The sequence below is a fragment of the [Scytonema hofmanni] UTEX 2349 genome (assembly GCF_000582685.1).
Lineage (GTDB): Bacteria > Cyanobacteriota > Cyanobacteriia > Cyanobacteriales > Nostocaceae > Hassallia > Hassallia hofmanni.
In genome coordinates this window covers 1,001,486-1,056,995 of sequence record NZ_KK073768.1, presented here as the reverse complement: position 1 = coordinate 1,056,995, position 55,510 = coordinate 1,001,486, and the positions used below count along the sequence as shown (strand labels likewise).

General features: G+C 41.5%; 47 protein-coding genes and 2 pseudogenes. 28 read left to right on the top strand and 21 right to left on the bottom strand.

The genetic code is table 11. The annotated features are described in order from the left end of the window. The first annotated feature begins 83 nt into the window (after positions 1 to 83). Positions 84 to 1,145 (top strand): WD40 repeat domain-containing protein, encoded by a 1,062-nt coding sequence (locus TOL9009_RS0109705; RefSeq protein ID WP_029632628.1) that lies wholly within the window; start codon positions 84 to 86, stop codon positions 1,143 to 1,145. 172 nt (positions 1,146 to 1,317) lie between these two features. On the opposite strand, the gene TOL9009_RS47100 is transcribed toward TOL9009_RS0109705, so the two are convergent. The 3 genes from TOL9009_RS47100 to TOL9009_RS0109690 form a co-directional block, all read right to left on the bottom strand. After that, the gene (locus tag TOL9009_RS47100; protein ID WP_186227524.1) at positions 1,318 to 1,470 is read right to left on the bottom strand and encodes a hypothetical protein; all 153 of its coding nucleotides are present in this window, start codon (positions 1,468 to 1,470) and stop codon (positions 1,318 to 1,320) included. Between the two features lie 349 nt (positions 1,471 to 1,819). Then, the gene (locus TOL9009_RS0109695; protein WP_038296264.1) at positions 1,820 to 2,131 is read right to left on the bottom strand and encodes a type II toxin-antitoxin system RelE/ParE family toxin; all 312 of its coding nucleotides are present in this window, start codon (positions 2,129 to 2,131) and stop codon (positions 1,820 to 1,822) included. A gap of 9 nt (positions 2,132 to 2,140) precedes the next feature. Continuing rightward, the gene (locus TOL9009_RS0109690) at positions 2,141 to 2,416 is read right to left on the bottom strand and encodes a ribbon-helix-helix domain-containing protein (protein ID WP_029632625.1); all 276 of its coding nucleotides are present in this window, start codon (positions 2,414 to 2,416) and stop codon (positions 2,141 to 2,143) included. A 223-nt stretch (positions 2,417 to 2,639) separates the two neighbouring features. On the opposite strand from TOL9009_RS0109690, the gene TOL9009_RS0109685 reads away from it, so the two are divergent. The 4 genes from TOL9009_RS0109685 to TOL9009_RS0109670 all read left to right on the top strand — a co-directional run bounded on the left by TOL9009_RS0109685 (position 2,640) and on the right by TOL9009_RS0109670 (position 6,454). After that, positions 2,640 to 3,962, top strand: coding sequence for a salicylate synthase (locus tag TOL9009_RS0109685; protein WP_029632624.1), 1,323 nt, complete (start codon positions 2,640 to 2,642; stop codon positions 3,960 to 3,962). Between the two features lie 151 nt (positions 3,963 to 4,113). Next, positions 4,114 to 4,878: a methyltransferase domain-containing protein gene (locus TOL9009_RS0109680; RefSeq protein ID WP_186227523.1), complete on the top strand. Its 765-nt coding sequence runs from the start codon at positions 4,114 to 4,116 to the stop codon at positions 4,876 to 4,878. A gap of 234 nt (positions 4,879 to 5,112) precedes the next feature. Beyond that, a complete protein-coding gene (locus TOL9009_RS0109675) occupies positions 5,113 to 5,379 on the top strand; it encodes a hypothetical protein (RefSeq protein ID WP_029632622.1) in 267 nt (88 codons plus the stop codon). Between the two features lie 106 nt (positions 5,380 to 5,485). After that, entirely contained in the window at positions 5,486 to 6,454 is a 969-nt protein-coding gene (locus tag TOL9009_RS0109670; RefSeq protein ID WP_084763162.1) for a metal ABC transporter solute-binding protein, Zn/Mn family, read from the top strand. Positions 6,455 to 6,569: 115 nt separating this feature from the next. Here TOL9009_RS0109670 and TOL9009_RS38730 read toward each other — a convergent pair whose 3' ends face one another. After that, positions 6,570 to 7,154, bottom strand: coding sequence for a hypothetical protein (locus TOL9009_RS38730; protein WP_051502860.1), 585 nt, complete (start codon positions 7,152 to 7,154; stop codon positions 6,570 to 6,572). Between the two features lie 195 nt (positions 7,155 to 7,349). On the opposite strand from TOL9009_RS38730, the gene TOL9009_RS0109660 reads away from it, so the two are divergent. Continuing rightward, positions 7,350 to 9,233, top strand: a complete 1,884-nt coding sequence (locus TOL9009_RS0109660; protein ID WP_029632620.1) for a caspase family protein — start codon at positions 7,350 to 7,352, stop codon at positions 9,231 to 9,233. 61 nt (positions 9,234 to 9,294) lie between these two features. On the opposite strand, the gene TOL9009_RS0109655 is transcribed toward TOL9009_RS0109660, so the two are convergent. Further along, positions 9,295 to 9,672 (bottom strand): Mo-dependent nitrogenase C-terminal domain-containing protein, encoded by a 378-nt coding sequence (locus tag TOL9009_RS0109655; RefSeq protein ID WP_029632619.1) that lies wholly within the window; start codon positions 9,670 to 9,672, stop codon positions 9,295 to 9,297. Positions 9,673 to 10,163: 491 nt separating this feature from the next. On the opposite strand from TOL9009_RS0109655, the gene TOL9009_RS0109645 reads away from it, so the two are divergent. After that, a complete protein-coding gene (locus TOL9009_RS0109645; protein ID WP_398344922.1) occupies positions 10,164 to 11,372 on the top strand; it encodes an anion transporter in 1,209 nt (402 codons plus the stop codon). 25 nt (positions 11,373 to 11,397) lie between these two features. Here TOL9009_RS0109645 and TOL9009_RS0109640 read toward each other — a convergent pair whose 3' ends face one another. The 7 genes from TOL9009_RS0109640 to TOL9009_RS47095 all read right to left on the bottom strand — a co-directional run bounded on the left by TOL9009_RS0109640 (position 11,398) and on the right by TOL9009_RS47095 (position 18,081). Next, positions 11,398 to 11,640, bottom strand: coding sequence for a hypothetical protein (locus tag TOL9009_RS0109640; protein ID WP_398344311.1), 243 nt, complete (start codon positions 11,638 to 11,640; stop codon positions 11,398 to 11,400). A 45-nt stretch (positions 11,641 to 11,685) separates the two neighbouring features. Next, a complete protein-coding gene (locus tag TOL9009_RS49190) occupies positions 11,686 to 11,880 on the bottom strand; it encodes a hypothetical protein (RefSeq protein WP_242055643.1) in 195 nt (64 codons plus the stop codon). A 3-nt stretch (positions 11,881 to 11,883) separates the two neighbouring features. Next, on the bottom strand, positions 11,884 to 12,909 hold the full coding sequence (locus TOL9009_RS38725; protein ID WP_242055645.1) for a DNA cytosine methyltransferase: 1,026 nt from the start codon (positions 12,907 to 12,909) through the stop codon (positions 11,884 to 11,886). A 108-nt stretch (positions 12,910 to 13,017) separates the two neighbouring features. Beyond that, positions 13,018 to 14,796 (bottom strand): ribonuclease J, encoded by a 1,779-nt coding sequence (locus TOL9009_RS0109630; RefSeq protein ID WP_029632615.1) that lies wholly within the window; start codon positions 14,794 to 14,796, stop codon positions 13,018 to 13,020. Positions 14,797 to 15,058: 262 nt separating this feature from the next. Then, positions 15,059 to 15,955: a 4-hydroxy-tetrahydrodipicolinate synthase gene (gene dapA, locus TOL9009_RS0109625; protein ID WP_029632614.1), complete on the bottom strand. Its 897-nt coding sequence runs from the start codon at positions 15,953 to 15,955 to the stop codon at positions 15,059 to 15,061. Positions 15,956 to 16,117: 162 nt separating this feature from the next. Then, entirely contained in the window at positions 16,118 to 17,161 is a 1,044-nt protein-coding gene (locus tag TOL9009_RS0109620; RefSeq protein ID WP_029632613.1) for an aspartate-semialdehyde dehydrogenase, read from the bottom strand. A gap of 722 nt (positions 17,162 to 17,883) precedes the next feature. Continuing rightward, the gene (locus tag TOL9009_RS47095; protein ID WP_186227522.1) at positions 17,884 to 18,081 is read right to left on the bottom strand and encodes a hypothetical protein; all 198 of its coding nucleotides are present in this window, start codon (positions 18,079 to 18,081) and stop codon (positions 17,884 to 17,886) included. 270 nt (positions 18,082 to 18,351) lie between these two features. On the opposite strand from TOL9009_RS47095, the gene tig reads away from it, so the two are divergent. The 4 genes from tig (at position 18,352) to TOL9009_RS0109595 (ending at position 23,229) form a co-directional block, all read left to right on the top strand. Beyond that, positions 18,352 to 19,863, top strand: a complete 1,512-nt coding sequence (gene tig, locus TOL9009_RS38720) for a trigger factor (protein ID WP_084763160.1) — start codon at positions 18,352 to 18,354, stop codon at positions 19,861 to 19,863. A 329-nt stretch (positions 19,864 to 20,192) separates the two neighbouring features. Continuing rightward, a complete protein-coding gene (gene clpP, locus TOL9009_RS0109605) occupies positions 20,193 to 20,888 on the top strand; it encodes an ATP-dependent Clp endopeptidase proteolytic subunit ClpP (RefSeq protein ID WP_029632612.1) in 696 nt (231 codons plus the stop codon). A 9-nt stretch (positions 20,889 to 20,897) separates the two neighbouring features. Next, positions 20,898 to 22,241, top strand: a complete 1,344-nt coding sequence (gene clpX, locus TOL9009_RS0109600) for an ATP-dependent protease ATP-binding subunit ClpX (RefSeq protein ID WP_029632611.1) — start codon at positions 20,898 to 20,900, stop codon at positions 22,239 to 22,241. 85 nt (positions 22,242 to 22,326) lie between these two features. Then, the gene (locus TOL9009_RS0109595; protein ID WP_029632610.1) at positions 22,327 to 23,229 is read left to right on the top strand and encodes an alpha/beta fold hydrolase; all 903 of its coding nucleotides are present in this window, start codon (positions 22,327 to 22,329) and stop codon (positions 23,227 to 23,229) included. A 116-nt stretch (positions 23,230 to 23,345) separates the two neighbouring features. Here the strand turns inward: TOL9009_RS0109595 and TOL9009_RS0109590 are convergent, their stop codons facing one another. After that, positions 23,346 to 24,332 (bottom strand): GntR family transcriptional regulator, encoded by a 987-nt coding sequence (locus tag TOL9009_RS0109590; RefSeq protein ID WP_029632609.1) that lies wholly within the window; start codon positions 24,330 to 24,332, stop codon positions 23,346 to 23,348. Positions 24,333 to 24,573: 241 nt separating this feature from the next. Between TOL9009_RS0109590 and TOL9009_RS0109580 the strand changes: the two genes are divergently transcribed. The 5 genes from TOL9009_RS0109580 (at position 24,574) to TOL9009_RS0109560 (ending at position 31,179) form a co-directional block, all read left to right on the top strand. Continuing rightward, positions 24,574 to 25,317 carry a dienelactone hydrolase family protein gene (locus tag TOL9009_RS0109580; protein ID WP_029632608.1) on the top strand — a complete coding sequence of 248 codons (744 nt, stop codon included), beginning with the start codon at positions 24,574 to 24,576 and terminating at the stop codon, positions 25,315 to 25,317. Between the two features lie 85 nt (positions 25,318 to 25,402). Continuing rightward, the gene (locus TOL9009_RS0109575) at positions 25,403 to 26,311 is read left to right on the top strand and encodes a S1 RNA-binding domain-containing protein (RefSeq protein ID WP_029632607.1); all 909 of its coding nucleotides are present in this window, start codon (positions 25,403 to 25,405) and stop codon (positions 26,309 to 26,311) included. Positions 26,312 to 26,879: 568 nt separating this feature from the next. After that, complete coding sequence (locus TOL9009_RS38715; RefSeq protein ID WP_051502859.1) at positions 26,880 to 27,275, top strand: 2TM domain-containing protein; 396 nt, start codon at positions 26,880 to 26,882, stop codon at positions 27,273 to 27,275. 113 nt (positions 27,276 to 27,388) lie between these two features. Then, positions 27,389 to 29,596, top strand: a complete 2,208-nt coding sequence (locus TOL9009_RS0109565) for a tetratricopeptide repeat protein (protein ID WP_242055786.1) — start codon at positions 27,389 to 27,391, stop codon at positions 29,594 to 29,596. A 347-nt stretch (positions 29,597 to 29,943) separates the two neighbouring features. Beyond that, positions 29,944 to 31,179, top strand: a complete 1,236-nt coding sequence (locus tag TOL9009_RS0109560; RefSeq protein ID WP_029632605.1) for a hypothetical protein — start codon at positions 29,944 to 29,946, stop codon at positions 31,177 to 31,179. 77 nt (positions 31,180 to 31,256) lie between these two features. On the opposite strand, the gene TOL9009_RS0109555 is transcribed toward TOL9009_RS0109560, so the two are convergent. Both TOL9009_RS0109555 and TOL9009_RS45410 read right to left on the bottom strand, forming a co-directional pair. After that, entirely contained in the window at positions 31,257 to 31,694 is a 438-nt protein-coding gene (locus tag TOL9009_RS0109555; protein ID WP_029632604.1) for a KTSC domain-containing protein, read from the bottom strand. Between the two features lie 43 nt (positions 31,695 to 31,737). After that, positions 31,738 to 31,944 carry a hypothetical protein gene (locus tag TOL9009_RS45410; RefSeq protein WP_144238195.1) on the bottom strand — a complete coding sequence of 69 codons (207 nt, stop codon included), beginning with the start codon at positions 31,942 to 31,944 and terminating at the stop codon, positions 31,738 to 31,740. 8 nt (positions 31,945 to 31,952) lie between these two features. Here TOL9009_RS45410 and TOL9009_RS0109550 point away from each other — a divergent pair, with 8 nt between their 5' ends. The 4 genes and pseudogenes from TOL9009_RS0109550 to miaB all read left to right on the top strand — a co-directional run bounded on the left by TOL9009_RS0109550 (position 31,953) and on the right by miaB (position 36,750). Beyond that, positions 31,953 to 33,380, top strand: a complete 1,428-nt coding sequence (locus tag TOL9009_RS0109550) for a carotenoid oxygenase family protein (protein WP_029632603.1) — start codon at positions 31,953 to 31,955, stop codon at positions 33,378 to 33,380. Between the two features lie 97 nt (positions 33,381 to 33,477). Further along, positions 33,478 to 33,714 (top strand): annotated as a pseudogene (locus TOL9009_RS38710) (Uma2 family endonuclease); the annotation flags it as partial. 381 nt (positions 33,715 to 34,095) lie between these two features. Further along, positions 34,096 to 35,330, top strand: a pseudogene (locus TOL9009_RS38705) (RNA-guided endonuclease InsQ/TnpB family protein). A 52-nt stretch (positions 35,331 to 35,382) separates the two neighbouring features. Next, positions 35,383 to 36,750 (top strand): tRNA (N6-isopentenyl adenosine(37)-C2)-methylthiotransferase MiaB, encoded by a 1,368-nt coding sequence (gene miaB / locus TOL9009_RS0109535; protein WP_029632601.1) that lies wholly within the window; start codon positions 35,383 to 35,385, stop codon positions 36,748 to 36,750. A gap of 133 nt (positions 36,751 to 36,883) precedes the next feature. Here miaB and TOL9009_RS0109530 read toward each other — a convergent pair whose 3' ends face one another. Further along, on the bottom strand, positions 36,884 to 37,720 hold the full coding sequence (locus TOL9009_RS0109530) for a lysophospholipid acyltransferase family protein (protein WP_029632600.1): 837 nt from the start codon (positions 37,718 to 37,720) through the stop codon (positions 36,884 to 36,886). Between the two features lie 226 nt (positions 37,721 to 37,946). Here TOL9009_RS0109530 and TOL9009_RS0109525 point away from each other — a divergent pair, with 226 nt between their 5' ends. The 4 genes from TOL9009_RS0109525 to TOL9009_RS0109510 all read left to right on the top strand — a co-directional run bounded on the left by TOL9009_RS0109525 (position 37,947) and on the right by TOL9009_RS0109510 (position 44,150). Next, positions 37,947 to 39,002 carry a D-alanine--D-alanine ligase family protein gene (locus tag TOL9009_RS0109525; RefSeq protein ID WP_029632599.1) on the top strand — a complete coding sequence of 352 codons (1,056 nt, stop codon included), beginning with the start codon at positions 37,947 to 37,949 and terminating at the stop codon, positions 39,000 to 39,002. A 252-nt stretch (positions 39,003 to 39,254) separates the two neighbouring features. Next, a complete protein-coding gene (locus TOL9009_RS0109520; protein WP_029632598.1) occupies positions 39,255 to 39,899 on the top strand; it encodes a hypothetical protein in 645 nt (214 codons plus the stop codon). A gap of 212 nt (positions 39,900 to 40,111) precedes the next feature. Beyond that, complete coding sequence (locus tag TOL9009_RS0109515) at positions 40,112 to 43,159, top strand: response regulator (RefSeq protein WP_029632597.1); 3,048 nt, start codon at positions 40,112 to 40,114, stop codon at positions 43,157 to 43,159. Between the two features lie 7 nt (positions 43,160 to 43,166). After that, positions 43,167 to 44,150 (top strand): GGDEF domain-containing response regulator, encoded by a 984-nt coding sequence (locus TOL9009_RS0109510; protein ID WP_029632596.1) that lies wholly within the window; start codon positions 43,167 to 43,169, stop codon positions 44,148 to 44,150. 1,039 nt (positions 44,151 to 45,189) lie between these two features. Here the strand turns inward: TOL9009_RS0109510 and TOL9009_RS0109505 are convergent. From TOL9009_RS0109505 to TOL9009_RS38700, 3 genes are all read right to left on the bottom strand, one after another. Beyond that, the gene (locus TOL9009_RS0109505) at positions 45,190 to 46,125 is read right to left on the bottom strand and encodes an alpha/beta fold hydrolase (protein WP_029632595.1); all 936 of its coding nucleotides are present in this window, start codon (positions 46,123 to 46,125) and stop codon (positions 45,190 to 45,192) included. A gap of 20 nt (positions 46,126 to 46,145) precedes the next feature. Then, positions 46,146 to 46,649 carry a DUF4112 domain-containing protein gene (locus tag TOL9009_RS0109500; RefSeq protein WP_029632594.1) on the bottom strand — a complete coding sequence of 168 codons (504 nt, stop codon included), beginning with the start codon at positions 46,647 to 46,649 and terminating at the stop codon, positions 46,146 to 46,148. 68 nt (positions 46,650 to 46,717) lie between these two features. Then, positions 46,718 to 47,653, bottom strand: coding sequence for a YihY/virulence factor BrkB family protein (locus TOL9009_RS38700; RefSeq protein WP_051502857.1), 936 nt, complete (start codon positions 47,651 to 47,653; stop codon positions 46,718 to 46,720). A gap of 196 nt (positions 47,654 to 47,849) precedes the next feature. Between TOL9009_RS38700 and TOL9009_RS0109490 the strand changes: the two genes are divergently transcribed. Continuing rightward, positions 47,850 to 48,317 carry a hypothetical protein gene (locus TOL9009_RS0109490; protein ID WP_029632593.1) on the top strand — a complete coding sequence of 156 codons (468 nt, stop codon included), beginning with the start codon at positions 47,850 to 47,852 and terminating at the stop codon, positions 48,315 to 48,317. Between the two features lie 104 nt (positions 48,318 to 48,421). Here TOL9009_RS0109490 and thrC read toward each other — a convergent pair whose 3' ends face one another. Further along, positions 48,422 to 49,513, bottom strand: coding sequence for a threonine synthase (thrC, locus tag TOL9009_RS0109485; protein WP_029632592.1), 1,092 nt, complete (start codon positions 49,511 to 49,513; stop codon positions 48,422 to 48,424). Between the two features lie 530 nt (positions 49,514 to 50,043). On the opposite strand from thrC, the gene TOL9009_RS0109480 reads away from it, so the two are divergent. Further along, a complete protein-coding gene (locus TOL9009_RS0109480; RefSeq protein ID WP_029632591.1) occupies positions 50,044 to 50,232 on the top strand; it encodes a hypothetical protein in 189 nt (62 codons plus the stop codon). A gap of 137 nt (positions 50,233 to 50,369) precedes the next feature. On the opposite strand, the gene TOL9009_RS0109475 is transcribed toward TOL9009_RS0109480, so the two are convergent. Continuing rightward, positions 50,370 to 52,757, bottom strand: coding sequence for a tetratricopeptide repeat protein (locus TOL9009_RS0109475; protein ID WP_029632590.1), 2,388 nt, complete (start codon positions 52,755 to 52,757; stop codon positions 50,370 to 50,372). Positions 52,758 to 52,877: 120 nt separating this feature from the next. Between TOL9009_RS0109475 and TOL9009_RS0109470 the strand changes: the two genes are divergently transcribed. Together TOL9009_RS0109470 and TOL9009_RS0109465 are read left to right on the top strand one after the other, a co-directional pair. Next, entirely contained in the window at positions 52,878 to 54,671 is a 1,794-nt protein-coding gene (locus tag TOL9009_RS0109470; protein WP_051502856.1) for an iron uptake porin, read from the top strand. Between the two features lie 409 nt (positions 54,672 to 55,080). Next, entirely contained in the window at positions 55,081 to 55,380 is a 300-nt protein-coding gene (locus tag TOL9009_RS0109465) for a hypothetical protein (RefSeq protein WP_029632588.1), read from the top strand. Positions 55,381 to 55,510: the final 130 nt, after the last annotated feature.

Here is a 55,510-nt window from a genome sequence, read left to right as displayed (position 1 = left end):
AGACGGCGATTCATCGCGTCTTTGCGATCTATAATTTTCATCAAAAAATCTTATCCGAACCGTATTGCCCCCACTCCTCCAAAATGAACCCCCTAACCGCTAATTCCAAAGAATTTGACCAGCATTTTTCCGGGATGCTTTCAGATTATGTGACAGCGATCGCCTGGTCGCCAAATAATACAACTTTAGCTGCAACCTCCGCTGCTGGGGAAGTCGCACTGTGGCAAGATGGCGATTTAGCAACTTTGCAAGCAGGCAACGGTGAATCGCTAAACTGTGTAGCCTTTTCCCCAGATGGGCAATTCTTAGCAGTTGGGGGACAAGATGGAAGGGTAAAAATTTGGCGGCAAAGTGAATTAATTACTACTTTGGAAAATGCCCCCGCTTGGGTTGACAAACTAGCTTGGAATCATACTAGCAATCAGTTGGCTTTTAGTTTGGGGCGTTACGTACAAGTGTGGGATGCAGACTTAGGGGAAACAGTTGTCACGCTAAATTTTGAGAATTCATCAGTATTAGGTATCGATTGGCGAAGTGATGGACAATATTTAGCCGTTAGCGGTTATCACGGTGTCAAAGTCTGGAATTCTCAAGATTGGGATGAGGAACCATACGTTTTAGAGATGCCTACAGTCAGTGTAGCTATGGCTTGGTCGCCCGATGGGAAATTTCTGGCTTCTGGGAACATGGATCGCAGCGTCACCGTGTTAGAATGGGGTAATCCCGACCCTTGGGTAATGCGCGGCTTTCCTGGTAAAATTCGCCATTTAGCATGGTCAGAAGTTACCACCCAAGTAGGTGCGCCGATTTTAGCTTCTTCCAGCGTTGAAGGTATTGTAGCCTGGGAAAAGCTGGAGGATGAAGCTTTGGGATGGGAAGCGACAATATTAACAAATCATGTGGATATAATTCAGGCGATCGCTTTTGCACCTAACAGCTTTATTCTCGCTTCTGCTGCGAGTGATGGCTGGCTATGTTTGTGGAATCAAGCCAAGCAAGTATCGCAAGTTCTTACAGGTGCATCAGCAGGCTTTTCCTGTCTAGCTTGGCATCCCCAAGGCAAATTACTTGCTGCTGGTGGTGACAATGGCGAATTATTCGTTTGGTCAAAAGTTAACCTGGGTCAAGATTTTGGGCAAAGTTAAGCAAAAATTGGTACTAGCACTATTATTTATTAGCCGAAAGATTTGGAGTCATCTCACAAAATTGCATTGCTCTCTTTTTATGTTAATTATCTATAAATTTAACGAAATAACCTTAATTTGCCAGACATAATATAACAATATAGCCGAATATTATCTTCTCTAACACTCGTATCTAGCGGACTCCCAATGCAACCGAGCGTTCTCTAAAAGAATTATTATGATAACCACCTGCAAAAAGCAATTGCTGGTTGTTTAACAGTAACTGCTCTAGATTATTATTTTTATAGAAAGATTTGTAGAGTGTAATATTATCATTGCTTTTCATTATTGCGTTGTGAGTTATTTCTGTATTTAATTGACACCCACCAAGAAAGCCTGTACAAATGATTGAAAAAATGGTTAGTTGTAATTTCATATGATAACTCTTGTGGCTGAAGTAGTTGGGACTAGATGCTTTATCTAAGTGTTATCTTATGTCCATTGCATCTGGGTTAAATTAGAATAAGATTAGAACCTGATTAACTCCTTTACTTGTATTTCCTTAATCAAGCGCGAATTATCCGCGTCACAAGTGCGCTACCTCTGCGTTTAAATTTCAACCTTTAGTGCAGGTCGCTACACCTACAAGGATCATCAGAAACCAGCTTGTGAGCACGATCTAAGGTCTGTCGGATTTATGACTCCTCCTCCTGCATTATGGAATCGTAATCCTGCACTCCGTAAAAAACGCCGTGGACGATCCGCTCAGTTTCTACGGAAAAGGCAATTGTTACCCGTTTGGCATACCCGATAATCCGCAAATTCGGTCGCAGATCATCCCGTTTGGTTCCACGCTCCGGGAAGGTGGAAAGACTCTGGCAAAAGGCAATGACGCCGCTGATGTAATGCTCTGCCCGTTCTTCCCCGCCATGTTCTGCGATATATGCGTAGAGACTGCCGAGTTGTTGCTCTGCCCGTGGCGAGAAGATGACGTTGTATTTTTTCATCTAGCGTTGCTATGTTGTTGTCCGTTTGTGGTATCCAGAGCGGATACGCGCCATCATCTGCTCTGCGGGGATACCCAGCGTTGCATCGGCTTCACATTCGTCATAGCTTTTGACGACTTCTTCGCGTAGCCACTTTTCAAGAGCAGCGTCACGCGCCTGGAGGGTACGCAGACCGTCACGGATAACTTCGCTCTCCGTGGCGTATTCGCCAGAAGTGACTTTAGCCTTGACCATCTCCAGCATGTCATGAGGCAAGGTGATAGTGAGTGCCTGTGTCTTTCTCATAAGGGATTCTCCTGCTTAAAGCTAACTTATCAAAGTGTATGATTTAATCATACACTGCTATAAGGACGCGCTAGAAAGGGAAGAAGAACTATCAGCTATGTATTTTACACTACAATTGCCTATGTGCGTTTACCCTGATGCCATTAGCTCACTGATGAACAAAATTTGTGGGAACAGCAATGAGCCAGCTAAAACATACATCAATCAAAAGGAAATATAATTAATGACAGAAACACAAACGTATGAGTACGAAGAAGTGTTTGTAACAGGAGAGATTCATCCTATTACTTTGTTGCAAAAGTTGCTTCAGTCAGGTGTTATTTCTGACTATATTCTTTATCAAGATCGCGACGAAGTGCGTATCGCTGGTAATATATTATTTAAGGTATCAGTAAGCCTTGATGCTATCTCATTAGAAGATATAGAAAAAAAGCTGTCAGTCCCTATTAGCGATCCATTTAAACAAGTAGAATCCTTATTAGCGTCTTTGCCAATTGTAGATTGGACGGCTTACGGCTATATCGCTTTTGATATAGTTCGCTTCTATTCGAGCTACTCCAAAGCAATTCAGCAACCACTTTTATGTTTTATTGTACCAGAAACAGAACTTCACATTACGACAGAAGGAATAAAAATTAAAAGCATAAAATCGCTAGATAAAATCAAACAATTGTTATCAGTGAAGAGCCAATTGACAGAGTTCATTCCAACACCTATATCAATTAATTTTACTGATAACGAGCGGGAATCTTATCAAAGTAAAGTAAATGTTCTCATTCAAGCTATTCAAGCAGGTAAGTTACAAAAAGCTATACTTTCTCGTTCTGTAAAGATCAAAGGAGATTTGGACGTTCTTAAAACCTATATAGCCGGAACGAAAGTTAATAACTCTGCCCGTTCATATTGTCTAAATATAGAAAATGTACGTGTTGTAGGCTTTAGTCCCGAAATTCTTATGCAAATAGACAATCAAGGATTTGTTATTACCAATCCGTTGGCTGGTACACGGCGACGTGGTGAAAACTCGGAAGAAGATGCTCACCTGTATAATGAATTATTTACTGATGCTAAAGAGGTTAAGGAACACGCGGTCTCCGTCAAACTTGCTCAACAAGAGATTGCCAAACTTTCTGTACCTGGGACAGTTAAAATATTTGACTTTATGCAGGTCAAGAAATACCGCTACGTACAGCATTTATCATCGCGAGTGAGCGGTCAGCTAAAATCTGAGAAAACTTTATGGGATGCTCTGAAGGTTTTATTTCCAGGCATTACTGTGTCTGGTATTGATAAAAGTCAAGCGTTGGAATGGATAGATCGCCTAGAAGACGAGCCAAGAGGTATTTATGCAGGTGCTATTGGTTGGATAAACAGCACTGGGCTTGTAGATTTAGCGATCGCCATCCGCTCGGTCTATCAATACGATGACTGGGTTTACCTAAATGCTGGAGCAGGTATAGTAGCAGAATCACTTCCACAATTCGAGTACATGGAGTCTGTTAACAAAATGAAAACCATGTTGTGTTGTCTGGTATTGAAGCATTAATCAACCCAAGCCATGAATGACTTAGATGTAACTTTTTGATTTAACACTCCAGACACAATTGCTTTATAAGTCAACTTTTTCTCAATTCATCCAGTATTTTCGCGCAAACGTTATGCAAAATATAGCCTTTGGATTTCAATTTCCTGAAAAAATGAACGAACCAAAATTTTTATTCGACTTTCTAGATAAATGTGACGAAATAGATTCGGTGCGTGTATGCAAACAGAAAATCATCGATTATTTAGGCATTAAAGAAGGTGATTGCGTTTTAGATGTAGGGTGCGGAATCGGTCAGGAAGTACAACGTATAAAACAAATTGTTGGTAACAATGGTTTAGTTGTGGGAGTAGATAAAAGCGAGTTAATGATTGGGGAGGCAAAAAAAAGAGCAGAACAATTAAATCTGTCAATCAAGTATTATGTAGCCGATGCCCAATCTCTCAATATGAATGATAATAGCTTTGATGCCTGTCGGGCAGAACGTGTTTTATTGTTCCTAGAAAACCCAAAGAACGCAGTTTGGGAAATGATTCGTGTATTGCGCCCTGGTGGCAAGCTTGCTATCTTTGATTTTTACTTAGACGGCACTTTTGTTAACTCGGCTTTTCCGGCTTTAACTCGCAAAATTGTTGGTTTCATATCGGACAGTTTTCCCAATGGATTAATAGGCTGTAAACTCCCGGAAATATTTGAAGACTTAGGTTTAAGCAACATCACTTTTGTTCCGCACACTAATCTAGCACCATATGATTTTTTTGTGCGAGTTTGTTATGGAATTTTAGAGCAAGCGCTTCACCAAAAAGTCATATCAGAATCAGATTTAAATCAATGGGTAAATCAGTTAAATAAATTGCAAGAAGAAGGGCGTTTTTTAGCAGGTTTCCCAGGTTTTATTGTGACCGGACAAAAAAAATAGTCTCAAGAAGTTTAAATTGGCAAAATAGTTGATAGCAATACAGTTCAGCGAGGGCAAACTGCTTGTTTTCCTCAAGCGGCTCGATACGGAAATCGCTTTGCATCTTCGCTCCCGTCATGGGGGAAATCAAGCTGGGGAAACGGTGGTGTCGCTTTAAGCCTTTACCTTTGAGTTGATGGTGAACAATCTGTTGGGATATGCTGTATCTGCAACACCCTCTGTAATTTATTACTTATGAAGCTCGCCAAACTTATTTTGCTCGCCTTTCCTGTAGTTCTAGCGTCAGCATTGATGCTTGCCTTACCAGCCGCAGCGTCGATTGTCAATGCACCTACAGCCCAGGTTACTTTGGTATCTACACAAGCAATTTCCCAATCGCTTACACCAAAGTTCACTCAAGAATCTAATCCGATCAAAGATCAACTTGGTTGTAATTGCCCTAGTTGCGTTCAAGCTAATTTTCAGCTACTGCAAGGTAAGCTACCATTTGCAGGCATTTAAAAAGTTATAAGTTATGCAGTAGGGGTACAGCGCAACGTTGTGCCCCTATTGATTATGGTTGGATGTGAATCCCACTGCTACAATTTCCAACAGATGCCTGACAGTGATGTCAAAAAAAATACCATCAAATAATTCTCTGCGACTTGCCCTTCTTGCTCTAGCGATTGGATTCGCTGGCTGTAATCAAAATACAAACACCGCTTTCACGCAAACCAGTAGTAGAAATAATAATTTGCCTCAAGTAGTAGCGACTACAAGTGTACTGTGTGATTTAACTAGACAAGTAGCGGGTAACTCAGTTAATCTAACCTGCTTGATTCCCCCAGGAGCAGATCCCCACCTTTATCAACCAAAGCCGGAAGACCGGGAAGCGATGCAGACGGCAGCGCTTATTTTATACAACGGCTACAATCTGGAACCAAGTTTGATTAGATTGATTAAAGGCACTAAAAACCGTACACCGAAAATTGCAGTCGGTCAAGTTGCGGTTCCCAAACCACAGCAGGTTCAGCAAAATAGCAAGATAAACGATCCTCATGTTTGGCATAATGTCAAGAATGCGATCGCAATGGTGGATGTCATCAGCCGCAACCTAGAAAAAGTCTCACCAAAAAACGCACCGCTTTATAGCAGTAATGCCCGACAAATCAAAAGTGAGCTAACTCAGTTCGATAGTTGGATTAAGTCAACAGTTACAACTATTCCCCCCAATCAACGCGAATTAGTTACAACTCATAATGGAATGGGTTATTATGCTTCTTCTTACGGTCTTTCATTAAAAGGCATCAGCACCGAAGGAAAACCTACAGATGCCCGTGTCAAAAACTTAGTAAATAATATCAAACAGGCGAGAGTGCCGACAATTTTTGCCGAGACAACAATCAACCCGAATTTAATTCAGTCTGTAGCAAGACAAGCGAGAGTCAAAGTTTCCCAAAGGGAACTTTTTACCGATGGTTTAGGTGAACCCGGAAGCGAGGGAGAAACCTACCAGAAAATGATGACGGCAAATACCCGCACAATTGTCGAAGGATTGGGAGGAACTTACTTGATATTTGTACCGAAAAGTAGGTAATGGGGCAATGGGCATAGGGCATGGGGCATGGAAAGAATTGTATTTATTCCCGCACTTGCTTTATTGAACTTCTTTAATTCTCACTGCCCATTGCCCATTGCCCAATTCCCAATTTTCAACGCTTCGGTTCCGGGTTCCCTAGAGGTGGTGGAACTGGGGGAATATTCATCGGTTGTGGGATTTTGTTCAAATCGGGAGTTGGGGCTGCGGTGGGTGTAGCAGGAACTGGTGGAGGAGAATTTGTGGTTGTGGAATCTCGTCCAAAAAATAGGAGCGATCGCGCAGTTTTAAAGTAAGTTGCCCAAACATGGGGATCGGGACGATTTCGCCATTGCGGACGACTAACTTCTAATGACAAAACTGGAGCGATCGCCCCATAATTTTGGGCGGTTACAATTACGGAAACGTCTGTAACTAAAATATCTTGGTCAAAGCTACGTTGAGCCGCTGCCCTAGCCGCCGCTTCCGCTCTCCTGAGGATGGTTTCGTAGTTTTCCTCTGGTAAAGTGTCAATCGCCAAATCAACTCTCGCGGTATAAGCTTGCACACTCTGGGGGGCGATCGCTTCACACACAAGCCACAAAGGAATTGCAGTACCAAGCAAAACAATTAAAGGAACTATCCGGATTTCTTTGGCAATTTGGCTAATAACTGAAAAGGGAATGATGGATGATAGTTGGTGAGCAACACTTCTGCTCATAGCTTTATGCTCCTTACTGATGATCTGTAATTTGAAATAAGCGAAGGTATTTTCGGATAAAAAATGTCAGAAAAATTACACATAATCAGAAGACCCATTCAGAATCACCTGAACTATATGACATAGGTTAGCCTTGTTTTTTCAGCAAAGCCAACCGCAATTTTATGCAAATAAACAATAACTAAAAAAAGCGCGATGGCAAATTATTGGGCGATCGCTATAGGCATCAATCAATATCAATTCTTTCAACCCTTAGGTTGCGCTCAAGCAGATGCTGAGGCAGTCTTAGATTTTTTCATTACACAAGCGGGTTTTTCGTCGCAACAGTGTCTGTTAATGACAGATACTTCGCCACCTATTGGCAATAGATCGACCTATCCCAGCAAAGAAAATATTCTCGTTTTGCTTGAGGATTTAGTAGCCAATTTTTGGCAACCGCAAGACTATGTATGGTTGTTCTTCAGCGGTTACGGAGTCAACTACAATGGCAACGATTATTTGATGCCACAAGAAGGTAATCCTGCTCAGGTGCTTCATACTGGCATTCAAGTGCGATCGCTGATGCAAAGTCTGCAATTTTCTAACTTGAATCTTGTCCTAGTGTTGGATATCAACCGCACTTTTGGTGCTCAAGGAAATACTCTCCTTGGGCAAGAAATTTTAGACCTAGCGCAAGAACTCCAAATTGCCACAATTATTTCTTGTCAAAGCGAACAATTTTCTTACGAAAGTAACGAACTCGGTCACGGAATCTTTACCGAAGCGTTGTTAGCAGCTTTGCATTCCGGTCATGGTAGCAGCTTAACAGAGTTAAAAAATTATTTGAATCTCCGCACGCCAGAATTTTCTCGACACTACTGGCGTCCAACACAAAATCCTGTTGTTATTATTCCATCAAAACCGCAACAAATCCTACCTTACCAAACTCAGACCAACAACAGTGAGGAAGCCTCAATTTTTCCTACAGAAGAAATCTTTGCTGTTGCTGTTGGATCTCCATCTCTCCAAGAAAATTCTTTCAGAGAAACTTCGCTTCAGTTACAACAAGTTCCACTTGAGCCACTAACCTGGGGAGAAGCCCCAACAATAACTTCTATATCACACAGTTTCGGAGGAGGTCAAGCAACCTCAAAGGATATTTCTACCCTGGATTCAAAACAGACGACTACAGGTAGAAGATTTATCCCTGAATCACCTCAACCCTACGTCTCTTTTCCCCAAAAAAGAAGGAGATATGCTCGATTGTGGAAACAGCTTGTATTGTGGGGTGTTGGCACCACAATGGTACTAACTTCAATCGTGCTAGTTTGTGTCCGCAATAAGCCAGGATTTAGATTTGCGGAAATATTGCCAAAAGCACCTAGCGGTACCACTACTGACATAAACGTGGTCAAAACACCAACTGTCCGCTCTATTTCTGAGACAATTGCCCCAGTTCCACCAAAAAATCAACCAAACTCGCAAACAGCTTTGATTTCTAAGTCGCAACAGCGAAACCAAGCTGTATTAGATTTGGCGAAACAGTCGCTCAGACAAACTCAAGCTAGCGACTTAAGAATGGCAATTGTCACTGCTCGGAAAATCAAAGCTGGTGAACCGCTCTACGATCAAGCTCAGGAGAATATTAAGATTTGGAACCGGATGATTTTAGATTTAGCGGAAGGTCGTGCCAAACAAAGACAATATGCAAGTGCGATCGCCGCAGCTCAATTAATCACCAAAAGCGAGCCGATTTATCCCAAAGCTCAAGCTGCAATTACTCAGTGGCGGTTAGAAGCAAAGCAGTATCTTAGTAATACAACTGTTTTATACGCCGCTAATGGCTTAATTCAGCCCGGACAAGCATCTACCTATAATCGAGCGATCGAAGTCGCGAAGAAAGTATCACCCGGTCAACCAGGATTCGATGAAGCACAAAAATCGATGAATAAATGGAGTCAAATAATTTTATCTCTCGCCAAAAAGCGTGCCGCTAAAGGCGAATTTAAAGCCGCAATTGAAACCGCTCTTTTAGTTCCAGAGGTAACAGCTCCTTACGAAGAAGCTCAAACAGCGATTCAAAAATGGCAAAAAAAATAGTAGAGACGTTCCACCGGAACGTCTCTAGCGCCCACCGGAACGTCTCTAGCGCCTTTCAATATTAGCAGTACTGTGATATGTCCTCGCCGCAATCATCGGCTAGATAGCACAGCGCTCGAAAGCGTAATCCAACCACTTCTTCGTATAAGGGGTTAAGCTTACACATCGGTGGAATGTGAAACAGCGTTTTGCCGAATAATTTTACATCGCGCTCAAAGGGACATTGAGCCGGAATCAATCTGCACAAGCGGTGAGCAGAGACGCGATCGCTTACTTTAATATTGTCCATCCAAAGCCGCAGCGGTTGAAGAATGTCACGGTCAGACTCTGAGGAACGACTGTACGGCGCGGTTACATTAGTGTCAGATGCATTTGCTGGATTTAACGATACCCAGCTTGCTAAAAAAATCTTTGGCGTGGTACTATCAAATACCTTCATGGTTCGCTCCTCTGTGTTTGTGAGGCTTCGGAACTGTCCGATGACTCTCTACAATGTGTAAATAATTTTTCCGGGAAGAATCGTGTTTTGACTTAGAAACACTCTGATCTTTAGGTAGCTACTAGAATCAGAATCTACTTATTACTACGTCAAGTTAACCGCACTTTTCCCAAAACTGGAAGTCTACTAGCACTATCTTGTTGATAACTTGACACACTTTAAATGTTAATAAAGACATCTGCCTTTAGACAGGTTTTATTGTAACATTTACAAAACTTAATGCAAGTTGCTTGTGCCAGTATTTTTACTGGTAATTGGGCATCGGGCAATGGGCAATGGGCAGCAGGAAGGGGAAAGGGGAAGGGGAAAAGGGAAAAACTTTTCTTCCTTTACCCTTTAACCTTTTCCCCTCATGAAATTCTCCCTTGTCTCCCATTCCGTAGTCCCCAATTCCTAATCTATTGTTCCCAGTCTTCGGTAAAAAAGTGATTATCCTTAAATATGGAATTTATAGCGTATTAGGGTTGACTTACTTAGGGTTAGCGTTGGGCAGCCTACCTGGGTTGCGGATGAACCGCGCTACGATCGCTTTAGTTGGATCTGCCTTTCTAATTGCTTTGGGTGTAGTAACTTTACAGGAAGCATGGGAAGCAATTGATGCCAAAACTATCGTGTTTTTGTTGAGCATGATGATAGTCAACGCTAATTTATCCTATGCAGGATTTTTCCCACAGGCACTGTCGGTGTTGTTGAGTTTTACCCGGAGTCCTCTAGGTATATTAATAGCCTTAACCTTTGGCAGTGGTATCCTCTCCGCCATTTTTCTCAATGACACTATAGCGCTGGTTTTGACACCATTGACATTGAGCTTGACTCAAGCTTTGGGTTTAAATCCGATTCCTTATTTACTAGCAGTTGCGGGAGCAACTAATATTGGTTCGGTAGCAACTTTGAGCGGGAATCCGCAAAATATATTGATTGGCTCGTTTTCCGGTATCAGCTATTTAGAGTTTTTATGGGCATTAGCTCCAGTTGCATTGATTGGCTTGATAATTCAAATAGGATTGCTGTGGTTGCTTTATCCAGATGTGCGTTCACGGAGTGTGCCGCAGGTATCGCTTCAAGCGAGCGATCGCTTATTCACCACAAAAACACGTATATTCAAACCGCTATATCAAAAAACTTTAATCATCACCACCGGATTACTCATTGCTTTTGTTGCCGGCTTACCCTTAACAGAATCTGCCTTAGTCGCTGCTAGCTTATTACTAATTACTCGCCGAGTCAAGCCACAGCGCATCCTCAAAAAAGTGGATTGGAATCTGTTAGTAATGTTTTCTGGACTTTTTATCTTGACAAGAGTGACGCAAAAGTTAAATTTATTGCAACCATTTACTCATGCAATTAACTCTGCTGCTAGTTTATTAGGGGTGACAGCTATCTTGTCTAATTTAATTTCTAATGTTCCAGCGGTACTTTTGCTGCAACCGTTGATTCCTAAAACCGATACTCATTCCTGGTTATTATTAGCAGCCGGATCAACTTTAGCTGGTAATCTAACTTTGTTTGGTTCCGTTGCAAATCTAATAGTCGCAGAAGCTGCAAACGAGTTAGGTTACAGGCTGACTTTTTGGGAGCATTTGCGCTTTGGGGCGCCGTTGACTGTATGTACTTTAATTCTGGTTTATCTGTTGGTTTAGAAATTTATTGCAAATAACGAGGCTATTAAATTAGCCAACCACGTTGAAGTCCTTGCTCTATACCACCTGCCCAATCTGTGGTTAAATGTGTCCGCACAGTAGAAAACAGATGCCACACTACATTAGGATCAATTGGGTTTTTAATATACTTATCAAGGTATCTATATTCTCTGTCAGTATTTTTTTGTTTTCGTAAGACATAAATTTGATCGACCTTATACTTTCGTAAATTAACTGCATCGGAAAGCTTGAGCCACTCCATCACCACAATATATAATCCGTTTGGATTTCGAGCTTTGTTTTATGACTTTCTTTAGCTCTGAGATTCGCTCCATGTACTAGCATAAGTGTGTTTATAATTTCTACTAATATTCTCAGCGATCGCTTTTCCTAATAGTGGTGGTACAGCATTACCAATTTGATTATATTGACAGAGATGTTTTTCTGCTGTTCTACCTTCTCTCATAAGTAGCTTGTGACTGACAACAGTTGGTTTGCCTTTAAACACAAATCAATCTGGAAATGATTGAATTCTTGCACCTTCTCTGGCAGTAAAGTTTCTATTTTTATATGGATGTACAAAATTTGCATAAAATGAAGCCGGAATAGTATGACATGGTTTGTGCGGATATAATCTTCTACTATTTTGATCGTAGACTTTTTCAGATATAATCCCATTGCTATTTCTTTTATATGGTTTTAAATGTTCTGGAACGTCGGCAAGTGAGTCTCCCCAAGAGATTAATTTAAAACGTTCTATAGTTCGTTTGGAATGTTTCATAGCTACGTGATTGTACACTTTTCGAGAACTGATTCGCATTTGATACTGATACTCATTGCTAGGTTCTTTATCATATTCAACTTCCTCCTTACCTTCTCTAGCATTGATATCAGGTAGGTCTGAAATAGCCTCCCATAATGTAGGACATAACTTTAGTGTCGAGTCAAAAATTTGTAACTGTTTATTATTTGAAAAATAGTGCGTAGCTTCTGGAAAAGGCATTTCCAACTTGATACGAGAGGCAATAACAAATAGCCGGCGCCTTATTTGTGGTATTCCGTATCTAACAGCTTCCAGTATGTCGGTGTAGACATAATATCCAATTTTTTCTAGCTCTGTTTTTATAATTTCAATAACAGGCTCTCCTGAGATTGTCTTGGCACTTATCAGTCCAGGCACATTCTCCATGATTAATAACTTTGGTTTGAATAATTTTCCCACTCTTAGAAAATCTTGAAACAGAGAGTTTCTAGGATCTTTTGGATCGCCCGCATTTTTTCTACAACTTGAGTATCCTTGGCAAGGTGGTCCACCTAAAATAACATCAGGCAAATTATCCTTAAATGCATTTATCAAATATTCATCTGAGAACTTTTGTATATCTCCAACAAGTACTTTTGCATCTTTATGATTATATGCAAATGTTTCCGCAGCCCACTCGTCTTCTTCTATTGCTCCAATAATGCTATTTCCTGCCAGCTTAAACCCCAGACTGAAACCTCCAGCGCCTGCAAATACATCAAGTACTTTTAGCAATTAAACGCCTCCTTTCAAGGGTTAACTCCCTGACTTTATCTCACGCCAAAACGCAAAGACTCAAAGTTTTCCTTTGCGCCTCTGCGTGATACTTTTCTCTTAACTTCCCTACGACGCCACTTGAGCAGCAGTGCGAGTCCGGCGTCTTCTGCCATCAGTAGCAACTTTCACCGGAGGTTCATCAGGAGTTTGCATCAACAAAGTCACAGATGGTTGACATTGCAATTCCTTTCTGATGGATCGTTGCAATTCGCGCTCTAACATGCCTTGCAATCCACCCCAGTCCATCTCTGATTGCTCGCTTTCAAAGCCAGGATTGCTAAATTCAGACCAACGCACGGTGAGGATTTCTTCAATCCGCTGTTGTACCCACTTTTGCAGCAGCGATCGCTCGATACTTGTCACCACCCCGCGCAGGTGAATTTCTGGTTTTGCCATCAGCTTACCATGCCAATCTATTGCCGCAGCGATGGTGACGATACCTTCTGAAGCCATGCGTTGCCGTTCTTGCAATACTTTGGAGCTAACCATGCCAGAACTAGAAGTATCTACCAGTTCTATACCAGACGGCACTTTACCAGCAATTTTCATAGAATTTTCTGTTAATTCTATGACATCGCCATTATTTATAATCACCATGTTCTCTGCCGGAATGCCCACACTTTGAGCCGTTTGGGAGTGCTTCACCAGCATTCGATGTTCACCGTGAATTGGCAAGAAGTATTTAGGTCGAGTCAATGCCATCATCAGCTTTTGGTCTTCTTGACAGCCGTGACCGGATACGTGTATTCCTTTTTCTTTACCGTAAATTACATTTGCGCCCTGCATCATCAACTTATCGATGGTGTTGACGACAGCGATGGTATTTCCGGGAATCGGGTTAGCAGAGAATACTACTGTATCGCCTTGCCTGATTCTGATGTGGGGGTGTTCTTTGTTAGCAATTCGTGTCATTGCTGACATCGGTTCCCCCTGTGAACCAGTAGTCAAAATCAATACTCTATCTTCTGGTAAATTCCGAATCGCATGTAACGGCTGCAAAAGATTATCTTCACACTTGATGTAACCAAGATTACGCGCATGGGCAATCAAATTCAGCATTGAACGCCCAACAACCGCTACAACTCGGTTATACTTCTGCGCCAGTTGTAAAGTCATGTTGATGCGATGCACGCTGGAAGCGAAGGTAGTCAGGAAAAGTCGCCCAGGTGTTTGCATGAAGATGCGCTCTAGGTTGGGATAAACTGAACGTTCTGAGGGGGTAAATCCGGCTACTTCTGAGTTGGTGGAGTCACTCATCAAACAAAGTACGCCTTTTTCGCCGTGTTCGGCTAATCGTTGCAAGTCAAAATGCTCACCATCGACTGGGGTGTGGTCAATTTTAAAGTCGCCGGTGTGAATGACTACACCAACTGGGGTATTAATCGCCACAGTAAAACTATCGGCGATGGAGTGAGTATTACGGATATACTCGACTACAAATGATTTGCCAAATCGCACGACATCACGGGGTTTGACTGTTCTTAATTCCGTGCGATCGCGTACACCAGCTTCTTCTAATTTCCCTTCTAGCATTGCCAGTGCTAATCTCGGACCATAAATCACTGGAATGTCAAATTGCTTGAGGTGAAAAGCGATACCCCCGATATGGTCTTCATGACCGTGGGTAACGATCATCCCTTTAATTTTGTGGCGATTTTCCCTTAGATAAGTTGTATCTGGCAGAACAATGTTTACTCCGTGCATTGCCTCTGTCGGAAAAGCCAAACCTGCATCTAATAGGATAATTTCGTCATCATACTCGAAAACGCAGGTATTTTTTCCAATTTCATGTAAGCCGCCCAATGGAATGATTTTTAGGGCGGAGTTAGCTTCGTTTTTAGGCATTTTCTCCTGGATTGTTGTTTAAGGTTAATAAGTTGTAAGTAAGCTGTCTTCTATTACAGGCAACAGTATTTGTGTTTTATGTCACTTGGAAAAAGTGTGAATTTTAAATTACGACGGAACTGTTGTTCAATAAAATCGACTTTTATTGGGTCAAATTTCATACTATATCGTTAGTTTTAACACAGGCTTCATCTGTACAACCTGGTTATAATTACGTCTTTTTTTCAGTAACTGCGGAGCGCCAAAATTTACTTCTTTCTCATCAAGTTTGTGCTTGAATTAAATTAAGTTCCTGAAGAACCGACTTTAATTTTTGAGTGACTTCTGCGTCTGCTTCACACAGGGGTAGACGAGTTGAACCTACTTCCCAACCTTGAAGTTGCAAAGCCTTCTTAAGTGGAATGGGATTTGTAGTTGTAAATAAAGCTTTAAACAACGGAAATAGTTGCAAATGAATCTCAGTAGCAAGTTGAGTTTTCCCCGTTGAAAAGGCTTGGATCATCTGCTGTAGTTGGGTTCCTACCAGATGACTTGCCACACTGACTACTCCCTTTGCCCCGATGGCTAACAAAGGCAAAGTTAGTGAATCATCTCCAGAGTAAATCTGAAATTCTTTCGGTGTCAAGCGGCGAATTTCACTTGCCTGGTCTATATTACCACTAGCTTCTTTGATCCCAACAATGTTGTTTACCTCGGCTAAACTTGCTACTGTTTCTGCACTGAGGTTTTGACCAGTACGACCTGGGACATTGTATAACAACATCGGGAGGTCGGGACAGCCTTGGGCGATCGCCTGAAAGTGCGCTTTTAATCCGGCTTGGGGTGGTTTGTTGTAATAAGGTACAACTTGTAAAGATCCATCTATTCCTATTTTAGCGGCTTTTTGAGTAGCAGCGATCGCTTCTTTGGTCGAATTAGAACCACATCCTGCCATCACTTTAGCTTTTCCTGCAACCGCCTCGGACACGACAACAAATAACTGATATTCTTCTTCCCAAGTTAGAGTTGGTGATTCCCCAGTTGTCCCGCATACCACCAGTGTATCTGTACCGTTTTTCACTAGATGTGCTGCCAATTCTGCGGCTACATCATAATTAACACTGCCGTCTGCTTTAAACGGCGTAATCATCGCGGTTAAAACTTTACCAAAATCTACCACCCTTTTTTACTCCTAATCATATGGATGCTATTTTTTCTATCTTGGTGGCTTTCTCTTGTAATAACCGATCTGCAAATTACTTTCAAGCGTGATTCGCACATTTACGTTTATTTTTCTGTATTTTGGTTAGCAATTTTCGTTATATAAAGAATGCTTTTTTTCTTAACTAGAAACGTAATTTGCCATCGGTTTCAGTAGATTTTTTTCTACCAACAACTCAGCAATTTGCACTGCATTTAACGCCGCACCTTTACGAATTTGATCGCCACACAGCCACAGTTCTAATCCGCACGTATGAGATATATCCTGACGAATTCTCCCAACTAAAACGTCATCTTGTCCACTAGCTTCAATTGGCATGGGAAAATGATTTGTTTCCCAATTTTCTACCAATTTTATACCAGGGGAATTACTTAAAATTTCTCTAGCTAATTCCACACTAAAAGGTGTGGCAAATTCTAAATTAATAGCTTCCGAGTGAGCGCGAAGTACGGGAACCCGTACACAAGTTGCAGTAATTCTTATATCTTGATTTCCAAATATTTTTCGGGTTTCGTTGACCATTTTCATTTCTTCTTCGCAGTATCCCAAATCATTCAATGGGGAGTTATGCGGGAATAAATTAAACGCCAACGGGTAAGGAAATATTTCTGCGACTGGTGGTTGTCCTTGTAAAATAGCACTCGTTTGGGTTGTTACTTCTGCCATTGCTTTGGCACCCGCACCACTAGCAGATTGATAAGTTGCAGCGACAATGCGCTCTACAGGCTTAACTTTATGCAATGGATATACTGCTAACGCCATTAAAATTGTCGTGCAGTTAGGGTTAGCAATAATGCCAGTATGGTTAGCTGCGGTTTGGGGATTTACCTCTGGAACTACTAAAGGTACTTCTGGATTCATCCGGAAAGCGCTGGAATTATCAATCACCACCGCACCCGCTGCGACAGCAATTGTTGCCCAAACTTTGGATATCGAACCTCCGGCGCTAGCCAACACAATATCTACATTATCAAACATAGCGTCGGTTACTGCTTCTACTCGTAAATTTTCCCCTTTAAACGGTAGAGTTTGCCCTGCACTACGAGCAGACGCTAATAACTTTAAATTAGAAACTGGAAAATTACGACTTTCTAACAATTGCAATAATTCTTTACCAACTGCACCAGTTGCTCCTAAAATAGCTACACTATAGGATTTAGACAAATTTGCTTCCTCCTGACTTCATAAGTATTTGTAATTTATTTTTGTTCCAATCCCTTATTGATCCATATTTAATTATTAATAGCAGATATAAAATAAATCCGAATAGTTCACTTAGGTATCTTTTAATCTAATACATTATTTATTTTATTGGTCATAACATAACATTAGTAATGTTGCAATTTACAACAATTACTATTTAAAATTTTTCCCAACCAATTTAAAATAAACATTATACAACAAACTTTCATCTTTAGCGTAAAAAAAGTTTGATATATGCGCTCTTGTTGCCGTAGAAGCCGGATAGCGATCGGTACTCCTAAGCATCGCTTATTCCGTGGACAAAGATGGACAAAACGTACAAAACATGGATTTAATCTAGGTTTGGGGAATTGGAAACCTAGAAAACCAACTCTGATTTCTCAGGTAATGTTTTCCTCGTCAATGTTAAGAAGGCTTGTTAGGTCAAAGACACTGACTTAACCAAATAGATCTGTTTAATCTTTGACGACAGAGCTACAAGCTGGAAAGCACTCGTAGGTGTCATGACCTTCTTAACGTAGTCCGCTCTTCGGACAGAGACTGGCTATCTGAAAGCGTGGACGCACTAGTTGTCTAGTTTTGTCCACTGTTTGGTGAATAGCCTTAATCTTCCATTCTCAGTAAACTAGGTAGCCAGGATGATGGATATACTATGATGCAAATGGACGTTTTTGAGCTATACCTCAAGGCAACTGGCGTTTGAGGCTAAAAGCACTGCACGAACTGCTGGTTGAGAACCAGGATATCACGGTGTAAGCCCCAGTGCGAAAAATCAATTTGGGAATTGGGCATGGGGCATTGGGCATTGGGCATTGGGCATGGGGCATGGGGCATGGGGCATGGGGCATGGGGCATGGAAAGAATTTTATTAGAACGCGCATTACTTTCTTGAGTTTTTTAATTCCCAGTCCCTAGTCCCTAGTCCCCAGTCCCCAGTCCCCAGTCCCTAATCCCCAGTCCCTAGTCCCTAGTCCCCAGTCCTCAGTCCCCAGTCCCTAGGTAAAGTTATTGCGCGATTAGTGTCAAGTGCTTTGACATTAGCAGTAAACTGGATCTCTGGTGAAGGGCATCCATTTTTCAGGTAGAGACGCTCTAGTTTTATGCGTCTCTAGTCCACTCGGAGTAAAAATAACAGACAACACAGACGAAGCATGAAAGTTACCCAGGAAAAACTTCCCGCTAGCCAAATAGGGCTGGAAATCGAGATTACGCCAGAAATGACTAAGCAAACTTATGAAAAGGTCATTAAGAACTTCACTAAAGATGCTAATATTCCTGGGTTTCGCAAAGGCAAGGTGCCTCGCCCCATATTGCTACAACGCATTGGCACAGCTAGGATTAAGGCAGCAGCACTAGAAGAAATAATTCAAGATGGCATTGAAAAAGCGGTAAAACAGGAAAATATACAGGCGATCGGACAACCGCACTTGCGATCGTCGTTTGAGGAATTGATTAATAATTATGAACCGGGCAAAGCTCTGATATTTTCCGCCGGTGTAGATGTAGAACCAGAAGTAAATCTGGTTAAGTATACTGACTTTGAAGTTAAAGCTGAGGAAATAAAATCCGATCCAGAGAAAGTGGATAAAGTTCTAGAAGGCGAACGTCAGGAAATGGGAACATTAATTCCTGTGGAAGGACGTGCAGCGCAAATCGGCGATGTGGCTGTGGTGGATTTTAAAGGTGTGTACTTCAAAGGAGAAGACGAAACCGCAGAACCTGAGCCAATTCCTGGCGGTGAGGCAGAAGATTTTCAAGTAGAGTTGCAAGAAGATAAGTTTATTCCCGGTTTTGTGACAGGGATGATAGGGATGAATCCTGGGGAAACCAAAGAAATTTCCGCTCAGTTTCCCGATCCCTACGCAAACGAAGAATTAGCCGGGAAAAAAGCCAAATTCACTGTAACGCTCAAAGAAATTAAAGAAAAAGAGCTACCGGAATTAAATGATGATTTCGCTCAAGAAATGAGCGATTTTGATACATTAGCCGAATTGCGTGCTTCTTTAGAAGAGCGATATGAAAAAGAGGCTGCTAGCAAAACTAAAGTAAATAAGCAGGAAGCGTTGTTAGCAGAATTGCTCAAGCATGTAGAAGTAGACTTACCAGAAACGATGATTTCGCAAGAAGTCGATCAGATGCTGACACAAACAGCGATGCGACTTTCTCAACAGGGGTTGGATGTCAAGAAGTTGTTTACCCAAGATATTATTCCTCAGTTGCGGGAGCGATCGCGCTCAGAAGCAATTGAACGCTTAAAGCGATCGCTTGCACTTGTAGAAATCGGTAAACGCGAGTCCATCGAAGTTACACCCGAAGAAGTCGAGGCAAGATTCACAGAACTGATGCAAGAGTACGCAGATCAAGATGTTGACCCCGAAAGACTCAAGGCAGTAGTCGCTCAGGAACTCTCAACCGAAAAAATCCTCGATTGGTTGATAGAACACTCATCAGTTGAACTTGTACCTGAGGGTTCTTTGATTCCTCCAGAAGAAGTAGAATCACCAGAATTAGAAGCAGCAGCACCTGAGATAGAGCAACAAACCACCGAATCAGTTGAACTTGTACCTGAGGGTTCTTTGATTCCTCAAGAAGAAGCAGAATCACCAGAATTACAAGCAGCAGCACCTGAGATAGAGCAACAAACCAGCGAATCTGCTCCATAATCCAGACAGGGAGACAAGGAGGATAAGGGAGACAAGGGGGACAAGGGGGACAAGGGGGACAAGGGGATAAATCACTCCTGACTTTTGACTCCTAACTCCTGACTTTTGACTCCTGACTCTTGACTTTTGACTGCCGAGGAGCGAGATTTTGAAAAAAACCTAAATCAATAACTACCCAGATTACCGCCTTAGCTTGATAGTGTGTAACACGAGAGCTATTTACATAAGGCATAATGGTTAAGACATAGCTAAAATACAAATCAAATTCGCCATTCAAAGCAGCACAAGCAGCTTTAACCTTCGTCCTAATTATTCTCAAACGTTCTTTTATGCTTATATCGCAGTCGGTAAATGACCCAATCAACAGTTTGGGTATAAGACAAATTAACTCTCAAAGCAGCCCTAGCAACATCGTCCCGATGGTGGTAGAGCAATCTGGTATGGGAGAAAGGGCTTTCGATATCTTCTCCCGCTTACTGCGAGAGCGGATTATCTTTTTAGGCACGCCAATCGACGATACTGTTGCTAACTCAATTGTTGCCCAGTTGTTGTTTTTGGACGCCGAAGACTCAGAAAAAGACATTCAACTGTACATCAATTCTCCGGGCGGCTCCGTCTACGCAGGAATGGCAATCTATGATACAATACAACAAATTCGCCCGGATGTTGTAACTATTTGTTTCGGATTAGCTGCAAGCATGGGGGCGTTTCTGCTGACTGCTGGAACTGCTGGAAAGCGCATGTCTTTACCCGATTCCCGGATTATGATTCACCAACCGCTTGGTGGCGCTCAAGGGCAAGCAATTGACATAGAAATTCAGGCAAGAGAAATTCTTTACATTAAGTCGAACTTGAATCAGTTATTGGCAACTCATACTGGTCAACCCTTAGAAAGAATCGAGGCTGATACTGAGCGCGACTTCTTCATGTCAGCAGAAGAAGCGAAAAACTACGGTTTGATCGACCAAGTCATTTCCAGACAAAATCTACCCACCGCTGGGGAAAACGTCACTAGTGTGAAATAAGAGGCTGGTATGTCTAAGTACGACTCCCATTTAAAATGTTCATTTTGTGGCAAGTCTCAAGAGCAGGTGCGTAAACTAATCGCGGGACCAGGAGTCTACATTTGCGATGAATGCGTTGACTTGTGTAATGAAATACTAGATGAGGAGTTACTCGACACGAATGGTGCGGCAACACCACCAGCTGCACCACGGTCAGAACCGCCTCAAAAACGTCGCGCTCGCTCTAACAGTATCTCATTTAATCAGATACCCAAGCCACAAGATATTAAGAAATATCTCGACGAACACGTCATCGGTCAAGATGAGGCAAAGAAAGTACTGTCAGTCGCGGTTTACAATCATTACAAACGGTTGGCGATCATTCAGTCTAAAGGCAGTGGCAAAGCTGGGGCAGATGATGCTGTAGAACTGCAAAAATCCAACATTTTGCTGATGGGACCGACAGGTTGCGGTAAAACCCTGTTAGCACAAACTTTGGCGAAAATCTTAGATGTACCCTTTGCCGTCGCCGATGCCACAACGCTTACGGAAGCCGGGTATGTAGGAGAAGATGTAGAAAATATCTTGCTGCGACTGTTGCAAGTAGCAGATTTGGATGTGGAGGAAGCCCAAAGAGGAATAATCTACATCGATGAAATAGATAAGATTGCTCGCAAAAGCGAGAACCCCTCGATTACGCGGGATGTTTCTGGCGAAGGCGTGCAGCAAGCTTTGCTGAAGATGTTAGAAGGAACGATCGCCAACGTACCACCCCAAGGAGGACGCAAGCATCCGTATCAAGATTGCATCCAAATTGACACAAGTAATATCTTGTTCATCTGTGGTGGTGCTTTTGTCGGTCTGGAAAAAATTGTAGATCAGAGAGTTGGCAAAAAGTCAATGGGCTTTGTCCAACCCGGTGAAGGTGTATCGAAAGAAAAGCGGGTGGCAGATACTCTGCGCCATCTAGAACCAGATGACCTAGTGAAGTTTGGGATGATTCCCGAATTCATTGGACGCATACCAATGGTGGCGGTAGTAGATCCGTTGGATGAAGAAGCACTGATGGCAATTATGACACAACCGCGTAGTGCCTTGGTGAAGCAGTACCAAAAACTGCTGAAGATGGATAACGTGCAGCTAGACTTTAAACCAGATGCCTTAAAAGCGATCGCTCAAGAAGCCTATCGCCGCAAAACAGGTGCTAGGGCGCTGCGTGGTATTATTGAAGAACTGATGCTGGATGTAATGTATGAGTTACCCTCTCGTAAAGATGTAACTCGCTGTTCAGTAACGCGGGAGATGGTAGAGAAGCGATCAACTGCCGAATTGCTGATGCATCCCTCCTCACTACCCAAGCCAGAATCAGCATAGAGAGTCATTAGTCAAGAGTCATTAGTAAAAGGCTTTTAACTTTTGACTTTTAACTTTTGACCTTTGACCTTTGAATGGGTGACAAATGCCTTACATTAATGTTCGGGGTGTTGAGCACTATTACGAGTGGATAAAAAAATTATCTGGTTCCCAGACCAAACCAGTGATGGTTTTTGTTCATGGTTGGGCAGGTTCGGCTAAATATTGGCAAAGCACCGCTCATGCTTTATCAGATGAATTTGATTGTTTACTCTACGATTTGCGCGGTTTTGGACGTTCTGGTGGACAACCAATTGTAGCTAAAGCAAGTGAATCTGTGGTTGAGTCAGTTGAGTCGCAATCAGTAGAAGAAGAATTGGAAGCGATCGCTGAGTTAACCTATGAATTAGAAGAATATGCTGACGACTTGAAAATGTTGCTAGATAAGTCGCAACTACAGCGCGTCTATATTAATGCTCATTCAATGGGGGCGTCAATTGCTACTTTGTTTCTCAACCGCTATCCCGAACGAGTAGAACGAGCAATTTTGACTTGTAGCGGCATTTTTGAGTACGATGAAAAAGCGTTTGCAGCCTTTCATAAATTCGGTGGTTACGTAGTTAAATTCCGTCCGAAATGGTTAGGAAAAATACCCTTTGTTGACCGAATGTTTATGGCGCGATTTCTACATCGTCCCATACCAGCGGCAGAACGTCAGGCTTTTTTGCAAGATTTTTTGGAAGCAGATTATGATGCTGCCTTAGGCACAATTTTTACTTCTGTAAGCAAGACAGCATCTGAGTTAATGCCCGATGAATTCGCGAAAGTGACAGTTCCTACCTTGCTTGTGGCGGGAGAATATGACAAGATTATTCCGGCTCAGATGGGGCATCAAGCAGCGGCATTAAACGATAAAGTTGAGTATGCCATGATTCCCCATACTGGTCATTTTCCGATGTTGGAAGACGCACCAACTTATTTACGGCTGGTGCGAGAGTTTTTGAATTAGTTGGTTGATAGGGGGCATCGGGCATCGGGCATTGGGCATTGGGCATCGGTGATAATTCTTTTCCTTTCCCCATTGCCCATTGCCCCTCTTGAAATTTCCATGCTCCCATTGAGAAATTAGCCCAAACCTAGCTCTCTTTTGAGCAAGTTAATCGATTTAGTACCAATGTAATTTTCGCTGCGAATCAGTTTAGGTGGACGAATAATGTCCTCTTGAGCGGCTTGGACTGCGGCTTGGACTGCGGAAAAACTAACTTGATCGCTGCTAAAAATCACTTCGGCACGTTTAACGAGGGCTTGAAGTTTGTAGGCATCTTTTGGTTGAGAAGTCATCACTAGTAGTTCATCTCCCCGAAAGCCGTGGATGATGACTTCTGTAGCGCGGAGAATGCCAGAACTGAGGCTGACTATGCCCACACAACTATCTTTTGGTAGGGTTCTCACCAAATTGATTTCTTTAGCGTAGTCGTAGATATCTAGGGGAATGACCCGCACAGTTTTCGGGGCTGCGATCGCTTCAACTTCCGCAATAAAATACCGACTTGTAACCACAGTGGCAGAAGATGTTTGATCTAACACTTTAATTAATTCTTCCATCGCTACCAACTGTACGGGCATTTTGAGGGATTGTTCTAATTCATACATCATTAACTCGCCAGCACCAATATCTTGAGATGGAGCTGCCACTATTACCCGCGCACTACAACGCAACCGCCAATCAATTTCTGCCAAGAATATCTCACGAGCTTGATTGAGCGAACAGCCTTGAGAAAGTAGTTCATCCATTGCTTGTTGGACAACTTTGTATGCTTCTGGATCTTGCTTGAGAATTGGCGATTTCAGCCGACTTCCGCCTTCATGACCTTGAGCGCGGACGTAAATTCCCGAACCAGCCAGACTTTCGACAAATCCCTCTTCTTCTAACTGGCGATAAACTTTGCTGATCGTATTGCGATGTAACCCCGTCTGCATCGCCAGCGCTCGCGTGCTTGGTAATTTGTATCCAGGTGGATATTGCCGGGAAGCGATCGCAAACCGGATTTGATTAAACAGCTGGGTTGATGCGGGAATTTCACTGTCTGGCTGAATACGGAATTGAATCATCACCAAACCTCCAAATAGTGCTAGTAGTGGTATGCGATCAGCTGCATATGCTACTTGTCAAATATTTTATTCATACATGGAATTGATCGGCGTGGAAATTTCTCATAGTGTCCAAGCGTCTCCAGTTGTCGCTAAAAGTAGTGCGCTCCCTGTCCAAGAAACCTGGCGCGAAGAGTTGAGATGAAGTTAAGATCCTGGCATAGTTATATCTGATAATTACAAACCATGAGTAAAAATAATTATGACTCTTCAAGCAATCGATACCAAAACGGTTAAGCTATCCCTTGACAATTTACAAATAGAGGCTTATCTGGCACAACCGCAAGAACCTGGTTCCTACCCAGGTATTGTAGTATTGCAAGAAATTTTTGGTGTCAATGCCCATATTCGGGAAGTTACAGAACGTATTGCTTCCGAGGGATATATAGCGATCGCACCAGCAATTTTTCAACGTATTGCCCCCGGTTTTGAAACTGGTTATACCCCAGAAGCTATTGAAACTGGCAGAAACTATGCCATGCAAACCAAAGCATCAGAATTATTAAGCGATATTCAAACAGCGATTGATTATCTCAAAAGCCTCCCCGAAGTAAAAAAAGATGGTTTTGGCTGTATTGGCTTCTGCTTTGGCGGTCATGTAGCATATCTCACCTCCACTTTACCAGATATCAAAGCTACTGCTTCATTCTACGGCGCAGGCATTACCACTCGCACACCAGGAGGCGGCGCTCCCACCATTACCCTCACCCCAGAAATTAAAGGCACACTATACGCCTTTTTTGGCAAGGAAGATGCCAGCATTCCTCAAGACCAAGTAGATCAAATAGAGGCAGAGTTAGAAAAATATAAAATTCAGCATCGTGTGTTTCGCTACGATGGAGCTGACCACGGATTTTTCTGCGATCATCGCGCCAGCTATAATCCTAAAGCTGCGGCTGATGCTTGGGAGCAGGTGAAACAACTGTTTACACAATTAAGCGACTAGGTAGAAAGAAATATCCGTTTATACTACAAATTGCTAATTGCCAAATGCTTGGCAATTAGCAAATAACAATTTATCTTCAAAGATCATGAATTCCGAAGCGAAACTTTCTCAAAAAGCCAACTCGTCGTTTACAATGGACGATTTTGCCCAAGCACTGGAACAACACGACTATCAGTTTCAAAAGGGACAGGTGGTACACGGTAAAGTGTTCCAGCTTGACCATGATGGAGCATATGTCGATATTGGAGGCAAATCTTCCGCTTTTATCCCCCGCGATGAGGCTTCTTTGAGAGCAATAACTAATTTGTCGGAGGTGTTGCCCCTACAAGAAGAACTGGAATTTATAATTATCCGAGAACAGGATGCAGAAGGTCAAGTTACCGTATCTCGGAAACAGTTGGAAATTAAGCACATCTGGGATCGGCTGGTGCAAATGCAAGAAAACAGCCAGACGGTACAAGTGCGGGTAATGGGTGTGAATAAAGGTGGTGTTACCGTTGATTTGCTAGGTTTGCGGGGATTTATTCCGCGATCGCACTTGGTTGAGCGTGATAATTTAGAAGGTCTTAAAGGTCAAACTCTAACTACTGGCTTTTTAGAAATTGATCGCAATAATAATAAGCTCATACTTTCTCAGCGCTTGGCAACTCGTTCTGCCGGCTTCAGTATGTTGGCTAATGGTCAGTTGGTCGAAGGTAAAGTTACTGGTATCAAGCCTTTTGGGGTGTTTGTTGATTTGTCAGGTGTTAGTGCCTTACTCCACATTAAGCAGGTAAGCCAAAAATTTATTGATAATCTGGAAAAAGTGTTTCAAGTCGGTCAGTTGATTAAAGCTGTAATTATTGACTTGGATGAAGGTAAAGGTCGCGTTGCTCTTTCTACCAGAGTTTTGGAAAACTTCCCAGGTGAAATTCTGGAGAATATGGACGAGGTAATGGCTTCAGCCGAAGCGCGTGCTAATCGAGCGACGAACAAAGAAGTTGAAGAAAGTTAGTTGATGGTTGATGGTTGTTTTTCCACTAACCACTAATACCAATTCTGTGTGAAGTTGCGCTTTATAAGTAATCGCACAGAATTATTTACACATGAGTTTCCAGTCTCGGTAAGGGTTTCATACCTTAATTTTGTGTAATTAATTTTGTTTAACTACTTAGCCCTCAGGCTAGAAGCCTGGGGCTAAACAAACAAAGCCCACCTAAGTAGGTTGGCGTTAAAATTTATCGTTATGACAAGGCAGGGGGCAGGGGGCAGGGAGCAGGGGGAAAAAGCATTTGAGCCTTGTTTACTTTTCTTCACACAGTTTGGTTTTATTGCGCCGACTTACTTACGTGGGCTAATTAGGCGCATCTTCATAAAGAAACGGTATAACCACTAACCACTAACTCTAAAGTCAAACAGTTGAATAGAAAGCGCTACATATTTTTATTTATCTGACAACTGATGGCTGCATAAAGCACAAAATTATAAATCAAAAAAAGGTAAAAGAGTTAAATATTAGGGATTGGGGAATTTGTCTAGGGTATTTCCCCAGTCTCCAGTTTCTGCTGTCAAAGGGGAAAAGCATGTCAAATTCATATCGTTCAGAAGATGTACAACAAATTCTCCAGCTAGCCATGACCCAAAAGGCGGAAGGTAGAGATTTTTCCCGTCAGGAATTGTTAGAAATGGCGGCAGATTTGGGAATATCTCAAGAGGCGATCGCAGAGGCAGAAAAACAGTTAATCCACCAATCGGAAAAACAACGTGCAAAGCAAGTATTAAGTAATATGAGTAACAGTCGTCGCCGCAAATTTAAGACACATCTTTTTTTGTATCTTATCATTAACACCTTCTTAGTTGTGATCGATGTTATGACAGATGGTAAGTTAAATTGGGCTTATTGGCCCATCTTGGGCTGGGGTTTGGGACTAGCTTTTGATGCTTTTGATACTTTTCAAGGTTCAAACGATGAACGATAATATACCAAAAGTGGTAAATAAAGTTTAGACCTGATATGCGCTTCAATCAGGGCTGCTAGATTAGAGATAGGTTCGCCACTAAAAAAACTTACCAATGGATACGGATGGTTTGTATGAAGAGCAAAAAACAGCTCGTCTACTCTAACCTAGCCTGCGGTTTTGCCCGTGGAGCGCATATAAGAAAATCAACTCAAAGCGGCTCTAGGCGCGTTTCTACTTTAATATTGAGAAGCGCGATCGCCTTTTCCACCTTGATGCTGTCTGTTGGTGTTGCTAGAAGTCAACCTGCGTCACAGGTGTCTCCCCAGCAAATGCCAACGACTATATCGAATCGAGAAGAGGTACGAATTCAACAGCAAGTGCAATCTGAAGTCGATCGCGCTCTAAGTCGTAGAACTATCCAAAGCAACGTCTGGCTAGTTATATTAACTTTACTTCCGGTGAGTGCGATCGCTTCACTTTGGCTATTTCGTCAAGCGGTAATTCGTGCGATCGCTGATAGAGCGATGCAACAGATACAGGGAATTGAACAATTACAAAATCAGTTAAGTTCTGTTAAGAAATCATCGGAAAATATTATACAACACGTTAAAAATACTACCCATGAATTGGAAACGGAAGCCGCAACACTACAAGAAAAGATAAAAGCAGAAAAAGAGAATTTATCTGGATTAACATCAGAATTATTATTAAAACAAAAATTATTAGCAGAATTAGAGATTAAAATCAAAACTGCTAAACAAAAAGTAACAAATTTAGAACTTGATTTCGTTTCTCAACTATCTGAGTTACAGTCAGATGCTCAAAGGCAAAAAGATATAACGTTAAATAATTTATTAATTTTAGAATCTGCCGGGACAGAAAAGCTTTCAGAATTACAGTTGGATGTCCAAAGACAACAGATTTGTTTTGTTGAAAATCTAGAAAATCTAAAATTAGAGTTGACATCACAACAATCAAGATTCCAATCAGAAACGCAACAGCAAAAAGATGTGACGCTGGAAAATCTGAAAAAGCTAGAAGCAGAATTGCAATCTCAAGTAGTAGGATTTAAGTTAGAAACGCAACAGCAAAAAGATATAACGCTGGAAAATCTGAAAAAGCTAGAAGCAGAATTGCAATCTCAAGTAGTAGGATTTAAGTCAGAAACGCAACAGCAAAAAGATATAACGCTGGAAAATCTGAAAAAGCTAGAAGCAGAATTGGAATCAGAAACGCAACAGCAAAAAAATAAATATATTGAAAAATTAGAAAAAAAATATTCAGAATTCGCTTCTCAACTTTATAAATCGCAAGAAAATGCTGAACGACGAAAAGAGAGAATTATAGATAATTTAGAAAAATTCGGTTCAGATTGTATTTCCGAATTAGAGAAAGACGCAGAACAAGAAAAGAATAGGATACTGAAAAAGGTAGATAAATTAGAGTCAGATGTAGCTGAACTTTCTAAATTACAGATAAATGCTCAACAAAGAAAAGAGTTAATTATTCAGCAAGTTTCGGAAAGTTCACCACCATTAATTAAAGAAGCAGTAAAACGTGCAGTTGAAGAAAAAATACACGAATCTAAACAGCCAGAAGTATTAGAAGAAGCTGTATCTCCTAAGGTGAAATTAACTGCCGATGATTATCTGGAAAAAGGAGATGGTTTATTATCAGAAAGACGCTATGAAGAGGCGACCGCCTGCTATAATAAAGCAATAAAAATCGAGCCGGAAAAAGCTGTTGCTTGGTTTAAGCTAGGTATTGCTAATTTGAGGGTGAAACGATACAAAGATGCGATCGCTTGCTATGACAAAGCAATTGAACTGAAACCAGATTATCATCAAGCATGGCGCGATCGCGGCGTTGCTTTGGGAAATTTGCGATCGCCAAAAGAAGCTTTTATCTCGTTTGATAAAGCCACGCAATTTAAAAAAGATGACGCAGTAGCTTGGTTAAATCGAGGTTTAGCGCTAGAAGAGTTGGAAGAATATGATATGGCGATCGCTTCTTTTGATAAAGTTATAGAATTGAAGCCAGATTCGTACAAAGCTTGGAATCACCGAGGTTATGGCTTAGTTAGGTTAGGACGTGATGAGGAAGCGCTCTTATGCTTCGATAAAGCGCTTTCAATTCAACCTGACTACGCTAATGTATATTACAACAAAGCAGCCTGTTATGCGCTGCAAAGAAAAGTTGAATTAGCCGTAGAAAATCTGCATACAGCAATTGACTTGAATCCAAGTTATAAGGAAGATGCAGAAACTGACATAGATTTTGATGAGATTGCACAAGACAAGCGCTTTGGGCAGTTACTTGCGTCGCTTCCCACAGATTAGGGTAATTGTTGCATTTAATTTTCGCATTGTATAATTTTACCATGAATCGTAGAGACGTTCCGCCGGAACGTCTTTACTATAATTCAATACTCTTGGTGTTAAGGAATTATGTATGTAGAGACGTAGCAATGCTACGTCTCTAGGAGGATTTTGGGCTTAACTGATACCATTTCACGTTATTGGCAAGAGGTACTTTTTATACATTTGTGTATTTTTTGATAAATTAGACACCATTTACTATTAAATTTAAAATAGAAACTTTTATACTTTGCAGTAGCTCGAAGAAAAAAGTAGAGACGTTCAGTCCGGACGTCTCTATCCCATCATTCGCAATCAAAATAAAAACAATGAATATTACTGAAAACAATAACAATAAAATAGCAAATAAGAAGCTTGTATTAGTTGGATTGATTTCGGTAGTTCTGTTCACAGCTGGGTTGATCGGCTGGATTAAATTCAAGCAAGAACAGGATAAAAAAATTCAACAATCTCAAACTTTGTTGGCACAAGCATGTCAAACTAATATTTCTGCAAATCCTAATTTTTTAGATGCCTCTAAAAAAGTTAATCAAGCAACCAAGCTTTTATATAGCGTTCCAAATATACCAGGTTTAGGTTATCAACAAGCTCAAACCGGATTGAATGTTTTTTCAACCTGTATAAAAACCGTTAATGCCAAAGAAAACTTTTTTGAAGCAAAAAGGCTGAGTAGAAAAGCTTTAGGTATTGATGCAGAAATGACTTTTTCGGTTCAAGAATGGGAGGGGATACGCTCAGATTTAGGAAAAGCTATCGATTTATTGAAAACTATTCCCAAGGATGTAAATACCTATGGTGAATCTCAAAAAGCTCTAAAAGTTTATCAAAATCAATTTTCAAAAGTTAACCAAAGACTTCAGCAAGAACAAACTGCCATTAACGCTTTTAATCGTGCCGAAGATTTGAAAAAAGAAGCCGATTTACTTACTCGGAATTCCCCCAAAATAGAAAGTTTAAATGAAGCAGAATCAAAAGTTAAAGATGCTATTAAACTCATAAAAACTATTCCCCAAGGAACAACTGTTAGCGTAACAAATCAAGAAACTATATTAATTTATCAAGATAAAATAGAAGGTATTCATAATTTAATGGGTTCGAGATTTCTAGAACCATTGGTGAAGCTTTTTTCTAAATTTGCTGATTCCCTTGATAGTAAGACTGAATATCAAGATTATGCAAACAAAGTTAAGAATTTGAATAAAAAGTTTACTGATATTCTCAAAGAAGCTCCAGTTACAAAAAATCATCCCAGTGCTAAGGCATTGAAAAATGCTTTAAATAGATATAATGATGCTTTAATTGTTTGGCAATATTGCCAGCAAGGAAAATGCCAGAATTCTTTATCTGCTGGGATTATAGAATTCAGAAATGTGTTATGGATACCTGATTCTTTTAAAATAAAAAATCTTCCGTTAACTAAAAAATATCAGTTGAAAGAAAGTTCTAATATATTTACGCAAAAATTTGTTCAATTAAATCAAGTCCTTTCAGCTATTTGGGATCAAGCAAAAAGCGATATTCAAGAAGCTGAACGACAAATTTAAGGCAAATCACACCTATTGTAAAGACGTTCCGTCGGAACGTCTCTACGACGGTTACTGTTAATTAAATGGATATGATATTAATCGCAACAATCATCAAAATCTTCTGTGTTATCTATGCGATCGCACTCATATCTGCCTTTAATCTCTTGATTATAATATCTGCCAATTGAATCAGCGTCATGTAAATCTGACCAAGTATCCTCCCCTACCCCAGAATACTCATAAACTGCGCCGTTGTGAAACTCAACTTGCAATAGTTGTTCGTTTTTGTCGTATCCTATCGATACAGCCATTGATGAATTCACACTTAGCATGCCAATTGGTTCCTCTTCTGCGGGAAGTGCAAAAGAATCAGCGATAATTTCGTTTAAATCTTGCAGTCCGTCGTAAGCTTGTATTGGGGCAGGAATTTCTATAAATTCTAACTCATCGCCTCGGTCAAGTAATAATTGTAAGTATCCTTCAGAATGAGCGATCGCTATTAAACTGCTCAAGTCCACCTTAGATAGTTTCATTAATTTTACTCTCCTACTGACGAGGTACAATTTGTTAAATCTTTTATAGTACAATTGTACTATAAAGCTGTTCCTCGATCAAGCTTTGCAATATAAAAACACTCAGTAGAGACGTTCCGGCAAATTGTAAAGACGTTCCAGTGGTAAAGACGTTCCGCCGGAACGTCTCTACAATATCTGTAATGCCAGATATAATATAGCGGTTTTTCACCATCCAGTCTTGATATCGTTGCGTAAAGATAGTTAGCATTGAATCGTATGCATACAATTAACAAAAAGTCAACAAAACCAGCTTGGGCAGGTGCGATCGCTCAACCCGCACAAGAATTTTCTCCTACCCAACTGCAAGTTATTTCTGGGGAAATACCCCCAGGATTGCGTGGTACACTTTACCGCAACGGTCCTGGGCGGCTAGAACGCGGTAATATCCGCATGGGACATTGGTTTGATGGGGACGGGGCAATTCTTGCGGTACATTTTACCGATGAAGGTGCGACAGGTGTTTATCGCTACGTGCAAACAATTGGTTACAAAGAAGAAGAAGCGGCAAATAAGCTGCTTTACGGTAATTATGGCATGACTGCGCCAGGGTGGAATAAATGGTCTAAATCAGTTAAAAATGCGGCAAACACTTCAGTATTAGCACTGCCAGATAAACTCTTAGCATTGTGGGAAGGTGGTAAACCTCACGCTTTAGATTTGCAAAATCTGGAAACTTTCGGGGAAGATGATTTAGAAGGGTTAAGTAACGGTTTAACGTATTCTGCACACTGCAAACGGGATTTGCATACAGGGGAGATTTTTAACTTTGGTGTTATCCCCGGATTAAATGCGATGCTGAATATTTATAAGAGCGATCGCACTGGCAAAATAATTCAAAAAGTGGAATTCCAACTTGATGGTACATCATTGGTGCATGATTTTGTTTTAGCGGGGCAATATTTAATATTTTGCATTCCCCCAGTGCGGATGAATGCTTTATCGGTATTGATGGGATTAAGCAGCTACAGCGATGCTTTTCAATGGAAACCTCAATTAGGAACTCAAATTTTAATTTTTGATCGGGAAACATTAACCTTAGTTAGTCGCAGCGAAACTGAACCTTGGTATCAATGGCATTTTAGCAACGGTTATGTTGATGATAGCGGTTTGGTAAATGTCGATATCGCTCGTTATGAAGACTTTCAAACCAACCAATTCCTCAAAGAAGTAGCTACAGGTACAGCTAAAACAGCTGCCAAGAGTTCATTATCAAGATTGCAACTTCATCCCCAAACTGGAAAAGTGACCGCAATTGAGCAAATATTAGATAGACAGTGTGAATTTCCGACCGTACCACCGCAAAACGTGGCAAAAGCTTCTCGGTATACTTATCTTTCCACATATCGGCAGGGAACGGATATAAGTAAAGAAATATTAAATGCGATCGCACGTTTCGATCACCAAGCCGGAAAATTCACAGTAGCCGATTGTGGAGAAAATCGCTATCCGAGTGAACCGATTTACGTTGAAGATGCTGAAAATCTAAACCAAGCTTGGGTGATAACAGTTGTCTACGACGGCAATATTAATAATAGTGAAGTTTGGGTATTTAATGCGGCTAGGCTAGACGAAGAACCTGTTTGTAAACTGGAATTACCCAGCGTCATTCCTCACAGCTTTCACGGTACTTGGAAACCAGCTTAAAATTAAAGTTAGGAGTCAGGAGTTATGAATTAAAAATACAGCAAATTTCAGGTAGATAAGGTACATACGTAAAACCCAAAACCCTTGATTAGACGATGGAAAATATCAATTACAGCAGCCTGATGATAATAACCGCTACTTAATTGCACAAATGAATCTATCTCTCGGTACATGGCAAGGAGAACGGGAAAACCGCACAGGTTATTGGTTGCGTTGGTGGGATGAGCAGGGGAATTTGCTATTGTGGGGTTTAGAAAAAGCTGAACAAGAACGACAACGGGCTGAACGATTAGCAGCGCAACTACGAGCAGCAGGTATTGAACCTGAAGAATAATTTGTAGTCAGCGCTTCAGCGCTGAAGCGGCGACTACAATTTTAATATATTTAACTAAACACCGTAAGTCCCCCACCTGAATTTTGTACCCAAAATCAGTGGCAAGATATAAGGTGGGCTTCGGAGGAAGTGACCGACCACCAATAATAACCGCAGGTTATTGCGGGATGTCGGTCGGTGACGAATTGCCAATCTTTGTATCTGGAAGTAAATCGATATACTCTTCTATCAATTGGGTTAGCGTTTTATCTTTATTTGCCGCATAGTTTCTAAATTTATTCATTCTTCGTGTCGATATTCGCAAACTTATTCTACATTCTTTCATTTAATCCACCCAGTAGCCATACGTTGATGTTATCATATTTGTCGGAGGTAAAACAAATGAGAACTTCATATCAATACCGATTGCGTCCAACAAAACAGCAAATAACTCAAATTGACAGATGGCTAGACATGCTACGTTGTCAATACAACTATTTGCTAGCTGACCGTTTTCGATGGTATGAAGAAAATCGATGTTCTATCAATTCTTGTTCTTTATTTGTTTGCCATTTACCGGAGTTACGAAATAATCCAAATTACTATAGCCAACAAAACTCATTACCTCAATTAAAGAAGGACAGACCGTGGTACAAGGAAATTCACTCGCAAGTTTTGCAAAATGCAGCGAAACGAGTGGAATTAGCTTATCTTAGATTCCTGGGTGGAGATTGTAATGGGAAACGAAGCGGAAAACCAAGATTCAAAGCTTCTAACCAATACAAAACCTTTACGTATACATCCATGAAAGATGATTGCATTGATAGTGGCTTTATAACTCTTCCTAAGTTTGGGAAAGTGAAGCTAATTCAACATCGTGCAATACCTGATGGATTCAAGATAAAGACTTGTTCTATCACTAAAAAAGCCGATGGGTACTATGCAACTTTGAGCTTAGAGGATAAAACTGTTCCGACTATCAAGCCTGATTTCAACCCTGATTCTATAACTGGTATTGATGTTGGTTTAAAAGAATTCTTGACTACTTCCGATAATGATGTAGTAAAAATTCCACAGTATTATCGAAAAGCTCAAAAGCGTTTACGGGTTATCCAAAAACGAGTATCTCGCAGAAAAAAGGGAAGCAACAAAAGAAATAAAGCTGTCAAACAATTAGGGAAGCAACACAAGAAAGTTGCGGATAAAAGGAAAGACTTTCACTTTAAAACCGCTAACAATCTGTTGAAAAAATATGATGTTATTGCGGTTGAAGATTTGAATGTAAAAGGACTTGCACGTACCCGATTAGCTAAATCTATTACGGACGCTGGAGGGCACGCGCTTTCTGTCGATACTACAAATCAAAGCCGAAAATGCTGGATTATGTGTTATCCTTTGTCACGCGTCTGGCACAAGTCAAGATTGCTCTAATTGTGGTGTGAAAGTTCCTAAAAAGCTGCACGTAAGATGGCATGACTGTCATAATTGTGGATGCAGTTTAGATCGCGATCATAACGCCGCGATAAATATAAAAAATAGAGCGGTAGGGCATTCCGTTCTCAAAAGCCAAGAGCCTCCTCAGCGATAGCCGGATTGTCTTGGAAGCCTACACTGTACCCGTCATCGGGTCAGTGTAGGAGATGTCACTATAAAACCTCATATACTAATAAACTGATTAGATAATTCCCTATGACCAGCTTATCTCAACGCCGCTATCACATCACCACCTTTGGTTGCCAAATGAACAAAGCCGACTCAGAGCGCATGGCTGGCATCCTGGAAGACATGGGCTTTGAGTGGTCTGAAGATCCAAATAATGCCGATTTAATTCTTTACAACACTTGTACTATCCGCGATAATGCCGAACAAAAAGTATATTCTTATCTCGGTAGACAGGCAAAGCGCAAGCACGAAAAAGCTGATTTAACTTTAATAGTTGCCGGTTGCGTTGCTCAACAAGAAGGCGAAACGTTGTTGCGACGCGTTCCAGAATTAGACTTGGTAATGGGACCACAACACGCTAACCGTCTGAAGGAGTTGCTAGAGTCGGTATTTGACGGCAACCAAGTTGTGGCAACAGATGCAGTCCATATTATTGAAGATATCACCAAGCCGCGCCGTGATAGCGATGTAACAGCTTGGGTGAATGTGATTTATGGCTGTAACGAACGCTGTACTTACTGCGTCGTTCCTAACGTGCGCGGTGTCGAACAATCGCGTACACCAGAAGCAATTCGCGCTGAAATCGAAGAATTAGGACGCCAAGGTTACAAAGAAATTACTCTACTCGGTCAAAATATTGACGCTTACGGCAGAGACTTGCCAGGAAGCACGCCAGAAGGTCGCAATTTACACACGTTGACAGATTTACTATATTACGTTCATGACGTGGCGGGAGTTGAGCGCTTAAGATTTGCTACTAGTCATCCCCGTTATTTCACTGAGCGATTAATTAAAGCTTGTGCTGAATTGCCGAAAGTGTGCGAACATTTTCATATACCTTTCCAATCTGGCGATAACGAACTATTAAAGGCGATGTCGCGGGGTTACACTCAAGAGAAATATCGCCGGATAATTGATACAATTCGCCAATATATGCCGGATGCGTCAATTAGTGCCGATGCGATCGTCGGTTTCCCAGGAGAGACAGAAGCACAGTTTGAAAATACGCTCAAACTAGTGGAAGATATTGGTTTTGACTTGTTGAATACAGCCGCTTATTCACCACGTCCGGGAACACCAGCAGCTTTGTGGACAAATCAATTAAGTGAAGAAGTGAAAAGCGATCGCCTGCAAAGAATAAATCATCTAGTTAATATTAAAGCTTACGAGCGATCGCAACGTTATTTCGGACGCATCGAAGAAGTGCTGGTAGAAGACCAAAACCTCAAAGATAAAACTCAAGTCATGGGACGCACACGCGGTAATCGTCTCACCTTCTTCGCCGGCGATATCAACGAACTTAAAGGACAGTTAGTCAAGGTGAAAATTACCGAAATTCGCGCTTTTAGCTTGACAGGGGAACCCATAGAGGTGCCACAAGCAGTATCAGTTTAAAAGGGACTGGGGACTGGGGACTGGGGACTGGGGACTGGGGGGAGATAAGGCAAATAATTCTTTTTCCCAATGCCCCATGCCCAATGCCCAATGCCCAATGCCCAATGCCCCATGCCCAATGCCCCATAATTGACTATTGAGTCTTCACTAAATCATCTAACTCTTGCTGCATCTTACTTCTAACTAACTCATAACAAGCATTAACATAAGAGCGATCGCTTGCTGCTTCCCGACCGTAACGTTCAAAGACAATCTTAGGACAAACTCGCGTATGTATAGTTACAGGCAATGGTATGTTAGGCAAAGGACCGATCGCCAATCCCCACGGCAAACCAAGATAAATAGGGAAAACCTCTGGATCTAGCCCAAATAGCCAAGGCATCCCCAATTCATGCAATTGCTGTAAAATTTTGTATAAGTCAGCCACCACAAACAGCGTATCGTGGGCACCGACAGAAATAATCGGCACAATCGGTACTTCTTCCCGCAGCGCTAACTTAATAAATCCTTGATTGCCAGCAAACTGAATTTGATGACGCATTTCGTGTGGTCGAAAGAGGTCTTGCGCTCCACCAGGATATACTAGTACGCTGGCTCCAGAATGCAAAGCAGCGATCGCCATTCGCGGATGAGCGATGATTGCTCCCAACCTCCCTGCCAATTCTGCTGTTAGCGGAATCTCCCAAAAATAGGGATGCGCTAAACCGTAAACTGGTCGTTCAACACCAAATCGTTGAAACCAGTCGTACATTACCATATACATGTCGGGAGATGCCAGTCCCCCGTTATGGGAACTGACAAGCAGGACTTTGTCCTGGGGTGGGATATTCTCCCAACCGCTAGTTTGCACTCGAAAATAGTTGCGATACAGCCACTCCCACAGTGGCATCAGCAATTCAATGAACCGAGGATCTTTCTGATTTAAAGACCATCCAGGTTTAGTTTTTAAGTAGTGTTGTTTTTCTGGCATTGAGGCATTTTAACAAAATTGCTGACTTTACCTTTACCGGGAAAAGGTATAGCAAATAGTTATCAAAATAACATTAATTACTTTATTTTCACAGTTAATATGGAAAAATATTTTTTCTTAATCCCTTGGACTATCTTCCCCAGTCCCTTTTTCAAATAAAAAATTTAGCAAATTTGACAACTTATGATAGGCTATCTGCATTTGAGGAGTCATAGAGGTGGGGCAAATGTCAAAATTGCGGGTAGGATTGCTGTTTGGTGGTCGTTCGGGAGAGCATGAAGTTTCCATTAGTTCAGCACGAGCGATCGCTCTTGCCTTAAGTTCAGAAGAAAATGCTAGCAAGTATGAAATACTCCCTTTCTACATCCAAAAAGATGGACGTTGGTTAGCAGGGGATGTACCGCAACAAGTTTTAACATCCGGTGTTGCATTGGCTTCTCTTGCCGCAATCCCTAAATTATGGCAATTTCCAGCACAAACTCAAGAAGTGGATGTTTGGTTTCCGATTCTCCACGGTCCCAACGGCGAAGACGGTACAATTCAGGGATTACTCAGCTTAATGCAAGTTCCCTTCGTCGGTTCTGGAGTGTTAGGTTCGGCAATGGGTATGGATAAGATTGCCATGAAAATGGCGTTTGCCCAAGCGGGATTGGCACAAGTTAAATATCTAATGCTGACCAGAGCGCAAATTTGGTCAAATCCTTGTGTGTTTCCCAAATTGTGCGATCAAATCGAAGCAAAATTGAGCTATCCGTGTTTTGTCAAACCCGCTAATTTAGGTTCATCTGTAGGGATTGCCAAAGTGCGATCGCGTTCAGAATTAGAAGCCGCATTAGATAACGCTGCCAGTTACGATCGCCGTATCATAATAGAAGCTGGAGTAGTCGCACGAGAAGTAGAATGTGCCGTTTTAGGAAACGATCAACCCCAAGCTTCTGTCGTCGGCGAAATTACTTTTGAAAGTGATTTTTATGATTATGAAACTAAATATACACAAGGGCAAGCAGATTTACTGATTCCGGCAAAACTCCCAGATTCTGTGATGCGTCAAATTCAAGACATGGCTTTGCAAGCCTTTAATGCCGTTGATGCTGCTGGGTTGGCAAGGGTGGACTTTTTCTATGTGGAAGCCACAGGGGAAATATTAATTAACGAAATCAACACCTTTCCAGGCTTCACAGCAACGAGTATGTATCCGCAATTGTGGGCTAAAAGTGGAATTCCCTTTACCGAATTAGTCGATCGCTTGATTCAACTTGCTCTGGAGAGAACACAGAAATGAAGGGGGTTTAGGGTGTGGGGTGTGGGGTGTGGGGGTTAGGGTGTAGTGAAGGATAAAGAATGAAAGAATCCTCTTCCCTCCCCACACCCTTTCCCTTTTCCCCTTTACCCCTCTTCATGAAGAATAGTTAGCGAATTTAGGAGCCTGAGTCCCAAAAAAGGCTACTTAAATCCGCAGCTTTGCTACGGATACGCGAAAGTTAGCTCCTCCAGTACAATCAACAATGGCAGGGGTACAAATCTGAAATAAATCATGGAAAAGAGTCAGAATGTACAGCAGGAGCGATCGCCAGCAACAACGCTCACAGCAGACAAGGTAAACAGTAAATCGAAGTCAACAGATAGCTCAATGCTTCTGATACATCTGTTGGCACGTTACCCTTGGCTATTGTTAGTAGGGTTGTTCGGAATGTTTTTAGGGAGCGCAACCCTTGCCGTATACAGCCTGGGTTATGCTGGGCGTGTGGAACCCGAAGAACCGGAACCAATAGCTGAAGTTGCACAACCAATCAACACCCCCTCTGAAACTAGCAATCCAACACCTTTATGGATGGTGGCAGCGATCGCCATTAGTTGTGCTAGTGGCTGCTTGATAATTCTCCGATTGCTAAACCGTCCCACACAGCGGCAAAAAGACCAAAAACGTATTAACCGCTATGAGGCACGTTTGGCACAACGTCGTCATCAAAAATTAGAACCACACCCTCCACAGAATCCGCGAGTATTTGTGCCTCCATCACAAAGCACGTCCTTCGCACCAGTGCCATCTAAAACAAAGCCTCTGGTGACAGTTTTGCCACCAGAACACACCATACCCTTTGATAAAAGCAAAGAATCTTTAGCAGATATGCTGGATATTCGTAAACAAAGTTCTTTGTCGGCAATTTTACGCAAGTAGGAATAGTATTGTCAAAGACTATACAAAATTAAGACTTCTTACTATAAGGGTACGGCATCGCTGTACCCTTAATAATTTTTAATATTTAAAAAAATTTATACGAAGAAACGGCGCTTTGTCCCGATATTTCTTAAAGTTGAGAGTAAAGCCCCAAACGTTTCAAATGGCAACTGCGGTCTATTTGTAACAACCTTAAAGTTATTACCTCAGCTATGCACTCACCAAATCCGATCTCACTCACCCCTTCAATACTGACTTCTTTAGAAGTGTGCAGTGAGGAATCGGTGTATGCTCCCGGTTATATTCAGCCACATGGAATCTTGCTGATGCTGCAAGAGCCACACCTCAGAATCTTGCAGATTAGTGAAAATGTGGAACAGTTTTTTGGAATTTCGGCAGAGGCATTGCTGGGTCAACCATTACAACGGTTGTTTTCCCACGATCAAGTGCAGCGACTTGCTGGGTATCTAGCTCAAGATAACCTAGAGCTTTGCAATCCGTTTCAACTAAAAACGCGGCGGAGGGTTGCCCAGACTGATTGGCAACGGAAAAATCAGACATTTACAGGTGTGATGTACCGGATGGTAGATGGGTTGATCCTGGAATTAGAACCTCAGCGATCGCTCAAAAGCACCCATTCAACCCAGTTTTATCACCGTCTGCAAACGGCGATCGCCAATCTCCGTAATGCCACTAACCTAAAAAGTATGGCTCAAAACCTTGCCAGAGATGTAAAAGCAATGACTGGGTTTGATCGGGTGATGGTCTACCGCTTTAAGGCAGACGATAGTGGTGTGGTGATTGCAGAGCAGAAACAAAGCCATCTAGAAAGCTACTTGGGACTGCACTATATGGCGACAGATATTCCCGCACCAGCCCGCAAGTTGTTTTGCCGCAAGTGGGTGCGATTCATTCCTGATGTCAATTACACCCCGATCCCCCTGATTCCCACCAACCATCCTCTGAGGGATACACCCCTTGATTTGAGTAATTCTCTGTTACGAGGAGTGTCTCACTATCACATTGAATATTTACAGAATATGGGGGTTGCTGGGTCGATGACGATTTCGTTATTCAACGACAAAAGCCTCTGGGGATTAATTGCCTGCCACCACTACAGCCCGAAACTAGTGGATTATGAAACTCGCAAAGCCTGTGAATTTTTAGGACAGTTTGCCTCAATTGAACTAGTGCATAAGCAAGAACAAGAATTGCATTTTTACCGAACACGGGTGAAAAAGATTCAGGATAAACTGCAACAGATGTTCTTGCAGAAGTCCAATTTTATTGAGCAAGTGTTGAGCCGAAATACTTTTCAATTGCTGGAGCTAGTTAATGCTGAAGGAGCGGCGATTTTGCTTGACGGTTATCTGACATTAGTTGGTCAAACGCCATCAAGTACCCAGGTGCAGGATCTGGTGACGTGGTTGGTGCAACACCAGAAAGAACAAATGTTTGCTACCGATTCCCTCTCACGTTTATATCCAGAAGCGAAGGCATTTAAAGATCAAGCTAGCGGCATCCTCGCAATTTCAATTTTATTCAACCATGTTAAACAAAAGTCTTACCACATTATCTGGTTTCGACCGGAGCAAATCCAGACAGTGAATTGGGCGGGCAATCCCCAGGATACGGTGACAATCAACGAAATTGGACAGATGAAATTGTGTCCCCGGAAGTCCTTTGAACTGTGGAAGGAAACCGTGAGAGAAACTTCCTTGCCTTGGGAGGTTGCAGAACTAGAAGCCGCTAGTGAAATGCGAAATACGCTGATGTTGGCATTGCTGGAGTTTTCCCAGATAGCCCTAGAACAAGCGGCAGAACAAGCCGCGATCGCCAACCGTGCCAAAAGCCAGTTCCTCGCTAAAATGAGCCACGAACTGCGGACTCCCCTCAATGCCATTTTGGGATTTACTCAGTTGATGAACCGCAGCGACAAGATTCCATCTGAGTTTAAAGAAGATTTAGATATCATTAGCCGCAGTGGAGAATACTTACTAACCTTGATCAACGATGTGCTGGAAATATCCAAAATTGAAGCGGGTCAATTACAGTTAACGGAAAACTGTTTCGATTTGCATCAGCTAATCCGATCTATTAGAGATATGGTTGCTCTCAAAGCTTTAGAGAAAGGAATTGATTTGAGAACAGAACAGCATACCAATGTTCCTCGCTATGTGTATGGTGATGAATCAAAACTGCGCCAAATTCTGCTCAACTTATTAAGTAATGGGATCAAATTTACAACAAAAGGCAGTGTCACCCTGCGATTACAAGCTTTGACCGATTCCACAAAACGCAGTCCCTCTGTTTCTACCGATCATTCCCAACCAATCATCACCCTTCATGTCGAAGTTGAAGACACTGGATGTGGCATTGCTCAGTCTGATCTGGAAACTGTGTTTGCAGCTTTTATGCAAACAGAACAAGGTCGCCATACTCAAGGTACAGGCTTAGGCTTATCGATTAGCCGTCAGTTTGCCCGTTTAATGGGTGGTGATATTACAGTGCGAAGTATCTTGGATCAGGGGTCAACTTTTATTTGTGAGGTTTTACTGAGTCTGGGCAACTCAGTAGATATCATACCGTCGGAAACGACTCGCACTGTTATCGGTCTGGAACCGGGACAGCCCACTTATCGCATTTTGGTGGTGGAAGACTTTCAAGAAAATCGTCAGTTGCTCATCAGGCTATTGGAATCAGTTGGTTTTGAGGTCAGTGCTGCCGAGAACGGAAAAGAAGCGATCGCGCTCTGGGAAAAATGGCACCCCCACCTGATTTTAATGGACATTCAAATGCCCGTGGTGGATGGCTACGAAATTACCCGACAAATTCGAGGGGGGGAAAGAGGCAAAGACGCGGTGATTATTGCGGTGACGGCTTATGCCTTTGAGGAAGACTATACCACCAGCATTCAAGTAGGCTGCAACGACCACATTAACAAACCATTTATAGAAGCTATCCTATTTGAGAAGATTGCACACTACTTAAGAGTCCGCTACTGCTACCGCGAAAAAGCTTTACCGGGGTTAGACCAGGAAAATTTATTTCAGAAATCCCTAACCGCCAAAGATTTACAGGTAATGTCGCCAGAGTGGATTATTCAGGTGCATCAAGCAGCTTTGGATCTTAACGATGCCGAACTCTACAATCTCATCACTCAAATCCCCAACCAGGAGCAATTTCTCGCCAATGCTCTGAAATATCTGGTGGAGAACTTCGAGTTGGAAGCGATCGCAACTCTCACCCAAACTCAGTAAAAAGATTATGCCTAATTTACTTAAATCCCCTTCGGAAACGAATATCCTGATCGTGGACGATACCCCCGATAATCTACGGTTGTTAACCAAAATACTAGAGTTACAGGGTTATACCATCCGTAAATCCATTAATGGGAGAATGGCATTACAAGCCGCCGAGCGACATCCACCGGATCTAATTCTGCTTGACATCAATATGCCCGAAATGAATGGCTATGAAGTTTGTCAACAGTTGAAAGCATCAAAAATAACAGAGCAAATTCCGATTATTTTTATTAGTGCCCTTGACCAAATTAATGATAAAGTGCAGGCTTTTGAACTGGGTGGACAAGACTATATCACCAAGCCATTTCAAGAACTTGAAGTGCTAATGCGAGTCAGAAATCAGCTACTCATCAAACAACAACATCAACAACTTCTTGAACAAAATCAACGCCTAGAGCATGAAATTCAGGAACGCTTGAAGGCTGAAGCAGAGGTAAGGCAGCTATCCCTAACTGATGAGTTGACAGGACTACATAATCGACGTGGTTTCTTTTGGCTCGCAAATCATCAATTAAAAATTGCCCAACGCACACAAATGTTTTGCTGTCTTTTGTTTCTTGATTTAGATGGTTTAAAGCAGATTAATGATTCTCTAGGGCATGAAATCGGAGACAGAGCGATCGTTGACACAGCCCAATTACTAAAGCAAACCTTCCGTGATTCGGATATTATTGCCCGTATAGGAGGAGATGAGTTTGTAATATTTATTCCTGTCTGCTCCCACCAGTATACAGATGAATCTTATCCTCGATTGCAAGCAAATATTGATCGCTTTAATCAAGAGCATAATTACTCGTATCAACTATCCATAAGTGTTGGTATCACACAATGTACCTTAAATGAAAACGTTTCACTAGAACAATTGATAGAAGAAGCTGACAAGCTAATGTATCAGCATAAACGTGCTAAACGACTCGCAAATCCCAAGCACTTATCAGATTCATAGATATAAAAAAGTTAGAAATGAGCAATTATCAAATATAAATAAAGATGCCATTTTGGCAACTAAGCTCTAAATTAGTTAGCTAAATTGTATGAAGATAAACGACTTCAAGGGTGTTGTTATCAGGGAGTACAGGCTACTAAATTATCCTAAAAAATACTTTTTTCAAAAGTATTTTTTAGGTAAAAACTAAAGATATCTAGTAGTCAAAAACTAGTTATCTCAAAAAACAAATATCAATAATAAGGTTTGACATTTGCTGCATTAGGAAATTTTATTCTCTACAGGCGTTGTCGTTAACGTACCATTAGCCCCCAAAAGAACAGACAACGTTAGCAAATTTTCCTAAACGCTTCAGCGGCAAATGAAAGAGTGAGAGTTTGAAAGCGAATGATATGCTTCCTCTCACTCTTTTTTTATGGGTTTTTTGCAAAATTGTATCAAAGCACTCTTGTAGTTAAATTTTGTAGATAAAATAAACGAAAAATGAATTTAAATTTGCTACTTTTGATACGAATTCAACTATTTAAAAAAGTTGCCATTTTGGCAACTATGCTTCAATCAAATCAGTTAAATTATTAAACATCAGGGACTTCAAGAGTGTGGTTATCAGGGCAAGTTACAAGATGGAATAATTTTTGTGATGCCTCTTCTATCAAACAAGTTTCCGAGGCAAATAATGTATATCCCAAAAAGATATACTAAGATTGCAACTCTGACAAATAAAAATCAATAATCAAGTTTCCATTTGCTGCAACAGAAATATTAAGCGCATACGGGCGTTGTATTTGTTCGACACATTAGCCCCCCTAAATAAAGCGCATCGTCCGTAAATATTTCTGAACGCTTCAGCGGCAAATGAAAGAGTGGGAGTTTGAAAGCGAATGATATGCTTCCTCCCACTCTTTTTTTATGGGTATTTTGCCAAAATATTCTCAAATTGTAAAGACGTTCCGGCGGAACGTCTCTACGAGGGTTATAGTTCCGGCGGAACGTCTCTACGAGGGTTATACCTGCTAATATCTATTTTTAGGGTGATTATTTAGATAAAATCTGTATCCTGCATAAATTGAATAATAGCGGCATTAACCGCTTGTGCAGCACCAGAAGAAGCATCATGATGACAATTAGGTAGAATTTGCAATTTAGCATTCTTCAGACGTTGACGCAATTTCTCGCCATCGCTAGCAGGAAACCAACTATCTTGTTCACCCCACAAAATTAGTGTGGGAGATTGAATATCACCAAGTTTATTTTGAATTTCACTAAGCATATTCGGCTTATTAGCTTGCAAATGCTCAATTTCTCGCGCGGCTATTTGTAACTCTTCGGCAACTTTCACCAAAGTACCAGGAAACTCAATAAACGGGTAAGTTATCCAGTAAACATCTTCTTGGGTAAGTATTGATGGATCGAATAGCACCCGACGCCGTTCTATTCCCATAACTTCTCTTACTAAAGGTGCAAACAAATATGCTAAACGTAAGCTATCAATTGTTTGCAATATTTCTAAGGGCGTTTGTGCAAGCAACGACATTCCCCAATGGGGCAAACTTTGCGGAAAAATAGGTACATTTAGTACCACTAACCGCGCGATTAATTGAGGATTTTTTTCAGCAATAGCAAGGGCAACTACTCCCCCCAAAGATTCTGCGACAATTACAACGGGTTCATCACATAAAGCATGAATTATTCTCTCTAACTCAATAAGTTGATGACCGCTTTTTTCTCGACGAAACACAGGTTTTTCAGAAAAACCGTAACCTTTAGCATCAAAACAAATTACCCGAAAATATTCAGATAACGGGGCGACACTGTAACGCCAATTATAGCTCCAACTGCCCATACCATGTAATAGAATGAGCGGTTTACCTGTACCTTTTTCGCCATAAGCGATTTGTACAGGATATCCATTAGCATCAGTAATGATTAAATTTTGTCGTCCTTTAGGAAAAGTAGCTTGCCACCAATCTTTCATTCCTTTTATCAACAAATAATTTAAACACCAAATAAGGCTTGCCAGAGCAGTCTAATTAGTATCACAGGCAATGCTACTAATACAATGGCAACAAGCAATAATCCGAGCAAAAGCGCTAATACAAACCATGCGTCTGCGCTCTTACTCTGTCCGGGAGATTTTAAATGTTCTTCTAATAACTTAATATTATACTCGTTTGCTGTCCAAGCAAAATCAAAAATGTCTCCCAGCACTGGTACAGCGCCCAACAAGCTATCAATGATAATATTTAAGACCATTCTGCCCAAAGTTGCTTTCGGTGCGCCTAATCGCGCCGCTTCTAGGACAATATAGGCAGAAAGCATCACCCCTAAAAAATCACCACCAAGAGGTATGAATCCTATAAGTGGATCTAGTCCAATACCAACCCGCGTTCCGGGAATGGTTATAGCATTATCCAGCAAACGGCTAAGTTGACGCAAGCGCTTTAAGGTAGCCGCTTTGGCATCGGGTTCAATTGTGAACCTTATAGGAGATTTAGACATGGAGCTTCTTTGTATATGAGTGTTTTAATCGCTAAATATTCTACTCTTATGTGTGCCTTTTTCTAGAGTTAATTGTTACTATTATGCTTATCGCTATCAGAACGGTGGTGCGATGATGCGGTAGCACCCGCCTTTGGCGATCGCATATCTTCACCCACAACTACATTTAATTGATCCCCAATTAAAAGAACCGCAGCGCTCATCCAAAGCCACAGCATTAAAACAATCACCGCTCCCACTGCACCATAGGCGATGTTATAGTTACCGAAATTCGCCACATAAGCCCGAAATAGACTCGATACGATCGCCCACGAAATAGCCGCTATAATCGCCCCAGGCATCATCGGCGTACCTGAATTCCACTTTGAAGGACCGTAGCGATAGATAAAAGCAAAGGCAGTAGCAATAATACCTAAAGCTAAAGCCCAGCGAAACAACTGCCAAAAATGCAATAATAATCCGAAAAAATCATTTTCACGCCATACCAGTTGCAATACTAAGTCACTAATAAAGACCAAAAAAGAAGCCATCACAAAAAGCATGATTGTGCCAATTGTTAATCCCAAAGAGATGAGTTTAGCTTTCCAAAAAGGGCGCATCTTATCTGCGGGAATTTGATGGATTTGATCGAGGGCTGTCATTGCCGTACTTACCGCACCAGAAGCAGTCCAAATGGCGATCGCAAAACTCAGAGAAAACAAACCGCTGTTTTTGGGGTTGGTAATTTCTTTCGTAGCAAAATCACGAATCAAAGCCAGTGCTTGTTCTGGTGCGATTTGACTCAGCTGCGCTGCCATCTGTTTAAAAGTATCTTGTAAAGATTCTTCAAATAAGCCAATCGCTGTCAGGGCGGCAATAATTGCGGGAAACAACGATAACATTGCATTGAAGGCAATTTCCGAGGCTAGTCCCAAAAGTCGCCGTTTGATGGTATTGGCAAAGGTTTTTTTGAAGGTGCCACCATTGAGGTGGCGAAAAAAGCGGACAAAACGAGGCTTTGCCATGATTTTAGTGGCTGGTTGGGTTTCTCAACTAGTCTGCCAAATCTGATGAAGAATGGGGCAATGGGCAATTGTTTAATGGGCAATGGGAATTAAAGACGCTTTTTATGATGCGCGAATAAATACAATTGTTTCTATTCCCAATGCCCAATGCCCAATGCCCCATGCCCCATGCCCAATGCCCAATGTCAAAATATTTATGAGTCAAGAATTAACACAACAATGGTTGACGGAAATTCAAACGTTGAGACAGCAAATGGCGCAACTGCAAGAGCGTACTGATGCTGGTTGGGAAAGTGCTGAGAAATGGCGTCAACTTTACAATACTGAAGCTGAACAACGCCGCACAGATGCTCAGATGTCGCAGGTGGCGATCGCCGAATTGAAGGCAGAAATTCAAAAACTCAAGGGTATTGAAGATGCCACATTACCCGACTCGACAACAGCGACAGCTATTCAAGCAGAAATTGAACAACTAAAATCTCCAGAGGAATTGCAACCCAAATTAATTGCAGTTATGAAAGAACGCGATCGCCTGCTGCAAGCCTTGAAAATCGAGCAAGACAACCATGCCCAAAGCCGCAACAACCTCACCACCGCCTTAGGTGATGCGATTGATAGCTTGACGCGAGAGCGAGCAGGGGGAGATGGGGAGAGGAGTCAATAGGGTTCGGATAAGCAGGGGAGGCAGGGGGAGAAGAGAAGCAGGGGGGGAGAAAAGAACTGATTTTTCTTCCCCTGCCTCCCCTGCCTCCCCATCTCCCCACTCTTCTAAAACCCCATCGCCTCAGCTACTGTTTTGAGTTCCGGTGCGATGCCGACTTGAAATTTGCTGTGATTGTGTTTAATGGCTGTATCTGGGTCTTTTAAACCATTGCCGGTGAGGACGCAAACCACGGTTGCGCCTGCGGGTATTTGGTCTTTTATTTGCAACATGCCGGCGACGGAAGCAGCGCTGGCTGGTTCGCAGAAAATGCCTTCTTCTGACGCTAAAAGTCGATAAGCGTCAAGGATTTCTTCGTCGGTGACGGCGTGGAAGTTGCCCATACTTGCTGATTTGACAGCGATCGCTTTTTCCCAACTTGCGGGATTGCCAATTCTAATTGCTGTGGCTAGAGTTTCCGGATGCGCTATGGGATGACCGGTGATTAAAGGTGCTGCACCTGCGGCTTGAAATCCCATCATTCGAGGTAAGCGATCGCATTTTTTGGCTTGATGATATTGACAAAAGCCCATCCAATATGCTGTAATATTTCCCGCATTGCCCACCGGGATACACAGCCAATCTGGAGCATTACCCAGGACATCGACAATTTCAAACGCCCCTGTTTTCTGTCCTTCCAAACGGTAAGGATTGACTGAATTTACCAAAGTTACCGGATAACTGATAGCCATTTCACGGACAATTTCCAGCGCTTGATCAAAATTACCTTTAATTGCCAGTACTTCTGCGCCATAAAGCAACGCTTGTGCTAACTTGCCTAATGCTACATAGCCATCGGGAATTAAAACAAAAGCACTCATTCCCCCACGTCTAGCATAAGCTGCCGCCGCTGCTGAGGTGTTGCCTGTGCTAGCACAAATTACCGCTTTTGCCCCAGCTTCCTTAGCCTTGGAAATTGCCATTGTCATTCCTCGGTCTTTAAAGCTACCAGTGGGATTAAGACCGTCGTATTTGACAAACACGCGTACTTGTCTACCAATGCGTTCTGCCAGCGCCGGAACTGGTATCAGGGGAGTGTTACCTTCAAAGAGGGTGACAACCGGAGTTTTTTCGCTAACAGGCAAGTATTCGCGGTATTGTTCTATCAGTCCTAGCCAGGGTTGGCGATGAGATTTAGCAGCAGATAGGCTCAAAGTCACAGGATTTAAAAGTTTTTTACTTTAACTGAATAAAGCAAGTGGTAGATTTTTTTAACCATCGGATGCTAACGCGCATTTATGGTTAAACAAGAATTCAGAAGGCAGAATTCTTTTTTGTGGTGTAACCGTTCCACCTGCCTTTTTTATTTAATCGTAGATGCCAGTTTATCGTTTAACTGATATTGGTGGGAAGGTTTGGACACGTTTTTTAAGAGGGAACAGGGAACAGGCAACAGGGAACAGGGAAATCCCCAGTAGGAGGGGGACTGGGAATTAGGGAATAGGAAAAGAATTATTACCAATGCCCCATACCCAATGCCCCATGCCCAATGCCCCATGCCCCATGCCCAATGCCCAAATCAATGTATAATTTTTTTGGAACAAAGCCCGTTTGTTCGCAGTCTCTTATGACAAAGGCTTTGATTCATTAGCTTAAGTGATTGAAAGTTTTTAATGATTTAACAAAGCTTAAAATTGACTTATTATAATATCTCTGATTGTGTGAGTTGAGTTTAGGATCTCATTTAACTATGACAACTTGTTCATCTGTTGACGATCGCACGTCCCAAACCGACTGGGCAACCCGCTTAACCAAGGCTTTTTATCAAGACGATCAGCAAGCCAAATTTAGAAAATTGCAAGCAGAGGTAGACTCTTTGTTGCAGCAGTTGCAAAGCCTGAAGCAGCAACGAATTGCAGCTACTGAATTAGAGGAATAATTCCCTCAATTTTGGCTGAAAGCTCAGGTCAATAAATAAGCTGACCTGATAAACCAAAATAATTTAAGAAGCTGAAATTTTTTAAACTTGGCACGATCGCTCTTTTTGTCTAGCCAGAATAAAGTGCAAAGTAACTGTTATTCAAAGCGCTGATGATTTTCTCTCCAGCGCTTAAGGCTATACCGATCGCCATTTTCAACGAGTAAAGCTAAAGATGTACCGTTTGAAATTTTGGCGATCGCTGTCAAAATTTGTTGAGAGTTTTTACTGAAGTCAGTATAAATTAGTTTACCATCATCTGATAAGATGAGGGTACGCGGACGAGAGAAATTTTTGTCTTCTGCCTTAATTTTAGGTGCTGAGTGATTCAAAGCGGCGATTGCGTCTGCCGAAATAGTCAGTACAGTTTCGGATTTATTATTACCTGTCAAATCAATTTGTTGAATAAGCCAATAGCCTAACTTTTGTCGCATTTGCTGCAAGTCAGGAATAGTACCAGCCGGTAGATTACCCGATTGTTGAAGCGATCGCCAAATAGTCGGTAATATTGTCTTTACTCGTTGTGGATCTTGTTGTTCCAATTGTTCGAGAGTTATCGGTGATGGTTGCACCCATTCCAAAGCTGCGTTTGTCAAAGCTAAAGGATGCGGTTGCACAGCATTGCTTCTTGGTTGGGGAATTATTTGTCCAGCAGCCAATAGGCGCAAAACCCCATCCCGCAGTTGCACTCCTTTGATAGTAGCGGTGCTTGTTTGCTGTTCTCCGTTTGCTAGCCAGACAACTATCTGAATTTCCGCATCGGAATTTATCCCCAAAGTTGACCAGAGAAATTTCTCTGGGGAAGTTTTCGGTAAGCTCAAATTTGCAAAAGGTGAATTTAGCCAGCCTTTACCGTCATGAAATGCACTCACCTCCACTTGATACCATTGGTTATTTACAGCTTTCAAATCTGCTTTTGAGTCAAGTTGCAGCCACTCCGCAGAGTTAATAGAAGAAATTGGCTTTACCGAACCAATAATTCGACTAGGATGAGTAGACGGAATCGGTGTTACCTCACCATTAAGTTGTCTCAACAAACTTTGAATATGCGTCAAATTCTCTGGTGTGATTTTGGCTTCTTCCAACCAGGATTTTGCTCGATTTTGCCCTTTGCTAGCTGCTAAAATCAAAGCTGCCCAAGCTTGCACCTCTGGTCTATTAGGATTAACTTCTAAAGCTGCTTCTGTGCGATTCCACAACCGTCCTTCATCAGCTTTCAATAAAGTAGCAATTTCTTGGGCATTTTGTGGCGATGCCTCAAACACCTGTAAAGCTTTTTGCCAACGACCATCAATCAAATCTGCTAACACTTGTTGACTGGGAGAAGCCCAAATTTTATCAGCTTGAATTTTGGTAAGTTGAGAATGCAAGCGAATCAAATCGATTTGCGCTTGCGCTGTCGCCGGCATTTTTTCTTTTTGCTGTTTCTGAATGAATTGCAACCATTCAAAAGCTGGTGTCCAAAGACCGCTGCGGGCAATTGACAAAGCATCTTGATAAGCTGAATCCTGGAGTGCCGGAGGTCTGAGAGAAATTTCTTCTAATTGAATAGGGTCGAGAAAAAAGTTTGCTGATTGAATTTGGTAAACTCGTAATTGCGGTTTTAAACCGACAGTTTGCTCGATGATTAACTCTTTTGTACCATTATTAGTAACCTCCTGCCATTTGGGTAATTCTCCGTTAGGGCTTGTCCAAGACAACATCAGTTGTAAGTTGCTATGTTCTGGATTGTAATGCAGAATGTGACCGTAAGCGATCGCATTCGTTCCTTGAATGCGCTGTCCTTTGCAATAAAACCAAATCCCAGATGATATATTGCCTTCAAAGCGTTTCACTTCATTTAAAGGTAAAGAAATACTAGAACCTTGATTTTCCGAAGTTGCATCAATCAAAGGGGCAATTACAAAAGATTCTTCAGGTCCAGCTACAGGTAATTGAGTTGCTAAATAATAGTGTTTTTCTGCTGCTGATTGTGTCTCTGGATCTTGCGAAAGCTTATAGACTCTAAGTTCAACAATGTATTTACAATCTGACTGACAATTTACCCGTTGCTTGTAAATTGGCAGTAAAAAAGATTTTTCGGCATCACCATCCAAAGGTAAAATTTCCCCCGCTATTTGTCCTTTGTTTTTGAGATTTAGTTTAATTTTTGAAAGAGTTTGCAGGTGTTCTTGTTGGCTAGAGATTTTTGCCCATTCTGGTAAAACATTATTTAACCAGCTTAATTTTTCGGGATTGAGTATGAAAATAAGGCTGATCCAAACAAAAAGCCCAATTAAAGCAGTACTACCCGACAAAATCCCAACAGCTAACATTGACGATAGCCAACTTTCCTTTTTTATGGAAGTTTTCAGCGACTTCGGTTCTTGTCGCAGAAACTTAACCGGCTTTTTCAGGGTTTTTTTCACAATGGGTTTCATCGTATCTGCACCTTGCATGTTAAGTTTAGAAGGTTTTGGTGTCAGCTTTTGGGTGGGGTTTGCCATGTTCGTTCAATAAATCCAATCGGTATTTTTGCGAAGTATTTTTACTTTTATACTCGTCTTTATTTAAATTTGCCCAGAAATTTATTAGTCTGATTTTGGAAAAGTTCAGTAAATTTCCTCATGCCAAAACCAGAAAATTTTGAATACACTCACCCCTTGAGTGTGTGTGTAGAGTGTAAAAAGTTGGAAGATAAACTGCTTCGCAATCAAAGTAAAGCCTTAATGTTCGCATTGTTATTAATTGCGGGAATTCACGGATTTACACAAAAAGCGATGTCTCAAGTGGATAGGAGACAAGGAGAGGGGGAGACAAAGGGACAAGGAGATAAGGAGAATAATTCTTTTTTTGCCCTATCCCCCTCTCTCCCCACTTCCTACTCCCCATTCCCCCCTCCTCAAAACGACGATCCGATGGCGCAAGTTACATCGGTTTCCCAACTTAAAGACGTACAACCTAGAGATTGGGCATTTCAAGCGTTGCAATCTTTAGTTGAACGCTATGGTTGCATAGCAGGTTATCAAGATGAAACTTATCGAGGCCAGAGTGCTTTAACTCGGTATGAATTTGCTGCCGGTTTGAATGCTTGTTTAGATAGAGTCAATGAATTAATTGCTACCGCCACCAGTGATTTAGTCAGCCGCGAAGATTTAGTAACTTTGCAAAAATTACAGTCACAATTTGCCCCAGAATTAGCAACCTTACGCAATCGAGTTGATAGTTTAGAAGCCCGTGCAACTCAAATAGAAAGCAACCAATTTTCTCCAACAACAAAACTCAGCGGGATCACGATAGTTAGTATTCAAGGAAGAAGCCGCAATCGTGCTGATATTGCTCCCAGAGATGGCAAAAAAGACACAGAAGATGCGGGTACAAACATTAATGTTATTTCCTTATCACAGTTATATTTAACTACCCAATTCAACCCCCGCAGCTACTTGGTAACAGGTCTTTTAGCAGCTGACGGTTCCACCGCACCCAGATTTAGCAACGACGTTATACTTGGTTATGAATATCCGACAAATAACAGCGTTATACTAAGTGACCTCCATTATCATCATTTAATTACTGACAACTTGGCTGTGATGATAGGAACAGCATATGTAAATATGACTACTGCATTTAGAGGTCCAAACCGAGTAGAAAACGCTGCTACCGGACCATTATCTTATTTTGCTCAACGCAACCCAATTTTAAATATGGGTTTCGGACAAGGTGGTATAGCTGTTGATTGGCAATTTGCCAAACGCGCTAGTTTGCAAGCATTATATGCTAGTTATAATCCGCAAAATCCTGGTAAACGCAACGGTTTATTTGATGGAAACACGACTACAGGTGTGCAATTGTTAGTCACACCAACTGATGCTTTTGATGTCAGTTTATATTATGTTAATAATTATTCTTCAAATGGTTGTTTGCTGACTTTCGTAGGGGATGATTGTTTAACTGCGGTTAATAGCACAGGTAAATCAGAAGCATTACAAACTAATGCTGTTGGTGCTACTGTCAATTGGCAAATTTCTTCTCGCCTTACCTTAGGTGCTTGGGGCGGTTATACTAATTCTTATATTCCTGGGCGATCGGGAAATGTGGAAACCACAAATTACATGGTGTATTTGAATTTTCCTGATTTATTTCGCAAAGGCAATTTGGGCGGAATTTATATCGGACAACCTCCAAAAATAACCAATAGCGACTTATCTCTAGGAAACAATGTCCCAGACTTTTTAAATACAGGCTTAGGACGCAAAGGAGGACAACCAGGAACCACCACTCAACTCGAAGCTTTTTATCGCTTTCAGCTAACAGATAATATCACCATCACACCAGCGGTAATTCATATCTTACAACCTGGTAATACACCAGATAGTGACCCAATTACCATAGGTATTTTGCGTAGTAGCTTCAGATTTTAGTAGTAAGCACTTCAGTGCTTAAAATCGGCGTTTCAACTCCTACTACAAATATATAAAGAGTAATTTACTTTTACTTAGTACACTTTATAAAGAGTTTATATAAAATATAATATATTTGAATAAGTCTGCGAATTAATACTTGATTATATAAAAATATTCGTCCAAATAAAATTAAGTAAAATCTCTCTATTCTCAAACATACAATTAGAAGTAAATTATTGATAGTTGCGCTGTCTCATTCTGTTATAAAACGCAGGTTATCATGATGCATTTATTAGCTTAACACTATCCAATTCAATTTTTAGTTGACAGCGCAACTATTTCTTTCCAGAAATAAATTTGTTATTTCAAAAGCAATCAAAAAAATTATTCTCATCTTAAAGAAGTTTAAAAAATCTTAGCAATTAGCATGAATCAATATATCCGTAATCTGCTAGCACTTGCTTTAGTAGCCAATTCCGCTTGGCTTCTTACTCCATGCAAAGCGCAAACTCCAGTAAAATCAAAGAGCGAAAATCCTAATAATATTATTTCTGTATCTTCTCAATCACCTACCGTAGATACAAATACATCAATCACATCGAACAATTCTACAAATTATACTAATAAGAAACCAATTGCTTCTAGCAACACCATACCTGCTACTAAACCTAATCCGCGTATTCCAATATCTAGCAGAGTTTTTTCTACACCTTCAATGCAACAGTAATACGAATTGGGATTGGTAATGGGTAATTGGAAATACGTTTTTTACGATTACCCATTAAACATACAGCACTTCCCGGTGTCATGAGGTACAAGAACCCCACCCCCAACCCCCTCCCCGCAAGCGATGAGGG

What these genes read in the sequence shown, in the direction of transcription:
- TOL9009_RS0109705 (WP_029632628.1), top strand. Translation starts at nt 84, where the DNA reads ATGAACCCCCTAACCGCTAATTCCAAAGAATTTGACCAGCATTTTTCC.
- TOL9009_RS47100 (WP_186227524.1), bottom strand. Translation starts at nt 1,470, where the DNA reads ATGAAAAGCAATGATAATATTACACTCTACAAATCTTTCTATAAAAAT.
- TOL9009_RS0109695 (WP_038296264.1), bottom strand. Translation starts at nt 2,131, where the DNA reads ATGAAAAAATACAACGTCATCTTCTCGCCACGGGCAGAGCAACAACTC.
- TOL9009_RS0109690 (WP_029632625.1), bottom strand. Translation starts at nt 2,416, where the DNA reads ATGAGAAAGACACAGGCACTCACTATCACCTTGCCTCATGACATGCTG.
- TOL9009_RS0109685 (WP_029632624.1), top strand. Translation starts at nt 2,640, where the DNA reads ATGACAGAAACACAAACGTATGAGTACGAAGAAGTGTTTGTAACAGGA.
- TOL9009_RS0109680 (WP_186227523.1), top strand. Translation starts at nt 4,114, where the DNA reads ATGAACGAACCAAAATTTTTATTCGACTTTCTAGATAAATGTGACGAA.
- TOL9009_RS0109675 (WP_029632622.1), top strand. Translation starts at nt 5,113, where the DNA reads ATGAAGCTCGCCAAACTTATTTTGCTCGCCTTTCCTGTAGTTCTAGCG.
- TOL9009_RS0109670 (WP_084763162.1), top strand. Translation starts at nt 5,486, where the DNA reads ATGTCAAAAAAAATACCATCAAATAATTCTCTGCGACTTGCCCTTCTT.
- TOL9009_RS38730 (WP_051502860.1), bottom strand. Translation starts at nt 7,154, where the DNA reads ATGAGCAGAAGTGTTGCTCACCAACTATCATCCATCATTCCCTTTTCA.
- TOL9009_RS0109660 (WP_029632620.1), top strand. Translation starts at nt 7,350, where the DNA reads ATGGCAAATTATTGGGCGATCGCTATAGGCATCAATCAATATCAATTC.
- TOL9009_RS0109655 (WP_029632619.1), bottom strand. Translation starts at nt 9,672, where the DNA reads ATGAAGGTATTTGATAGTACCACGCCAAAGATTTTTTTAGCAAGCTGG.
- TOL9009_RS0109630 (WP_029632615.1), bottom strand. Translation starts at nt 14,796, where the DNA reads ATGCCTAAAAACGAAGCTAACTCCGCCCTAAAAATCATTCCATTGGGC.
- TOL9009_RS47095 (WP_186227522.1), bottom strand. Translation starts at nt 18,081, where the DNA reads ATGCGCGTTCTAATAAAATTCTTTCCATGCCCCATGCCCCATGCCCCA.
- tig (WP_084763160.1), top strand. Translation starts at nt 18,352, where the DNA reads ATGAAAGTTACCCAGGAAAAACTTCCCGCTAGCCAAATAGGGCTGGAA.
- clpP (WP_029632612.1), top strand. Translation starts at nt 20,193, where the DNA reads ATGCTTATATCGCAGTCGGTAAATGACCCAATCAACAGTTTGGGTATA.
- clpX (WP_029632611.1), top strand. Translation starts at nt 20,898, where the DNA reads ATGTCTAAGTACGACTCCCATTTAAAATGTTCATTTTGTGGCAAGTCT.
- TOL9009_RS0109595 (WP_029632610.1), top strand. Translation starts at nt 22,327, where the DNA reads ATGCCTTACATTAATGTTCGGGGTGTTGAGCACTATTACGAGTGGATA.
- TOL9009_RS0109590 (WP_029632609.1), bottom strand. Translation starts at nt 24,332, where the DNA reads ATGATTCAATTCCGTATTCAGCCAGACAGTGAAATTCCCGCATCAACC.
- TOL9009_RS0109580 (WP_029632608.1), top strand. Translation starts at nt 24,574, where the DNA reads ATGACTCTTCAAGCAATCGATACCAAAACGGTTAAGCTATCCCTTGAC.
- TOL9009_RS0109575 (WP_029632607.1), top strand. Translation starts at nt 25,403, where the DNA reads ATGAATTCCGAAGCGAAACTTTCTCAAAAAGCCAACTCGTCGTTTACA.
- TOL9009_RS38715 (WP_051502859.1), top strand. Translation starts at nt 26,880, where the DNA reads ATGTCAAATTCATATCGTTCAGAAGATGTACAACAAATTCTCCAGCTA.
- TOL9009_RS0109565 (WP_242055786.1), top strand. Translation starts at nt 27,389, where the DNA reads ATGAAGAGCAAAAAACAGCTCGTCTACTCTAACCTAGCCTGCGGTTTT.
- TOL9009_RS0109560 (WP_029632605.1), top strand. Translation starts at nt 29,944, where the DNA reads ATGAATATTACTGAAAACAATAACAATAAAATAGCAAATAAGAAGCTT.
- TOL9009_RS0109555 (WP_029632604.1), bottom strand. Translation starts at nt 31,694, where the DNA reads ATGAAACTATCTAAGGTGGACTTGAGCAGTTTAATAGCGATCGCTCAT.
- TOL9009_RS45410 (WP_144238195.1), bottom strand. Translation starts at nt 31,944, where the DNA reads ATGCTAACTATCTTTACGCAACGATATCAAGACTGGATGGTGAAAAAC.
- TOL9009_RS0109550 (WP_029632603.1), top strand. Translation starts at nt 31,953, where the DNA reads ATGCATACAATTAACAAAAAGTCAACAAAACCAGCTTGGGCAGGTGCG.
- miaB (WP_029632601.1), top strand. Translation starts at nt 35,383, where the DNA reads ATGACCAGCTTATCTCAACGCCGCTATCACATCACCACCTTTGGTTGC.
- TOL9009_RS0109530 (WP_029632600.1), bottom strand. Translation starts at nt 37,720, where the DNA reads ATGCCAGAAAAACAACACTACTTAAAAACTAAACCTGGATGGTCTTTA.
- TOL9009_RS0109525 (WP_029632599.1), top strand. Translation starts at nt 37,947, where the DNA reads ATGTCAAAATTGCGGGTAGGATTGCTGTTTGGTGGTCGTTCGGGAGAG.
- TOL9009_RS0109520 (WP_029632598.1), top strand. Translation starts at nt 39,255, where the DNA reads ATGGAAAAGAGTCAGAATGTACAGCAGGAGCGATCGCCAGCAACAACG.
- TOL9009_RS0109515 (WP_029632597.1), top strand. Translation starts at nt 40,112, where the DNA reads ATGCACTCACCAAATCCGATCTCACTCACCCCTTCAATACTGACTTCT.
- TOL9009_RS0109510 (WP_029632596.1), top strand. Translation starts at nt 43,167, where the DNA reads ATGCCTAATTTACTTAAATCCCCTTCGGAAACGAATATCCTGATCGTG.
- TOL9009_RS0109505 (WP_029632595.1), bottom strand. Translation starts at nt 46,125, where the DNA reads ATGAAAGATTGGTGGCAAGCTACTTTTCCTAAAGGACGACAAAATTTA.
- TOL9009_RS0109500 (WP_029632594.1), bottom strand. Translation starts at nt 46,649, where the DNA reads ATGTCTAAATCTCCTATAAGGTTCACAATTGAACCCGATGCCAAAGCG.
- TOL9009_RS38700 (WP_051502857.1), bottom strand. Translation starts at nt 47,653, where the DNA reads ATGGCAAAGCCTCGTTTTGTCCGCTTTTTTCGCCACCTCAATGGTGGC.
- TOL9009_RS0109490 (WP_029632593.1), top strand. Translation starts at nt 47,850, where the DNA reads ATGAGTCAAGAATTAACACAACAATGGTTGACGGAAATTCAAACGTTG.
- TOL9009_RS0109480 (WP_029632591.1), top strand. Translation starts at nt 50,044, where the DNA reads ATGACAACTTGTTCATCTGTTGACGATCGCACGTCCCAAACCGACTGG.
- TOL9009_RS0109475 (WP_029632590.1), bottom strand. Translation starts at nt 52,757, where the DNA reads ATGGCAAACCCCACCCAAAAGCTGACACCAAAACCTTCTAAACTTAAC.
- TOL9009_RS0109470 (WP_051502856.1), top strand. Translation starts at nt 52,878, where the DNA reads ATGCCAAAACCAGAAAATTTTGAATACACTCACCCCTTGAGTGTGTGT.
- TOL9009_RS0109465 (WP_029632588.1), top strand. Translation starts at nt 55,081, where the DNA reads ATGAATCAATATATCCGTAATCTGCTAGCACTTGCTTTAGTAGCCAAT.